Raw genomic sequence first — 57671 nt, forward strand, 5'->3', positions numbered from 1 at the left:
GCCAGCTGGCGGACGCCAAGGGAGATGCCCCAGGGGTGGTGCTTGCCATTCTCCCGGCGGAACACAGGGAGCAGCAGCTGGGTGACGCAGGTATTGACAGGGTGATTACTCTGCCCGAAGCCCCGGCAGGCCAGTTTGCCGCGGATCATCAGCTGCCTCTACTGGAAAGCGTAGAGCGCACCTTTGGCCCACGCCATTGGCTGGTGCCAGATTCTGCCCTGGGTGGCGCAGATCTTGGCCGGCGCCTGGCCATGCGTCTGCAGGAAAGGCCTGCCACCGGGGTGTGGCGGATCGAGCCTGATGGTTCAGCACCGCTGGGTTGGGGGTGCACGGCGCGGGGAGCGGCGGACAGCCTGGATATCCAGCGTCCGTTGCCCAGGGTAGTGCTGGCGCTGGCGGAATGCGCAGAGCCGGTTGACCAGAGCCGCCATGCCGCCGAGACGCTGACTCTGGAAGGCGCGCCGTCGGCGTTTGCTACGCGCATCAGTGATCAGGGGGCGGTGGCCGTCGACCCGGCCAGCATTGCCCTGGCTGAGGCGGAATTCATTCTTTCCGGCGGTAACGGTGTCAGGGATTGGGAAGGCTTTCATCAGGCTGCCAGGGCCTTGGGTGCCACCGAAGGTGCATCACGGGTGGCCGTCGACGATGGCTTTATGGCCCGTGACCGCCAGGTGGGTGCCAGTGGTACCTGGGTGACGGCACGGGTGTATCTGGCAGTGGGTATTTCCGGTGCCATTCAGCACCTGCAGGGTATTCAGAGCTGCGACAAGGTGATCGCCATCAACATGGATGCCGGCTGTGACATGATCAAACGCGCCGATCTTGCGGTGATTGGTGACAGTACGCAGATTCTGGCCGCGCTGGTGGCCAGGGTTCAGCAACAGGGAGGGGCGCGTGATGCAGCCTGATAAAGCGCTGGATATGTGTGTACTGGTCTCACTGGGCCGTCATCCGCTCACCGGGCGCCCACGCCGGGCTGATCACGATGCCCGTGGCGTAGAGCTGGCCCTGGGGGTTGAGTCCCAACACGCCAATGCCCGGCTGGAACTGGTGCACGCCGGTAGCTGTAGTACCGACAGTGAAACCGCACTGCGAAGCTATCCGGGTATGGCCAGTCTGCCGTCGATGACCCTGCTGGAGCAGGAAGAAGGCGCCGACGTCATTCCGGTGCTGGGTGATTACCTGGCCCAACGTGAGCCGCAGCTGGTGCTGACCGGATGCCGGGCGGAATGCGGCGAAGGCTCAGGGCTGTTGCCCTACGCACTGGCAGAGCGCCTGGGCTGGCCGGTGGTCAACAACCTGGCGGCTATTGAACATATCGAAAACGGGGTGGCCACCGTGCTGCAGGCCCTGCCACGTGGGCAGCGCAAACGCCTGCAGGTACGCCTGCCCGCCATCATGAGCGTGGACAGCGCTGCGCCGGCACCACGTCAGAGTGCCTTTGGCCCCGCGCGGCGGGCACAGTTTGATGCTCAGGCGCTGGCCTCCGAGCCCGATACAGAGCTGGCGCAGTGGTCGCTTTCAGCGGCGCGCAAACGGCCTAAACGGTTGAAGATCGTCAAAGCCACATCCGCAAGGGAGCGTTTCAAGGCCGCCGCTGCAAAAGCCGAAGGCGGTTCGGGGCAGGTGCTTGATGGGGTGAGTGCCGATCAGGGTGCTGACGCCATTCTCAAGTTGCTCAATGAAGAAGGTGTGCTGCGCTGATCCTGAATCGGTCGCAGTTGTCAGAAAGGGCAAGGCGAGTGTTTTCGCCATTGCTACCAGTATTACAGCTACAACAATCATTACAACTACAACAATGAGAGAGGAAATCATCATGAATCAGGGTAATCGCGGTGTCGTCTATAAAGGGCCGGGTAAGGTGGCCGTTGAAAGCATTCCGTTCCCGGAGTTGGCACTTGGCAAGCGCAAGTGCGAGCACGGTGTCATCCTGAAGGTTATCACCACCAATATCTGCGGCAGCGACCAACACATGGTACGTGGCCGTACCACGGCGCCTGAAGGCCTGGTGCTGGGCCACGAGATCACCGGTGAGGTGATCGAGTGTGGCCGTGACGTGGAATTTCTGAGCGTGGGTGACATCGTCTCGGTGCCGTTCAATATTGCCTGCGGGCGCTGCCGTAACTGCAAGGAAGGCCAGACAGGTATCTGCCTGAACGTTAACCCGGCGCGCCCGGGGGCCGCCTATGGCTATGTCGACATGGGTGGCTGGGTTGGCGGTCAGACGGAATACGTCATGGTGCCCTACGCGGACTTCAACCTGCTCAAGTTCCCGGATCGAGAGCAGTCGATGGAAAAAATCGGCGACCTGACGCTGCTGTCGGATATCTTCCCGACCGGCTTCCATGGCTGCTATACCGCAGGCGTCGGCCCTGGCAGTACTGTCTACATTGCCGGCGCCGGCCCGGTGGGCCTGGCCGCTGCGGTATCGGCACAGCTGCTGGGCGCAGCGTGCGTGATTGTGGGTGACATGAACACCGAGCGTCTTGAGCAGGCTCGCAAGTTTGGCTGCGAGACCCTGGATCTGCGACAGGATACCCCGATGGCCGATATGCTCGAGCCCATCCTGGGTGAGCGTGAAGTTGACAGTGCCGTCGACGCAGTCGGCTTCGAGGCCCGCTGTCATGGTCATAATCACGCCCACGAGCAGCCTGCCACTGTGCTCAATGCCTGTATGGACGTCACCCGTGCTGGCGGCCAGATTGGGATTCCTGGCCTTTACGTCACCGAGGATCCGGGCGCCTCCACCAGTGAAGCCAGGCTGGGTAATCTGTCAATGCGACTCGGGCTGGGGTGGGCCAAATCGCACTCCTTCCATACCGGTCAATGTCCGGTAATGAAATACCATCGGCAGCTGATGCAGGCTATCCTGTTTGATAAGGTGCAGATCGCCAAGGCGGTCAACGTCCAGTTCATTTCCCTGGATGATGCACCGCGCGGTTATGCTGATTTTGATGGCGGTGTGGCCAAGAAATTTGTTATGGACCCCCACGGCAGCGTTGCCGCCTGATGCTTTGATGGGCCGCCTGAGGCCAGGCGGCCCCTGTATTACTTACCCCTGGATTAAGACCGAGATGCCATGACTGTTCATACAGAGATCCCCAAGCGCCGCCTGCGCGGCAAGCCACGCGGCCGCTCGTTGACCCCGGGCGCCATGGATGCCTTGCGTCAACTGCTCGGTGATGAACGCGACCAGCCTCAGCGGCGTCAACGTGATCTGTTGATTGAGCATCTGCACGTGATTCAGGATGCCCTTGGCCACCTGCCACTGGCGCACCTGCGTGCGCTGGCGACTTACATGAACCTGCCGATGGCCGAGGTCTACGAAACAGCTACCTTCTATGCGCATTTTGATGTAATCCACGATGACCAGGTGGCGCCGCCGGCCTTGACCTTGCGGGTGTGTGATTCGCTGTCCTGCCAGCTGGCCGGCGCTGAGGCGCTGCGCAATGCGTTGGCAGCGGGAACGGACCCCGCCGAAGTGCGGGTGCTGCGCGCGCCCTGCATGGGGCGCTGTGACACTGCCCCTGTGGTGGAAGTGGGCCATTATCATCTGGGCCATGCCAGTGTTGACAACGTTCAGGCGGCCATCGCCGCCGATCACACCCATCCCGAGCCGGTCGACTGGCCGCGCCTCGACGCGTATCGGCTTACCGGTGGTTACACTCTGCTGAATGCCTGCCGAGCGGGAGAGGTCAGTGTTGAAAGCCTGATGGAGATCCTGGAAAGCGCCAAGCTGCGCGGCCTTGGCGGCGCGGGCTTTCCGACCTTCAAGAAATGGTTTTTCGTGCGCGCCGAGGCGGGGCCGCGTTATTGCGCCATCAATGCCGACGAAGGCGAGCCGGGTACCTTCAAGGACCGCCATTACCTGGAACGTGCCCCCCACCAGTTTCTTGAAGGCGCCCTGATCAGCGCCTGGGCGATCGAGGCGGACGCCTTGTATATCTACCTGCGCGATGAGTACCCGGCGCTGCTGGATGTACTGCATCAGGCCATTAAAGAGCTGGAAAACGCGGGTCTGGTGGCGCCGGGCTATATCCTTGTGCGGCGTGGGGCAGGCGCCTATATCTGCGGGGAAGAGTCAGCGATGATTGAATCGCTGGAAGGCAAACCCGGCAAGCCCCGCCATCGCCCGCCCTTTGTCGCTCAGCGTGGTCTGTTCGACCGTCCGACCCTGGTCAATAATGTCGAAACGGTCTACTGGATTCCGGCCATTTATGCCCAGGGGGCTGACTGGTTTGCCAGCCATGGCCGCCACGGGCGTAGTGGCCTACGCAGCTTTTCTGTCTCTGGCCGTGTGAACACCCCCGGGGTTCATCTGGCACCGGCGGGGATTACCTTGAATGAGCTGATCGAGGAATATGCCGGCGGCATGCAGGCTGGCCACACTCTGGCCGGGTATCTGCCCGGAGGCGCGTCCGGCGGCATCTTGCCCGCCAGCAAAGCGGATATTCCGCTGGATTTTGACACCCTGCACGAACACGGCTGCTTTATCGGCTCGGCGGCGGTGGTGGTGCTTTCCGATCACGACAACCTGCGCGATGTAGCGACCAACCTGTTGGGCTTTTTCGCGGACGAATCCTGCGGCCAGTGTACGCCCTGCCGTGTGGGTACCGAGAAAATGCTCACCCTGTTGGAGCGCGACGCCTGGGACGCTGAGACCCTGGAACGTCTTTCCCAGGTGATGATGGATGCTTCCATCTGCGGTCTGGGGCAGGCCGCCCCCAATCCGGTGCTGGGGCTGTTGCGTGACTTCCGTTCACAACTGGCCGCCCAGAACGTCATCATCAAGGGGTAAGGAGAACCTGATGAACCAAGAGACCTTTACCCTCACGCTGGATGGCACAGCGGTGACCGCAACCCCCGGCGATACCCTCTGGCAGGTAGCCAAGCGTGCCGGAGAAACCATTCCACACCTGTGCTTCAAGGATGCCGACGGCTATCGAGCCGACGGTAACTGTCGTGCCTGCATGGTTGAAGTGGAAGGTGAACGCGCCCTGGTGGCCAGCTGCCTGCGTGAGGCCAAGCCCGGCATGGTGGTGCACAGTGCCACCTCCGAGCGTTCGCGGGTGGCCCGGGAAGGCGTGCTGGAAATGCTTGCCGTGGATCAGCCGCCCCGAGAGCAGAGCCCAGACCGCTCCAGCCATTTTTGGGCGATGGCCGATCAGCTGGCCATTGATGTCAGTGCAGTCAGTGAGCGTTTACCCAAACACGCTGAACGTTCCGCCCCCACCGTGCACCATGTGGCCGAGCGCGCCAGCGCCGTCGTCAAAGACCGCTCGCACAGCGCCATGGCGGTTAACCTCGACGCCTGCATTGAATGCAACCTGTGCGTTCGCGCCTGCCGTGAAGTGCAGGTGAACGATGTGATTGGCCTGGCCAACCGTGGCAGTGCCTCAAAAATTGTTTTCGATTTTGATGACCCCATGGGGGATAGCACCTGTGTCGCCTGTGGTGAATGTGTTCAGGCGTGCCCAACAGGCGCCTTGATGCCATCCACCCTGGTTGACGCTAACGGCGTAGGGGATTCCGCGAGTACCGACAAACAGGTGGATTCTGTCTGCCCCTACTGTGGGGTAGGCTGCCAGCTGACCTATCACCTCAAGAACGACGAGATTGTCTATGTGGAAGGCCGCAACGGGCCGTCCAATCATAATCGTCTGTGCGTAAAAGGCCGCTTCGGGTTTGACTACCCGCGCCACCCGTCTCGTCTGACGACCCCCTTGATCCGCCGTGAGGGCGTGGCCAAGGGGCTTGATCCCGACTTTGATTCCGCTCAGCCGTTGACCCATTTCCGCGAAGCCAGCTGGGAAGAAGCCCTGGCTTATGCCGCTGATGGCCTGATCAACCTGAAGAAAGCACGAGGGCCCCAGGCGCTGGCGGGCTTTGGTAGCGCCAAATGCTCCAACGAGGAAGCCTGGCTGTTCCAGAAGCTGATCCGCACCGGTTTTGGCAGCAATAATGTCGATCACTGTACCCGGTTGTGCCACGCCAGCTCAGTGGCGGCGCTCATGGAGTGCCTGGGCTCTGGTGCTGTAACGGCCTCATTCATGCAGGCGGCCAACGCCGATGTGGTGATTTTGACCGGTTGTAACCCGGCAGTGAACCACCCGGTAGCTGCTACCTTCTTCAAACAGGCGGCCAAGCGTGGTACCAAGTTCATCATTATCGACCCGCGGGGCCAGGCACTGGATGCCTACGCGCATCTCAGCGTGCGCTTTAAACCCGGCGCCGACGTGGCACTGTTCAATGCGCTTCTCAATGTCATCGTCAGCGAAGGTCTTTACGATTCTGCCTATATTGCCGAACACACGGAAGGCTTTGAGGCCCTCAAGGCCCATGTGGTGGATATGACACCGGAAGCCATGAGTGCCCAGTGCGGTGTTGACGCTGAGACTATTCGTGAGATGGCCCGCCTTTATGCCAATGCCGAGCGCGCGATGATCTTCTGGGGTATGGGGATCTCCCAACATACCCATGGCACTGATAATGCCCGCTGCCTGATTTCCCTGGCCCTGGCCTGTGGCCATACCGGGCGACCTGGCACCGGCCTGCATCCGCTGCGCGGTCAGAACAATGTGCAGGGCGCCTCGGATGCGGGCATGATTCCCATGGTCATGCCTGACTATCAGCCAGTCGGTGACGACCAGTTACGCTCGGCCTTTGAGGAGCTGTGGAATACGCCCTTGGATAACCAGCCCGGCCTGACCGTAGTAGAAATCATGGATGCCATTCATGACCACCAGATTCGCGGCATGTACATCCTGGGTGAAAACCCGGCTATGTCCGACCCGGATCTGAGTCATGCCCGGGAAGCGCTGGGCAAGCTGGAGCATCTGGTGGTACAGGACCTGTTTGTGACTGAAACGGCCCAGTACGCGGATGTGATTCTGCCTGCCTCGGCCTGGCCGGAGAAAGACGGCAGCGTGACCAACACCAACCGTCAGGTACAGCTGGGCCGTGCCGCCATGCCGCTACCGGGTGACACACGCCCGGACTGGTGGATTATCCAGCAACTGGCTCAGCGCTTTGGCCTGGGCTGGCACTACCAGCACCCACGTGAGGTCTTTGCGGAAATGAAGCAGGGCATGGCGTCACTGGACCACATCAGCTGGGAGCGTTTGGAAAGCGAACAGTCGGTGACTTACCCTTGTCCGAGTGACGATTCGCCCGGTCAGGATGTGGTGTTTGGCGATGCCTTCCCGCGTCTGGGCGGTAAAGCCAAGTTCTCTGCCACCCGGCCCATTCCGCCGGATGAACCGGTGGATGACGAGTATCCGACAGTGCTCACCACCGGCCGCCAGCTGGAACATTGGCACACCGGCTCAATGACCCGGCGTGCCAAAGTGCTCGATGACCTTGAGCCTGAGGCCGTGGCCAGCCTCTCCATCAATGAAATGCAGCGGCTGAAGTTGGCGCCGGGAGACCCCCTGACCATCACCACCCGGCGGGGCAGCATCACTCTGGCAGCACGGGTGGACCCCGGCATGCCGGACGGCATGGTCTTTGTACCCTTCGCGTATGCCGAAGCGGCCGCCAACCTGTTGACTAACCCGGCACTGGACCCGGATGGCAAGATCCCCGAGTTCAAGTATGCCGCCTGTCGTCTGGCTGCGGTTGAAAAGGAGAAGGTCACCTCATGATGATTACCGAACTGGTGGACGGTGAAGATTTTCGCCAGCGCCTGGTCAGCATCGGGCTGGTGCCCCCGGTGGGCGCCACCCCCGCTGACCTGGCCGAACTAGCCGCCTGCCGCTATCAGGCAGGCGAGCTTGAAGCCCTGCCGGACACCATTAAAGACTTACTGTGCTATAAGGATGTCATGTTACCGGAAGTGCTGGAGGCGATTGAGCGCCATCTGGCGGCGGTGCTGGGTCAGCCGTGATGCCGCCACTCTGATAAAGCAGAGGTACGCTGGCAGGCCTGACCTGCCAGCCCGTATGGTGACGGCTCAGCAGGTCGCAGTCTGAGGTTGCCAGGCACTTTCCGCCAGGCCATCGGGGAAAGGTAGGCCCAGCTGCTGGTAGCTGGCCTGCAGGGTGTTGAGCAGCAGGCAGGCAATGGTCATGGGGCCAACGCCACCGGGCACCGGTGTAATGGCGCTGGCAAGATCCTGTACTGCCGGAAAATCGAAATCGCCGGTCAGGCGGGTCCGGTCATCTTCTTCAATACGGTTGATGCCCACATCAATCAGTACGGCGCCGGGCTTGATCCAGTCGCGCTTGACCATGCCGGGGCGTCCCACCGCCGCCACCAGAATATCCGCCTGGCGGCAGATGGCCGGTAAATCCTGGGTGCGCGAGTGGGCGATGGTAACAGTGCAGTTCGCCTGCAGCAGCAGGTTGGCCATGGGCTTGCCGACGATGTTGGAGCGTCCGAGCACAACCGCGTGACGCCCGCTTAGATCGCCCAGCTGGTGCTCAAGCAGCAGCTTGCAACCCAGTGGCGTACACGGCGTCAGGCCCTGGCCGTCAATGGCCACCTGGCCCACGTTGACAGGGTGAAAACCGTCGACGTCCTTGGCGGGAGCAATGGCGTTTATAATGCGGGTTTCACCCATGTGGGCGGGCAAGGGCAGCTGTACCAGAATCCCGTTGACCGCCGGGTCATGATTAAGCTGGTCGATCAGTGCCAGTAGCGCTTGCTCGGAGACGCTGGCATCCAGGCGGTGTTCAAACGATTGTATGCCTGCCTCGCCGGCATGCCGGGCCTTATTGCGAACATATACCTGGCTGGCAGGGTCTTCACCCACCAGTACGACCGCCAACCCTGGCGTAACCTGATGATGGGTTTGCAGATGGGCTACCTGCTCACCTACCGCTTCTCTCAGCCTGGCGGCCATTGCCTTGCCGTCTATCACTTTGCGATCTGTCAAATTGGGCATAGTGCACTCCCCTGATGCTGTTCAAACCACCTTCTTTCCAACGCAGGCCTGGCAACTCAGCAGTTACCGGAATACCACGGTCTTGTTGCCGTTGGGAAAGACGCGGTGTTCCAGGTGGAAACGGACGGCACGGGAAAGCGCCATGTTTTCGGCATCGCGGCCCACTGCAGCCAGCTGGGCAGGGCTGTAGCCATGGTCAACGCGTTCCACCACCTGCTCGATGATCGGCCCTTCGTCCAGGTCAGTGGTGACATAGTGTGCGGTGGCACCTATCAGCTTCACGCCGCGGTCGAATGCCTGATGGTAGGGCTTGGCACCCTTGAAGCCTGGCAGGAAAGAATGGTGGATATTGATGGCGCGCCCCGCGAGCTTTTCGCACAGCTCAGGGGAGAGGATCTGCATATAGCGCGCCAGCACCACCAGGTCGGCGCCGGTTTCGTCAATAATGTCCAGCAGGCGTTGCTCCTGCGCCTGCTTGGTGTCCGCGGTGACCGGCAGGTGATAGTAGGGAACGTCGTACCAGTCGGCCAGGCGTTTGAGGTCGGGATGATTGGAAACAATGGCGGGAATCTGCATATTGATCTCACCGGTACGCTGGCGGTACAGCAGGTCATCCAGACAGTGATCGAACCTGGAGACCATGATCAACACCTTGGGTGGTGTCAGGGTGTCGTGCAGTTCCCATTCCATCTTGTCGCGATCAGCGACGCCATTACCGAACTCCTCGCGCATTTCTTCCAGTGAGGGTGTGATCCCTGGTGTGGTGGAAAACAGACAGCGCAAGAAGAAGTTGCCGGTGGAAATTTCATCATATTGCGCCAACTCGGAAATATAGCAGTTGCGCTGTGCCAGGTAGGTGCTGACGCGGGAAACTGTTCCGATGGCGCCACGGCAGCTAGCCTTGAGTACGTAGATATTCTTGCCCTGAGTCATTGCAGTCATAGCGGCCCTCGTCAGTCCTGCCTGTTATTGTCGTTGTGTCTGGTCTGTTTGAGTCGAATTTACAGACACGGAAAATCTACTCTGCTTGCCCGTCTGCGCATTCCTGCAGACGACCTTCAGCGTCGTTGCAGCGACGCCTGCTGGAAAATAAAAAAATGAGGTAATAATCAGAAAATCAATAGCTTGAGAAAAAGCAAAGCCGCAGATTTTTTCGCTAAATGACGTTTCCTGACATCCATGCGTCGTATGTGCAGAAGTTGAAAGGGGTGCCCGAGGTTAGCCTGCAGAGTGACTCAATCCCGTCATGCCCCCCTGGCATCAGGCCGTTTCCGCAGCTGCTTATTACTGGATCGTGCTGAGCCATCAATCATCACGGGGCTACTGTTGCTCTAAGAAGTGGCGGGTGCCACTGATACAGTCTGATAAGCACCTATTGAAATTTTAGCGGCAAAAGACGTTCAGACTGATAATCAGCTTTTTGTGTGCGATGCTGTCCTCCACCGACGCTGTCAGGGGAAATGCCATGTACAAGGTAAGACGCTGGGTGGTGCGCCACTCCCGTTTTTTTGAGGCGGTTTACCGAACCTTTGAACCCGTCATCATCAAACTGCATCCGCTGTGGAAGCGTATCGGTTACGAACGTGTTGAAGCGCCGGTCAGGTTTGTCGAGAAAAACGTCAAAGGCTTCCTGTTTGACTGTCAGATGTGTGGCAAGTGCGCGCTGTCGTCAACCGGGATGTCATGCCCGATGAATTGCCCTAAAAACCTGCGTAACGGCCCCTGCGGCGGCGTGCGGGCAGACGGTAACTGCGAGGTTGTGCCCGAGATGCGTTGTGTCTGGGTGGATGCCTGGGAGGGCAGCCAGCAGATGAAAGGCAGCGACAGGATTCACGCTGTACAGCTGCCGGTGGACAATCGCATCAAGGGGTCTTCTTCCTGGCTGCGTGAAGTTCGTCAGGCGGTGGAAATTCATGACCCTGATAATCAAGGAGCCCGCCGATGAAATTTGACGATGAACCCGTGCCGGGCTACTCGTTGCCGATACTGCCCGGTCACACCTCTCCCGGACGTCTGGAGCGTGTGCTGCGAGCCGGCAAGTTCGCGATTACCAGCGAACTCGATCCTCCGGATTCCGCCGATCCCGCCGAGGTGCTCAAACGCGCAGCGATATTTGATGGCTATGTGGACGCCATCAATGCCACTGACGGTTCTGGGGCAAATTGCCATATGTCCAGTGTGGGCGTGTGCTCGCTGCTGACCCGTGTGGGCTATTCCACCATCCTGCAGATTTCCTGCCGTGACCGTAACCGGATTGCCATTCAGGGCGAGATCCTCGGCGCGGCGGCGATGGGCGCCTGCAACCTGCTGTGCCTGACGGGCGACGGCGTGCAGGCAGGCGATCACCCTCAGGCCAAGCCGGTATTTGACCTGGACTCCATGTCGCTGCTGGAGATGGCCCGTACCATGCGCGACGAGAGCCGCTTTCAGAGCGGCCGTAAACTGACCAGCCCGCCCAGGCTGTTTCTGGGTGGGGCAGCCAACCCATTTGTGCCACCGTGTGACTGGCGCCCCCATCGCACGGCCAAGAAGGCAGCGGCAGGTGCCCAGTTTATCCAGACCCAGTACTGTTTTGACGTCCCGCTTTTGCGTGAGTACATGGCCAAAATCAATGACCTTGGCTTGCTGGAAGGGCCTGGGCGGATTTTCATTCTGCCGGGAATCGGGCCGCTGGCCTCGGCCCGTGGTGCCCGCTGGATTCGCGAGCATGTACCGGGTGTGCATATTCCGGATGCTGTGATCAAGCGTCTGGAAGGCGCTGATGACCAGAAGGAGGAAGGTAAGCGTCTATGTATGGATCTGTTGCAGGAAATCCGTGAAATTCCCGGTGTCAGCGGTGTTCATATCATGGCCTATCGCCAGGAGCATAGTGTCGCTGAAATCATTGAAAAGACCGGGGTGCTGGAGGGGCGAGTGCCCTGGTATCCCGGGCGTGATAACCCTGCAGAGCTCAATCCGGAATCACCGGATGCCAGCGAGAATGCGCGTGTATCTGCTTGACGAGCGCTAAAGCGCTGACGCTCATGCCCCCTCCGTCATGAAGGCAATCAAGGGGTGCCCCACCATCAGGGCACCCGTTCTGTGTCAATGGACGGTGATCGGGTAAACAATCAGGATTCAACCGCATAAAGCTGGGGAGATTGAGCCCCCAGATGGCTCAGCAGGCGCTCTTTGTACCAGTCGAGGAAATCAATGATGCCGCGCTCGAAGGTGGGCGAATAAGGCCCTGGCTGATAGGCCTTGGAGTTGATGCCGCGCTGGTTTTCTTCAGCAAGTTTGCGATCCTGATCATTGGTGGCATCCCAGACCATGCGCATGGCCTGTGGGTCGTAATCAATGCCTTCGATGGCATCCTTGTGCACCAGCCACTTGGTGGTCACCATGGTTTTTTGTGGCCCCAATGGAATCACTCTGAAGACCACCGCATGATCTCCCATGAAGTGGTTCCAGGAATTGGGCAGGTGCAGAATACGCAGTGACCCCATATCGGCGCTTTGCAGGTGTCCCATCAGCTTCTGGCAGGCTTGCCGACCATCAGCCGTCATCGACACGGCACCATCCAGCAGGGGGGTGCGCGTCATGCGGTTCTGCAGCCCGACCCAGGTCATTTTCCAGGGAACCTGCTGGGCATCCCAGTCGGCGCCTTTTTTGGCGACCAGTGCCTTGTAGGCAGGGGTGGCACGCGGGTCTTCGGTGTCATCAAACTCCATCAGGGAGTTCAGCAGCTCAGGGTGAGCGCCGCTGCAATGATAGCATTCGCGGTTGTTCTCGATGACCAGCTTCCAGTTGGTTTCCTCAATCAGGGTGGACTCGACCGCGACCTTGGCATTTTCCATATCATAGGGGGCCATGTAACGGTCGAGGGTGGCAGGGAATTCCTCGAAGGCCGGCGGCACATCTGCAAGGCTGATAAATATGAAACCACCGGCCGTCCTGACATGAACAGGCTTCAGCCCATATTCACCCAAGTCAAAATTGTCACCCATATCGCTACCGGCAAACAACAGGCGACCGTCCAGCTCATAGGTCCACTGATGGTAAGGGCAGACCAGTTTGGCAACCTTGCCTTTTTCCTTCATACAAAGCCGTGAACCACGATGTCGGCAGACATTATGAAACGCTGCCACCTTGCCTTCAGCCCCACGCAGCACAATGACCGGATTGTCGCCGATGTCCAGACTGATGAAATTACCCTTGGCTGGAATTTCACAGGTCATGCCCACAAATAGCCATTCCTGGCCAAATATCTCTTGCATATCGATAGCATGCAGGCGTTCGTCATTATAGAACGGCTGTGGCAGGGAGAACCCGTGCCGGTGCGATTGCAGCAAATCGATGGTGGATTGGCGTGCAGCAACAAGAGGATCATCGATCAGCGTAATCGGCTGGGTTGTCATGGAAATATCCTTCAGGCAGAGGGTTAGGCAGATAAGCGCAAGAGGGTTGACACATGCTGGCAATTTATTGGAGCCAACTTTAAGTGGCAGAAGGTGGCAGCGTTTGCTTGTCAGCGACAGGCTTGGGTAAACCCGCGACATATCCCAGCATCAACGCACTTATCAAGGGTTGGCAGAGGCATGTTGATGTCGCTAACGGGCATGTCACTATGTCATCGGTGGTAGCAGAATAGACCCGCGACCAAGGCGACTGCCTTGATTGAAACCCCTTCACTCGGTGCATCTCAGGCGACCCACCATGACAATGAACTTTCTCAACCCTGTTACCACCCAGACCTGGGCCAACGGCCGCCACCTGGTCCGCTGCGTCAAGATCATTCAGGAAACCTGGGATGTACGTACCTTCTGCTTTATGGCCGAACAGCCCATCCTGTTTTTCTTCAAGCCGGGTCAGTTCGTTACCCTGGAGCTGGAAATCAACGGCGAACAGGTGATGCGCTCCTATACCATCTCGAGCTCACCTTCTGTCCCGTATAGCTTCTCGATCACGGTAAAGCGGATTCCCGGTGGCAAGGTGTCCAACTGGTTGCACGACAACTTTCAGGTGAATGACGAATTGGCGGTCCATGGTCCTGTGGGTAACTTCAATGCGATCGATTACCCCGCTGACAAACTGCTGTTGCTTTCCGGTGGCGTGGGCATCACGCCGTTAATGTCGATAGCACGCTGGTTTTTTGATACCAATGCCGCCGTGGATATTGAATTTGTGCACAGTGCACGTACGCCGAAAGATGTCATTTTTCATCGCGAGCTTGAGCATATTTTTTCGCGGATACCTGATTTCAGACTGCATATCGTGTGTGAGCGCGGTGATGACCTGGGGGAAGCCTGGTCGGGGTTCAGAGGATTCCTCAATCAGCCCATGCTTGAATTGATGGCCCCTGATTTCATGGAGCGTGAAATTTTCTGCTGTGGCCCCGAACCTTACATGAACGCCGTCAAGTCATTGCTGCGCAGCAATGGCTTTGATATGAGCCGTTATCACGATGAATCCTTCGGGGCGACGCCTGCCCAGGTTCAGGAGGATGTGCTTGAGCTGGCGGAGCAGGCAGAAAGCGAAGCGGAAGACCTTGAGGTTACCGACATGCTGGGCGTCGAGTTTGCCCTGACGGGCAAGAGTGTGCGCATTCACCCGGGGGATACCGTGCATAACGCCGCTGCCAAGCTAGGCCTGCATATTCCGAAGGCCTGCGGGATGGGCATCTGTGGTACCTGCAAGGTGACCCTGCTTGAGGGGGAAGTCGATATGGAGCACAACGGCGGTATCACCGACGAAGATGAAGCGGCGGGCGAGATCCTGTCATGCTGTAGCAAGCCGCGCGGCAATGTGGTGGTTGAGTTCTGAACCACCCCGTCCGGAATCACAAAACCGCTGGATGGCCTGGTGTCAGCTATTAGCGGCGTGTCGTAAATGCGCCCTGGCAAGGCGCGAACAGGCATCTTGAGCATGAAGGGCAGCGCTACCATCGGCAGCTATCACGACATACAACGCATACAAAACGGTCAAGCAAGGGGATGGGGATGACATTGTCCAATCAGAAACTGGCGGATTATGACGCGTCACTGGCGGTGGCCATGGCTGAAGAAGTCAGCCGTCAGGAAATTCATATCGAGCTGATTGCTTCGGAAAACTATGCCAGCCGGGCGGTGATGGAAGCCCAGGGCTCCCAGCTGACCAACAAGTACGCTGAAGGCTACCCGGGCAAGCGCTACTACGGCGGCTGCGAACACGTTGATCAGGTTGAGGCGCTGGCGATCAAGCGCGCCTGTGACCTGTTCGAGGCAGATTACGCCAACGTGCAGCCACATTCGGGTGCCCAGGCCAACGCTGCCGTCTTCATGGCACTGGTATCGCCAGGCGACACCATCCTGGGTATGAGCCTGGCCCATGGTGGCCATCTGACCCATGGCGCGGCCCCCAATTTTTCCGGCAAGCACTACAATGCGCTCCAGTACGGTCTGGACACGCAAACGGGAGAAATTGATTACGTTGAGATGGAGCGGCTGGCACGTGAGCATAAGCCCAAACTGATCATTGCTGGCTTCTCCGCCTATTCCCGCGTGGTCGACTGGCGGCGTTTCCGCAATATCGCCGATGAAGTTGGCGCCTGGCTGCTGGTGGATATGGCGCATGTGGCCGGGCTGGTCGCTGCGGGTCTTTATCCCAGCCCCTTGCCCCATGCCCATGTGGTGACATCCACCACCCATAAGACCCTGCGCGGACCCAGGGGAGGCATCATCCTGTCTGCTCACCGGGATGAAAGCCTGCATAAGAAATTGAACGGTGCTGTTTTTCCTGGCCAGCAGGGTGGCCCGCTGATGCATGTGATTGCGGCCAAGGCAGTGGCCTTTCGCGAGGCAATGAGCCAGGAATTTGTGCGCTACCAGCAGCAGGTGATTGATAATGCCAAGGCCATGGCCGAGGTGTTTATGGAGCGCGGCTATGATGTCGTTTCCGGTGGTACGGATGATCACCTCTTTCTTGTCTCGCTGATTCGTCAGGGCATTACCGGCAAGGACGCTGACGCCGCGCTGGGGCGGGCGTGCATCACGGTCAACAAGAATTCCGTGCCCAATGATCCGCAAAGCCCCTTTGTCACGTCCGGGTTACGCATTGGCACGCCGGCCGTGACAACGCGTGGCTTCAACGCGCTGGAGTGTGCCGAACTGGCAGGCTGGATCTGCGATATTCTCGATGCGCTGGGATCAGAAGAAGGCAGTGACGGTATTGAAGCTGCAGTGCGCGAACAGGTGGCGGCGATCTGTTCGCGACATCCGGTGTATGCCGGGGCCGTCAGCCCGGCGCCTGCCATAGCGGACGCGCTGGCTGGGTAAGCTGAAAGGCAGTGGATATAGCAATGTAATGTGTATAGGCTTTCAATCAGTCATCCTGTAGTTTAATGATTATTAATTTTTAAACCGGTGCCTGATTGAAATGCCTCATTTGCCTGAGACTGATGATTCTCCTGCGTTGTCCAGCCGTCGCTTACGGCGGCGTGCCCTGGGGATATACACAGTGTCGCTGATCCTGATGGCGGCTATCCTGACCGGGCTTCTGCTTGATCAATACCAGCAGGAAATGCGTAATTCCAAGGAGCGCAATGCCTCTCGGGCCAGCCTGGTGGCTGAATGGATACAGACCACCTTTGCACTGAGTGACCATGGGTTGAAGGACATTGAGTTACTTCTGGGGCCACCGCTGAAAATATCTGTGGATGACACCTTTCTCCTCGAAACACTTCTGATGGCAAGGGCTGACAGCAGACCGCTGATCAGCGAAATATCGATTATCAATCGCCATGGTCGCGTACTGGCAAGTACCCGTTCGGTGTACCCACCCGGTTATGATCTGAGCCGTATGACGTTTTATCGCCACTTGAAAGAAGGCGCGGATACTGACTATGTCGGTCCTCTTTTCTGGTCAGCCTTTGATCGCGCTTATCGGGTAGTCCATGCTCGCGCGCTATTTGACAGTAGCAAGTCATTCAATGGTGCTGTGGTGGTTCAACTGATGCCAGAGGTATTTTCACAGGCCCTGCAGCATTTGAATACACGCCAGGGAGAAAGTATTGCGATCATGGATACGCAAGGGCGTTTGCTGGCCCGCCGCCCAGACGCCAAGTTTGAGCTGGGTATGGCAACCGCCAATAACCCTGAAGTGGCGGCTTTTCTGGAAAGCCATGACCAGCAGCGTGCCATGCGTTTTCATTCCCCGGTTGACGGTGAGGAACGCCTCTACTGGATGGAGCGTCTTGAAGGTCTGCCATTCAACGTGGTGGTGGGTGAGCGTACCGAGAACGTGTTGGCCGGCTGGAAACAGCGATTGTGGATATTGACCCTGATTGCCAGCATGATTGCCCTTCTGGGTGCCTGGGTGGTTCGCCATTACTGCAATCGTTTGTACCTGGCCGAGCAGTTGCGGCATCGGATTGAGGAGCGCGAGGAGGCCAAAGCTCAGGCGCAGATGCGCGAAGCGCGGCTGGAAGCGTTAGTACAGTCGATACAGGACATGATTTTCGTGTTTGATCAGTATGGCTGCTTTACCTATATCCACGCACTGGATGAAGATTGGTTACTGGAGGATAAACAAACGGTGCTGGGGCGGCATTATAGTGATGTCATGCCACCCGAGGTTACGGAAGCACTTAACAGTGTTTTCTATCGCGTGCAGCATAACCGCCAGGTTGAAGAGTTGGAATACTCGCTGCCTCGGGCCGAGGACGTGCGCCACTTCCATGCGGTACTTAGCCCGCTGGCAGATGCCGGTGGGGGGTTCAACGGTGTGCTGGCCGCGGTGCGAGATGTGACTGAATCACATCTCAAGGAAGCAGAGTTGCGTATTGCCGCCACTGCCTTCCAGACACACCTGGGTATTCTGATTACCGACAGGCAGGCAAGGATTATCAAGGTCAACGATACCTTCAGCCGGATTACCGGCTACCGTGAGGACGAAGTGCTGGGTGAGAACCCGCGAATGTTCAGCTCTGGACGCCACAGTGACGATTTCTATAAGTTTCTGTGGTCGAGCGTAGCGGAGAAAGGCAGTTGGGAAGGAGAAATCTGGAATCGGCGCAAGAACGGTCAGATATTTCCCGAGTGGCTGACCATCAGTGCCGTCAAGGACGGGCAGGGTAACCTGACCCACTATGTGGCAACCCTGAATGATATTACCGAGCGCAAGGCTGCCGAACAGGAAATCCATCAGCTGGCGTTTTTTGATCCATTGACCGGTCTTGCCAATCGTCGCCTGTTTATTGACCGTATGGAGGCCGTTCTCAAGACGCATGAGCGGCATAATAAACTGGGTGCCCTGCTGTTTATTGACCTGGATAATTTCAAGCAGGTCAACGATACCCTGGGTCATTACGCCGGTGACAAACTGCTCCAGAGCATGGCACTTGAGTTGGCCGCTGTCCTGCGTGACACCGATACCCTGGCGCGCCTGGGCGGCGACGAATTTGCGGTACTGATTGAAGGCCTGGGGGCCCACAGGGAGCAGACAGCAGAACTGGCAGAAAACATTGCACTCAAGCTGTTGATGGCGATCCGTCGTCCAATTGAGGTTGACGATGATACCGTTCTGGTCACCGGCAGCATTGGCATTACGCTGCTTGAAGGGGCTGATCATGACGTGGATATCTGTCTTCAACAGGCGGATATGGCGCTTTTTCAGGCCAAGGAAGCCGGGCGTGATACGCTGAGCTTCTTTGACCCGCAAATGCAGGCAGCGCTGCTTGCCCGAGCACGCCTGGAAAATGATATGCGTCTGGCGCTGGCCAACGAGCAGTGGACGCTGCTCTACCAGCCTCAGGTGGATGCCAATGGCATGCTCACCGGCGTTGAGGCTCTGCTACGCTGGCAGCATCCTGAACGGGGCATGGTCTCGCCCGGTGAGTTTATTCCCCTGCTGGAAAGTACTCGTCTGATCAATGAAGTAGGCGACTGGGTACTGGAAACGGCTTGCCGGCAGCTGGCCGAATGGCAGAAAAAACCGCAGACGGCAGGCTTGAGTATGGCGGTGAACATCAGCCCTGTGCAGTTCAGTGAAGACAGCTTTGTACCCAAGGTGAAGGCGATTCTGCGTCGTACCGGGGCGCCTGCTGATAAACTCAAACTGGAAGTGACCGAAACCCTGTTTGTGGACGTCAGCGATAACGCCCTGCGCAAGATGTCGCATTTACGACACCAGTGCGTACGCTTTTCATTGGATGACTTCGGCACCGGCTACTCATCATTGTCCTATCTGGCCCATCTGCCGCTGGATCAACTCAAGATCGACCAGAGCTTCGTGCGTGAACTGCTCAATAGCCGCGCCAACGCTGCCATAGTGGAAAGTATCATAGTGTTGGCCAAAAGCCTTGGTCTCAGCGTCATTGCCGAAGGAGTTGAAACCACAACACAGCGGGACTGGTTGAAGAAACATGGCTGCATAGCGTATCAGGGGTACCTGTTTGGGCGCCCCATGTCGACAGCAGAGATTGAAAAGATGATGTAACGGCTTGCAGGATCAAACGGCTGTGCTTTGGCCCTCCACCAAACACGCCTTGAGCTGGGTGGCTAACGCCTGTGTATCCAGGGCAACATCGTCAGGCAGGATGATTTCCAGGCGTGAATCCTGCCGCCAGGCGGTGGCGGCTAGCTGAAAGGCGCCGCCTGCCCGATTGAGCTGCTTCCAGCCGTCTGGCGTATGCACAACGCCCTTGATACGCGAAGCGGCAGGCAGCTGGGTCAATAGGGCACTGAACTGGTCAAGATCCAGTCGATCGGCCGGATGCCAGCGTAACCCCAGGCTGGTGTAGCCCAGAGAGGTACCCGTTTCCAGTTGGGGATTGCCCGGCGCAGGCGGCAGGTCAAAAAAGCCGCCTTCCAGCTGCGGCGGTACTGCACTGGGCTGATGGCTGCTGGGAATACTGGTTGCCAGCGCCTGATGGGGGCCACTATCCAGCAGCAGATGGATGGGCAATTCACCATGTACGGCTTCCTGCACCCATTTCCGCGCTGGCCATTGGCGATTGGCAAGCGAGTGGGCGCGGGCCAGCTGGTCGGCGTTGCTGTGTTCGCACTGGGTGATGGCAATCGCATCGGCCATGGCCAGCTGGTCCTTGAAGGTCTCATGCTCGCGGGCCTTGGGGTCATCCAGTCGGCGTGGGTCAAGGGTGGCGATGATATCGCGGATTTCCAGAGCATCTTCAAAGGCTTCGCTGCGTAAAAGGTCAATCAGGCCCGCCGGGTGGCCAAGGCCAGAGGGCTCAATAATCAACCGGTCGGGCCTGGAACGGGCCAGGAGGTTAACCAGCCCGGCCTGCAGCACAAAGGCTAGCTGGCAGCAAAGGCAGCCGCCGGGCAGGCCTTTGATCACCACGTCATCGCGCTGGTCGAACATGGCCTGATCAATGCCGATCTGACCAAACTCATTGACCAGAATGGCCCATGTTTCATCCACAGGCTTGTTCGAAATCAGGTTGTGGATAAGTGTTGTCTTGCCGCTACCCAGAAAGCCTGTGACGATATGCACCGGTATTGCCATGTCTAACCGCCTGTCATGTTCATGAAGCGCACGACCTGCACGTCGCCGTCTGTCGTAAAGTGGTGCCGCTCGGGTTTCAGCGGCAGGGCCTTGCGAATAGCGTCTTTGAGTGCCGGCATATCACCGGGATGGCGGCGCAGGACGGCGCGTAGATCCACCGAGTGCTCGTTACCCAGGCACAGCAGTAATCGGCCTTCTACCGTGACCCGCACCCGGTTGCAGCTGGAACAGAAATTGTGGCTGTGAGGCGAGATAAAACCAATCCGTGAGGCACTATCGCCCATTCTGAAATAGCGCGAGGGCCCGGCAGTGGTTTCCGTAGTCGGTACCAGAGGGTAGCGGTGCTCAATCAGTGCCTGAACTTCATCACTTGAGCAGTAGGTTTCATCGCGGCTATGGTCGGAGACATCGCCCAGCGGCATTTCCTCGATAAAGCTGATATCCACGCCTTCGCGGCGGGCAAATTCCACCAGGTCGAGTACTTCGTCGTCATTGCGCCCCTTGAGAATCACCGCATTGAGCTTGATACGCTCAAAGCCGGCTTCCTGAGCAGCATGCAGGCCGTCGATGACCTTGTCGAGATCTCCTGTGCGGGTGAGCTGCCTGAAACGTTCTGGGTCGAGGGAGTCCAGGCTGATGTTCAGACGTTTCATGCCGCCATCGCGCAGGCGCTTGGCGTGTTTGCGCAGGCTGGCGCCGTTGGTGGTCATGGTGAAATCGTTCAAACCGGGCAGGCTGCCGATCTCGTCTACCAGCTGCTCGATGCCGCGGCGTACCAGAGGCTCGCCACCGGTCAGGCGAATTTTCTCGACGCCCATCTCGGTAAAGGCGCGGGCAATCATGCCCATCTCTTCCAGGGTCAGTACCTGGGCGCGCGGCAGAAAGGTCATCTCCTCGCTCATGCAGTAAACACAGCGAAAGTCACAGCGGTCGGTGACCGACAGGCGCACATAGTTGACCCGGCGGCCAAAGTCATCAATCAGTTGTTCGGTCATACGGTTTTCTCCCCTGCCATTGGCATCAGCGGCTGCACTTTCAGAATGTCGCCGGAGGCGACACCTGTGCAGCTGTCAGGCAGTTCAATCAGGCAGTTGGCAGCGACCATGGAGCTCAGGATGCCAGACCCCTGGGCACCGGTGCTGCGTACGTGTAAGCGGCCATCCGCGGTGCTGTGAAATACGCCGCGCAAATAATCCGTGCGCCCCGCGCGGCTTGGCAGTGATTCATCAGCAATGGCATACAGGTAGTCCGGCGGTGAGGCAGGCTGACCTTGAAAGCGTCTGAGCAGCGGTATCACAAACTGCAGAAAGGTGACCATAACCGCCACGGGGTTGCCCGGCAATCCCACCAGAGGGGTACGCCTTTCGGTCAATAGACCGCACACCAGAGGCCGGCCAGGGCGAATGGCGACCCGCCAGAAGGCCAGCTGGCCAAGCGATTCAAGCGCGGCGCGGGTGAAATCTGCCTGGCCGACTGAAACACCACCGCTGGTCAGCACCAGATCAGCATGTGCGGCAGCGTCTTCAAGTGCTGCCTGAATCTGTGCCTGGTCATCCGGCAGGATACCCAGATCCATGACCTCGGCGCCCTGCTGCTGTAGCAGCCCCGCCAGGGTGAAGCGGTTGGCATCATAAATACCCGCAGCGGGGAGTCGCTCCCCCGGGGCGGTGACTTCGTTGCCGGTCGAAAATATGGCCACCCTTGGACGCCGCCAGACGTTGACGCTGTCAATCCCCAGAGATGCCGTCAGCCCCAATGAGGCGGCATCCAGGCGGATACCGGCAGGCAGGGCCACCTCACCCTGCTGGATATCTTCACCGGACTGGCGCACATTCTGGCCGTGGCGTACCCGCTCAGGCTGGAGCACAACAACATACTCGGCGTTTTCCTGAAGCTGCTCGCGCATGATGACGGTATCAGTACCGGCAGGCAGAGGAGCCCCGGTGGTAATACGCACACAGGCCCCCCTCGCGACCTGGCCGATAAACGGGTCACCGGCAAAGATACTGCCTGCAAGCGGCCAGTGGGTTTGCTGTGATTCTGTTTCTGATGCTTGCCCGGGCCAGGCCAGGGCAATGCCATCCATGGCCGCATTGGTATTCTGCGGCACATCGATCGGGGCATGAATGGCTTCCGCCAGACGGCGGCCATGGGCCTGCGCCAAGGCACATTTTTCTTTCCCTAGCGGTGCCTCTATCAAAGTGGCCAGTGCAGTGCGCGCCTGCTCCACGCTGAGCATCTGTTCACCCAGATCAAAGCAGGAAAGCGCGCCTGAGGAAAGCGTCGCGTGACTCATAGGGCACCTTGCTGAAACGATGACCGAACGTCCAGAGCGGCTTCCAGTCGGGATTTTTCCTCTGGCGTGTTCAGGTTGGCAAAGGCTTCCGGGCAGTCGCTGATATCAATCCGGCACCAGGAGTGGCGGGCATACCAACGGTCTATCTTGCGCTCGCCCGCCTGTAATGTACCCAGAAGATCATCCGCCAGATCAGTACATATCAATGCCACCACAGGGTGCATACGCTCACCGTCATCGGCTACACCTATGGCATGCAAGCCAATCCCTGCGACCATGCGCGCCACCAGGTCCATCGGCAGAGCCGGAGAATCGCAGGGGGCAATCAGCAACCAGGGCGTTTGCGCGGCGCGCAGGCCGCTGTAGATGCCCATCAGCGGCCCCTGAAAGCCAGCTTCAGCGTCTTCGATCACGCGGTCGCCATACTGGCGATAGATGTCAAGGTTGCGGTTGGCATTGATCAGCAGCTCAGCGGTCTGGCCGTAAAAGCGCTCGGCAACGTGGCGGATCAGCGGAGCCTCAGGCAGGCCAGGGGCGCTGAAGGTTTCAAGGCCCTTGTCACGCCCGCCCATTCGGCGGCCTTCGCCACCGGCGAGGATCATGGCGGTAAGGTCCTGCGTGGCAATCATGGCATCTGCTCCTGAGCGGTCAAGCGGCCTTTTTCCGGTTGTTTTTCAAGCTGCATGGCGTGTTGGGAACTGCGCGCCCGGGGAGGGCGCGGTGGCATGGCATCCAGGGTCAGGCGCTGGCCGGCATTAATGGCCTGGAACTGCTTGCCCTTGGCGCGGGCAACCAGCATGACCCCAAAACGTTCGGCCAGCTCAACGCCTTTCTGGGTCACGCCAGAGCGGGAAACCAGTATGCTGATCCCCATCTGGGCGACCTTGAGCACCATTTCCGAGGTCAAGCGCCCGGTGGTGTAAAAGATATCGGCAGAGGTACTCTCGGCTTCCTGTAGCCATTGGCGGCCCGCCAGGGTATCCACGGCGTTATGGCGCCCCACGTCCTCGACAAAATCGAGTACCTGAGCCTGATGGCAGAGGGCGCAGCCGTGCACGGCGCCGGCGCTTTTATAGGTCTCGTTGTAGCTGTTGAGGTTGTTGAGCAGCGCATAAAGCGTGGACTGGGCGAGTGCAGTGTCAGGCAGGGCGGTCAGCGCGGTCTGATCCAGCAGTTTGCCAAATACCGTGCCCTGGCCGCAGCCGGTGGTCACGGTACGCGTGCCCAGACGTTCTTCCAGGTCTTCTGGCAAGTGGCGGGTAATCACGACGGCCGCCTCCACGTCCCAGTCAACCTGAACTGCCACCAGGTCCTCGACGCAGCGCAGCAGCCCCTGATTACGCAAGTAGCCGACTACCAGGGCTTCGGGATCATCGCCAAGCGACATCAGGGTGACGATTTCCCGTTTGTTAAGATAAACCGTCAGGGCGCGCTCAGCGGCAATTGCCTGCTCGCGGGTATCGCCATATGCATCCACCACCTGAGCCAGGGTGGTAGCCGGAAGCCGGGCGTGGCTCAAAGCGATCTCAGGCATACGCCGCTCCTCGTTATACATGGATGGATTGTAGTGCAGTGCAGAGCTATTTCAGGTGCAATACTATTTTTATTTATAGTTGAGTAAAACTGTCAGCCTTAAACATTATTGACGATGATGGCGCTGAGCAGGCTTACTTGTCCAGCCCCTTTGAACATCACCTGCCAAGAGATGCCCAACCATGCATGATAATCAACGCCCGCTCAGCGTTACGCTGACAGAAGACACCAAAAAAATCGGCAGATTCAGCATTCGTCAATGGCATCTTGATCAGCTGACGTCAGGAGAGCGGGGCCCGCACGTGGTGTGGTTGCAGCTCAGCATGACGGAGCGAGCGGCGTACCGCTTCAACCTGAGGTCCGACACGCCGCAGCTGTTTGTGCGCGCCGGCTTCAGCGGCGACGTGCCTGCTCCCGAAGCTATCAGTGCCAGCCAGGAAGTGGCGGCGGGCTGGATGGACGGGGAGCAGCAGGTCTTTGAAGCGCCCATGCCGATGGCCATTCAGGTATGGATAGAAAGTTATCTGGCGCGCCACGGTGAGGCACCCGTTGAAGGACGCAAGAAAAAACGCAAGGGCGCCGGGCGGGCACGTGAACTGCCCACCTCCCGCCGTGGCGAGCAACCGGCCGGAAAAACGCCAGAAACGGGTCAGACAGATGGTGAGGAGTCAAGCCTATGAGCCGCTTTGAACGCTGGTCGCGGGCCAAGCGCGGCCTGCCGGTTGATGATGGATCTGCGCTGGAAGCGGATGCGTCTCCCGGCGAACCGTTATCCTCGTCAGTCGCGGAGGATGAAACTCTCAAGGATGAGGCGTCGAATGCTGACGAGCTGCCAGAAGAGGCTGTGTCTGAAGAAGTCCCCCCCGCACCGGGCAGTCTCGATCATACCCTGCCCGACCCGGAAACCCTCGATGCGGGCAGCGACTTCAGTGCTTTCATGTCCCCCGGGGTGAGCAGTACGTTGCGACGCAAGGCGCTTCGCCAGCTGTGGTCAACCGGTGATTATAATATTCGCGATGGACTCAATGATTACGATCAGGATTTCAAGGCGCAGCTGAAACCCATGGCGGCTGATATGGCCGATAAGGTTAGACAATGGTCTAAGAGAGTTGAAGACGCTCTGGAGGAGCCGCCAGCAGATGACGTGCCGGATACGCACCCGATAGAAGCGCGTGATCAAGTCGCGGAAGAAGACACAAACGCCACGCCAGGGGAGAATGCGAAGACACAGGAGGCGTCACCATCAAGGCAGCACGAGCATGACGAAAGAGGCAGTGAAGGTACACACGTCTAGCCAGTGACATCTTTGCGTTGAAGTATTCCATCAATGAGATTGGAAAACGCCTCGGTTTCGCCATAAACTTAACCCAAGATTAAGACTCGTCTCTATTGGACGAGACAAGGCAAGACGCTACCTAAAATTCAAAATTATTAAAAAATAACAATAAGAAAATATCTGACCGTGAGTACGCATGAATCAGCCAATCCCCCTGGCGTCTGTTGACGACCAGCGTAATAGTCTAGCCAAAGAGGCCGTGCGCCAGCGTGTCTCCTGGCCGGTAAATCTGACGCCAGCCAATGTGACCTATCACAGCAAAGGGCATGCGCTGGTGATGGGCAGTGAGCGTGAAGCCCGTCAGGCAGCCCGCCTGTTGATGACGGATGCCAACACCCCGGCAGGCCAGGGGCTGGCTTCTGTCACCCTGCTGTTTACTGCGGCGACTCAAGACGGCGCGCTGGATAGTGATCATGATCTGCTGGCGGCTACCCAGGCATTGACCGCTCAGGCCCTGACCCGGCATCAGGTCGAGCACCTGCAGATCAGTGGCTATCTGGGCGCTTTCAGTGTTCGTATTGCAGGTGAGGAGCCGCTGGATCTGGCGCGCGCCTTGATCCAGCGCGAGGCGTTCGACCTGATTCTTGATCTGACCCCGACGTCCTGCCTGCCGGTGGAACTTCCTCCACCGGGGTATATGCCCCTTGACTGGCAGGCTGAACAGGGGCGTCAGGAGACGCTGGCCGATTTTGCCGCGCTGACGGGAGAATTCGACAAGCCGCGCTATTTTCAGGTCAACTCCGATCTGTGTGCCCACTCTTCCAGCGGTAACACCGGCTGTACCCGCTGTCTGGATGTCTGCCCGGCGGATGCGATCAGCAGTCATCAGGGGCGTATCGAGTCGCGTATCGAGATCGATCCTTTCCTGTGCCAGGGCGTGGGCAGCTGTACCAGTGCCTGCCCCACCGGAGCGATTGAATTCCGTCTGCCGGAAACCCGCCGCCAGCAGGAAACCCTGAGCAGCTGGCTCGGCGCCTATCGCGAGGCGGGTGGCACTCATCCGGTACTGCGCTTTGTGACCCACGACACCCTGGCGGCTGAACATCAGGCGGATGACCAGACCGCTGGCCATGTGCTGGATATCCCGCTGGAAGAGCTGGGGTCGGCAGGCCACGACCAATGGTTGACCGGGCTGGCGGCAGGTGCCGCTGAAATTCGCATTCAATATCACCCTGACATGCCGGAACGGCTGAGCGCATTTCTGGACGCCCAATTGGCCCAGGCGCGTGCGCTACTGGCTTCGTTTGGGCTGGAGAGTGAACGCGTTCAGGCCCTCTCCCCGGATAATCATGCCGCGCGTGATGCCTTGCCCAAGAGGCTGCCGCTCACCGAGCAGTCGCTGACCCTGGCGGCACCTCAAAAGCGCGCGCGTTTCAATCAGGTGCTGGCGCGCCTGGCTGAGCTGGGTGAGCCCGCACCCGAGCGTCAGGCCGTGCCTGCCGGCGCACCTTATGGTGCCATCGCGGTAGATAGTGACGCCTGCACCCTGTGTATGGCGTGCGTGAGTAACTGCCCGACACCGGCGCTCAAGGCGGGCGGTGACCGTCCCGCCTTGAGTTTTCTGGAAGCCGACTGCGTGCAATGTGGGCTATGTGCTGACGCCTGCCCCGAGCAGGCGATTACCCTGATGCCCGGTTTTCTGGCGGCGCCTGAGCGCGAAACGCGCCAGACCTGCCATGAAGAGGCGGCGTTTGAATGTATCAACTGCGGCAAGCCGTTTGCCACGGTCAGCACCGTTGCCGCTATCAAGCAGAAGCTGGCGGATCATCCTTACTTTGCAGGTGAGGCCATGGCGCGCCTGGAAATGTGCGAGGACTGTCGGGTGAAAGACGTCTGGCAGAACATGGCCCGCGACCCTGATGCACAACTGAAGGTGTAATGCATGACCACCATGAGCACGACGTCGCAAATGACCCCTGATGCACCTCAACCGACGGTTGCGCTGAGTGAGGAAGATGCCCTGCGCGCGGATATCTATGGATTACTCGCCGGGCTGGTGCGTCAGGCCCCGGATGCTGAACTGCTTGACTGGCTGGGTGGGCTTGAAATCGACGCCGACGGCACCCCCTTGACCCAGGCCTGGCAAGCGCTGTCACAGGCCGCCGAGGCGGCCACCCCCGATACCCTTGAGCGCGCCCACTTTCGCCATCTGGTCGGCGTCATCCAGGGTGACATTACTCCTTATGCCTCCTGGTATCGTCAGGGTGAACTGATGGAAGCCGCCCTGGTAGAGCTGCGCCAGGATCTCAGGGCGCTGGGCTTTGAACGAACGACGCATACACCAGAGCCGGAAGATCATCTTGCGGCGCTGTGCGAAGTGATGGCGATGCTGGTCACGGATGCGGCCAAGCCTCGTCAGGCAGGTTTCTTTTTTCACCATCTTGCCCCCTGGGCGCCCCAGTGCTGGGGCGATCTGGCCAAGGTAGAAAGTGCCTTCTATGCGGCCCTGGGTGACCTGGGCCGCGCCTTTATGGAAAGCGAATCGGCTCGGCTGCAAGAAGCGGCCAGCCAGTCGGCGGTGCGTATCGTTTCGCCCGCCGAGTAAGACCGGACCCTATAAAAAAATATCAGGAATCGGCTGCATCAGCGCGTATTCGCCAGTGGCCGGCAACACCTGATCCGTGCAGAGAGGAGAGCCCCGATGTCCACATCAAGTCCCGTTAACCCCAAGGATGGCAGTGCCCCCAACCCGGAACGGCGCCGTTTCATGAAAACCGTGGGTTTAGGTACAGCGGCGGCCGGTGCCGCTGCTGCGGTCGGTCATGTGACCCTGGCTAATGCCGAGGAAACGCCTGCCCGTAGTGAAGCACCTTCGCTCAACTACCGTGAAACCGAGCATATTCGCGCCTTCTACGCGACCCTGCGTGATTAACCGGCCACCGCCAGGAGAACTGCCATGCGTTTAACTCGCAAAACTAACAGCCAGGCGAGCGGGCTGGGTATCAGCCGTCGCCAGTTCCTGAAACGCAGCGGTGCCGCGACCGGGGGTATTGCTGCTGCTGGCTTTGTCGGCGCGCCGATGATGCAGCGCGCCGAGTCTGCCGACAAGACACCGGTGCTGGACTCCCCTGTGGAAACCAAGCGGACGGTCTGCTCCCACTGTTCAGTGGGCTGTGGCGTTTATGCCGAAGTTCAGGAAGGTATCTGGACCAAGCAGGAGCCTGCCTTTGATCATCCCATCAACCGCGGCGCTCACTGTGCCAAGGGGGCGGCGCTGCGTCAGCACGGGCATTCCAGCCGTCGTCTGAAATATCCCATGAAGCTGGTGGATGGCGAGTGGCAGCGGCTGAGCTGGGAAGATGCCATCGAGGAAATCGGCAGCAAGGTGCTGGAGCTGTCTGAACAGTACAGCCCCGACAGCATCTACTGGTTGGGCTCGGCCAAGTTCAATAATGAACAGGCCTACCTGATGCGCAAGTTTGCAGCTCTGGCCGGTACCAACAACACTGACCACCAGGCGCGTATCTGTCACTCCACGACGGTGGCAGGGGTAGCCAATACCTGGGGTTACGGAGCGATGACCAACTCGCTCAATGATATCCAGAACTCCAAGTCGATCATGTTTATCGGCTCCAACCCCAGCGAAGCCCACCCGGTGGCCATGCAGCATATCCTGCTGGCCAAGGAGCGCAGCCACGCCCAGATTATTGTGGTCGACCCGCGCTTCACCCGCACAGCCGCCAAGGCAGACAGCTTTGTGCGCCTGCGCCCGGGTTCTGATGTGGCCTTTATCTGGGGCCTTCTGTGGCACATCTTTGAAAACGGCTGGGAAGACAGCGAGTTCATTGATCAGCGTGTCTACGCAATGGATGACGTCCGCGCTGAAGTGGCCAGCTTCACGCCCTCTGAAGTGGAACGGATTACCGGCGTACCCGAAGAGGTTATGTTCGATACGGCCAAGCGCCTGGCGGATAACCGCCCGGGCTGCATTGTCTGGTGCATGGGCGGGACCCAGCACACCACGGGCAATAACAATACCCGCGCCTACTGCATTCTGGAGCTGGCCCTGGGCAACATGGGTAAATCCGGTGGCGGCACCAATATCTTCCGCGGCCACGATAACGTTCAGGGCGCCACTGACCTGGGGCTGATGTCTCACTCACTGCCCGGCTACTATGGCCTGGCGGAAGGCGCCTGGCGGCATTGGGCAGGCGTCTGGGGCCTGGACTACGAGTGGCTGCAGAGCCGCTTCGATCAGACCGAGTACACTGATGGCAAGCCGATGCATTCAAGCGGGATTACCGTCTCGCGCTGGATCGACGGCGTGCTGGAAGAGGATGAGAACATCTCCCAGCGCTCAAAGCTGAAGGCTATGTTCTACTGGGGCCACGCGGTCAACTCCCAGACCCGTGGGCCGGAAATGCAGCAGGCCATGAAACAGCTGGAAATGATGGTCATCGTCGACCCCTATCCGACCGTGGCAGGCGTCATGCACGACCGCACCGATGGCGTTTACCTGCTGCCGGCGGCTACCCAGTTTGAAACCACCGGCAGTGTGACCGCGACCAACCGCTCCATCCAGTGGCGCGATCAGGTGATCGAGCCGCTGTTCGAGTCCAAGCCTGATCATGAAATCATGTACCTGCTGGCGCAGAAACTCGGCTTTGCCGAGGAGCTGTTCAAGAACATCCGCGTCGAGAACAACCGCCCGGTGACCGAGGACATTACCCGCGAGTTCAACGCCGGCATGTGGACGGTCGGCTATACCGGCCAGAGCCCGGAGCGCCTGAAGGAACACCAGCAGAACTGGCATACCTTCAGCTTCCGTGATCTCAAGGCCCAGGGCGGCCCGGCAGATGGTGATTACTATGGCCTGCCGTGGCCCTGCTGGGGCACCGCCGAAATGGGCCACCCCGGGACGCCGATTCTGTACGACACCAGCAAGCCGGTGGCTGAAGGCGGTCTGACCTTCCGTGCCCGCTTCGGGGTTGAACGTGATGGCGACAATCTTCTCGCGGATGGCTCTTTCAGTGCGAATTCTGATATCGAAGACGGCTACCCCGAGTTCACCGCCCAGATGCTCAAGGATCTTGGCTGGTGGGATGACCTGACCGACGCGGAAAAAACCGCGGCTGACGGCAAGAACTGGAAGACCGACCTGTCCGGGGGAATCCAGCGGGTCGCCATTGCCCATGGCTGTGCGCCCTTTGGTAATGCCAAGGCGCGCTGCAATGTCTGGACCTTCCCGGATCCGATTCCCAAGCACCGCGAACCGCTCTATACCAGCCGCCGTGACCTGGTTGAGGATTACCCGACCTGGGACGATGTGGCCTCGCATTATCGTCTGCCGACCCTCTACAAGAGTATTCAGGAAAACGACAACAGCGACCGCTACCCGATCATCCTGACCTCGGGCCGCCTGGTGGAATATGAAGGCGGTGGTGAAGAGACCCGCTCCATGTCGTGGCTCGCCGAGCTGCAGCAGGAAATGTTTGTCGAGATCAACCCGGCCCTGGCCAATGATCACGGTATCCGTGATGGCGACATGGTCTGGGTGGAAGGTGCCGAAGGCGGGCGCGTCAAGGTGAAAGCCCTGGTGACCCCCCGCGTGGCGCGTGAGGTGGTGTTCATGCCATTCCACTTCGGTGGCATGTTCCAGGGTGAAAGCCTGCATGACCGCTACCCGGATGGAACCGCCCCCTATGTATTGGGTGAAGCGGCCAATACGGCGACCACCTACGGCTACGACACCGTGACGCAGATGCAGGAAACCAAATGCACCCTGTGCCGCCTTGAGCGCGCCTGACACCCTGACTGATAGCCAAGCGGCGCGGGTAAACCCCCGCGCCGTGCGAGGAGAAACATCATGGCACAAATGAAATTCATGTGTGACGCTGAACGCTGCATCGAGTGCAACGGCTGTGTCACCGCCTGTAAGAACGCCAACGACGTCGAGTGGGGCATCCAGCGCCGCCGCGTGGTTACCCTGAATGACGGCGAAGCCGACGAGATGTCGATCTCGGTGGCCTGTATGCACTGCGACGACGCGCCGTGTATGGCCGTCTGCCCGACCGACTGCTTCTACAAGACCGATGACGGCATCGTCCTGCACGACAAGGACCTGTGTATCGGCTGTGGTTACTGCCTGTATGCATGCCCCTTTGGCGCGCCCCAGTTCCCGCAGCAGAACGCCTTTGGCGAGCGCGGCAAGATGGACAAGTGCACCTTCTGTGCCGGTGGCCCGGCGGAAACCAAGGAAGAAGAGTACGAGAAATACGGCGCCAACCGCATTGCCGAAGGCAAGCTGCCGCTGTGTGCAGAAATGTGTTCCACCAAGGCGCTGCTGGCCGGTGATGCTCAGGAAGTGGCTGATATCTTCCGCCAGCGTGTGGTTCAGCGTGGCCATCCGGACGGTGCCTGGTCAGGCAACCCCCAGGCCAGTGCTGATGACCTCGCCTATGACGCCGCCCGTAAAGGGTAAGGAGGCTTGTCATGAACCATAACAAAACGGGCCTGTGGCGCTGGCTGTGTGTCATGCTGGTGCTGCTGGCAAGCCTGGGCATGGCGTCGCTGGCCAGTGCGCAATCCACCTCGGAAACTGAAATGGTCACGGCGGCGCCGGGCATTGACGCCGATCAATGGCGCCAGGTGCGCAGCGGCGAAACTGATGCCAACTTCCGTGATACGCGTTTTGACAGCAACTATAACCTGGTCAACTCAAGCGGCGAGACCTGGCGTCAATGGCGCAACCGTTGGGTGTCACCGTTTGGCCTGATCGCCATTGGTGGCATGGCAGCTGCCATTGCCCTGTTTTACATCATCGTTGGGCGCAAATATCTGGAGGAGCCGCGCACAGGTCGCAAGCTGTTTCGCTGGTCGCTGTTGATGCGCTCACTGCACTGGACGGTCGCCTCGCTGTTTATCGTCCTGGCGCTCACTGGCCTTAACCTGCTGTTTGGCAAGTTTGTATTTCGCAGTCTGTTGGGTGATGGAGCCTGGGCGTGGATGGTGTCCACCTCCAAGGTGCTGCACAACTACCTCGGGCCAATCTTTGGAGTGCTGCTGGTTATTCTGTTGATCAGCCTGATCAAGGAAAACATGCCCAAAAAGCAGGATCTTGAATGGTTCAAGAAAGGCGGTGGCCTGTTCGGTAAGGAACATGTCGACGCCGGGTTCTGCAACGGCGGCGAAAAAGCCTGGTACTGGCTGCTGGCGTCAGTGGGTTTGCTGGTCGTGGCCAGCGGCTTTGTGCTCGACTTCCCCAACTTCAATCAGGGCCGCGACACCATGCAGTGGGCGAACCTGATTCACGCGGTGGGCGCGCTGGGGCTGACAGCCGTCTCAATAGGCCACATCTATATCGGTACCCTGGGTACTGAAGGTGCCCTGGAAGGCATGACCACCGGCTACGTGGACGAAACCTGGGCGAAAGAGCACCACAACCTCTGGTATGAAGAGGTCAAGGACCAGGCGCTGACAGAAGACGAAGTCGCTGCTCAGAAAAGCGCGGGTAGCGCAGGGACGGACAGCGCGCCATCAAGCTCCGGCTAGCGAGGCGAAAGCGGTGATACGTCACCGCTTGCTATCGGTTTTTTTAACGGCTCTGATAACAAAAGACACCGCCTTCGGGCGGTGTCTTTTGTTATGCTGTCGGCAGTTGCGATTAGCCCATTGAATGAGAGGAAAGATCATGCCAGCCTTTGATGAACTCGACCCGGCAACACGCACAGAGCTTGAAGCCGCCGCCTTTCGTCGCCTGTTAACTCACCTCGATGACAACAAGGACGTGCAGAATATCGACCTGATGATTCTGGCTGATTTCTGCCGTAACTGCCTGTCCAAATGGCTGGTGGCAGCCGCTGAGGAAAAGGGTGCCGAGCTGGATTACGACGCCGCCCGTGACTATGTCTATGGCATGCCCTACAGCGAATGGAAGGAACATTACCAGGCGCCTGCCACTCCCGAGCAGCTGGCGGCCTTTGAAAAACGTCAGGCTGACAAGAAAGCCAGCGGCAGCCAGGAGGCGTAGCGGTCATGAACGAGCCAATGATTCCCCTGGGAGTGGCGGTATTGACCGTCTCGGATACCCGCACTGAAGACACCGACCGCAGCGGTCAGGCGCTGGTGGAGCGCGCCACCGGCGTGGGTCACCGGCTGGTCGACAAGCGCATCGTGGTAGACGATATTTACCAGATCCGCGCCGTGGTCTCCGCCTGGATCGCTGATCCTGAGGTACAGGTGATTATCTCCACCGGGGGCACCGGTTTTACTGGCCGCGACTCCACCCCGGAAGCGGTGTCCGTGCTGTTTGACAAGCGCATAGAGGGCTTTGGCGAGCGCTTCCGCCTGCTCAGTGGCGAGGAGGTCGGCAGCTCAACGATCCAGAGTCGCTGCCTGGCCGGGCTGGCCAATGCCACCGTCATCTTCTGTCTGCCGGGTTCTACCGGCGCCTGCCGCACCGGCTGGGACGGTATTCTCGCCGAGCAGCTGGATAGCCGCCACAAACCCTGTAACTTCGCCAATCTGGTGATCCCCGAGCGAGGCCAGCATGGCTGAGTTGGCACCGATAGAAACGGCCCTGGAGGCATTGCTGCAGGATGCTCAAGCACTGGACACTGAGCCGTTAGCCCTGACTGACGCCGCCGGGCGGGTGCTGGCCGAAGACGTCAAGGCGCAGCTGGATGTGCCACCTTTTGACAACAGCGCCATGGATGGCTATGCCCTGCGCGCCGCCGAGGCGGGCCAGCAACTGCTGATTAGCCAGCGGATTGCGGCGGGTTCTGGCGTGAAACCGCTAATGCCCGGCACCTGTGCGCGGATCTTTACTGGCAGCGAGATTCCACCGGGGGCGGATTGCGTGGTCATGCAGGAGCGAGTGGAGCGCCAGGGCGAGCATGCCCTGCTGCCTGCTGATATTCCCATTGGCGATAATATCCGCCGACGCGGCCGCGACGTACGCGCCGGCCAGACACTTTTGTGTGCCGGTACGCGGCTGGAGGCGGCTGCGCTTGGGCATCTGGCCGGGCAAGGAGTGACCGAGGTGCAAGTTGTACGCCGCCCGCGGGTAGCGCTTCTATCCACCGGCGATGAAATTATCGACCCGGGCACGCCGCTCAAAGCCGGGCAGCTATATAACTCCAACCGCCCCATGCTCAAGCGTCTTTTGGAGAATTTTGGTGCCGAGGTGGTCAGCCTGGTCAGCGTGCCGGATAACCCGCAAGGCACCCGGGAACAGCTGCAAAAGGCCGCCGAGCAGGCGGATCTGGTGGTCAGCACCGGCGGGGTAAGCGTTGGCGAGGAAGATCATGTCAAGGCCGCCCTGGAGGAACTGGGCACGCTGACGCTGTGGCGGCTGGCGATTCGCCCGGGCAAACCCTTGGCGCTGGGGCAGCTGCCCCGTCGTCAGGGCCAGGCACACTTTGTCGGCCTGCCAGGCAATCCGGTGTCAGGCTATGTAGGCGCCTGGCTTTTTGTGCGCCCGCTGATCGGTGCCTTGCTGGCCTGCCCGGCCCTGCAGTCACTGCCGGAAATCTCTGCCAACGCAGGGTTTGCTACCTCGACCGGGCCGCGCCAGCATTATATGCGCGTCAGGCTTTTGTTCTCGTCTTCCGGGGTGAGCGCCGAGGCCTTCGACGACCAGAATTCCGGAGTGTTATCGTCCTGCATTGATGCCAATGCGTTGGCCGTCATCCCCCCTCAGACCCAGGTGGAAAAAGGCGATACTGTGACCTGCCTGTGGCTGGCCGGGGGGATATAAACCGCATTGTCCTTTGTACTGCCAGCGCAGAGAGTGCTATCGCGTTTAGGGAAACCCGCCTGTGTCCAGTACAATAGGCCAGCTACTGACTTGCTGGCCTATTACCATTAGCGCATGCCAGCAAGTCTGTCTTTTTTACACAGCAAGGAGTAGGCAGTGAGCGATCCGATCATTCGCATTGAAGGCCTCGACAAGATCTATGCTGGTAAAAGCGGTTCAGGTAAGGAAGACGTTGGCAGCTTTCAGGCATTGCGGCAGGTGGATTTGAGTATCGAGCGGGGCGAAATCTTTGCGCTGCTCGGACCTAATGGTGCCGGTAAAACCACCCTGATCAGCGTGGTCTGTGGGCTGGCATCTCCCTCGCGGGGCACTGTCTGGGTGGACGGATTTGATAACGTCAAACAGTACCGGGATGCCCGTGAGCGGATCGGGCTGGTGCCCCAGGAGCTGACCAACGAGGCGTTCGAAACCGTATGGAATACGGTGAGCTTTAGCCGCGGCCTGTTTGGCAAGCCGCCCAACCCCGAACATATTGAACGGGTGCTCAAGTCACTGACCTTGTGGGACAAGCGGCATAATCGTCTGATGACCCTGTCGGGCGGAATGAAACGCCGGGTACTGATTGCCAAGGCGCTTTCCCACGAACCGCGCATCCTGTTTCTGGATGAACCCACCGCCGGTGTTGACGTCGAGCTGCGCCGGGAAATGTGGGAAGTGGTGCGCGGACTGCGTGATCAGGGCGTGACGATCATCCTCACCACTCACTATATCGAGGAAGCCGAAGAGATGGCCGACCGGATCGGCGTCATCAACAACGGTGAAGTGATACTGGTGGAAGAAACCAATGCCCTGATCGAAAAACTCGGCCGCAAGCAGTTGACGCTGCAGCTTTTTGACCCCCTGCACAGCATTCCTGATTCCCTGGCGGCATTTGAACTGGCGCTAAGCGATACGGGTGAAGAGCTGATCTACAGCTATGAAAGCTCCTCCAAGCAGCGCGACAGCAGCGGTATTTCGACCCTGCTGCGCGCGCTGGAAGCCGCTGGCATTGGCGTCAAGGACCTGCACACCCGGCAAAGCTCGCTGGAAGATATTTTCGTTGATCTGGTCAAGGAGCGCGCATGAATCTCTATCCTGTCCGTGCCATCTATATGTCGGAAATGGCACGAACCCGACGGACGCTGTTGCAAAGCATTGTTTCCCCGGTCATTTCCACGTCACTGTATTTCGTGGTGTTTGGCGCCGCCATTGGCTCGCGGATTGAGGAAATTGGCGGCATCAGTTACGGCGCCTTTATCGTCCCGGGCCTGATCATGTTGATGCTGCTGACCCAGAGTGTCTCCAACGCTTCGTTCGGGATCTTCTTTCCCAAGTTCTCCGGCAGTATCTACGAACTGCTGTCAGCGCCGATTTCCTATCTTGAAATCGTGATTGGCTATGTGGGAGCGGCAGCGTCCAAGTCGGTGCTGTTAGGCCTGCTTATTCTGCTGACCTCAAATTTCTTTGTACCACTGGAGGTGGCTCACCCGGTATGGATGCTGGTCTTTCTGGTATTGACGGCGCTGACCTTCAGCATGCTGGGGTTCATTATCGGGATCTGGGCGGACGGTTTTGACAAACTGCAGCTGGTGCCGCTTCTGGTGATTACGCCCCTGACCTTTCTGGGGGGTAGTTTCTATTCCATCGATATGCTGCCACCTTTCTGGCAGGGAGTAACCCTGTTGAACCCCGTGGTCTACCTGGTCAGCGGGTTTCGCTGGAGTTTCTACGGCATCAGTGATGTGAGCGTTGTGGCCAGCGTTGTGGTGATTTCGCTCTTTCTGATCGGTTGTCTGGGAATGATCGCCTGGATATTCCGCACCGGCTATCGACTGAAGCCCTGATACCGCTACAAGGAACCCCGATCCCCTATGCCACTATTGCAAAGTATTGTCCACCGCCTGGAGCCTGCCCTGGATGGTGCCCGGCTGGATATTGTAGCGGCGAATGACGTGCACCCCCAGGACAGTGATGCCATGGAAGCCCTGGTGACTGCCCTGAATGATACCTACAACACCAAGCCCAAAGGCTGGGGGCGTTTCAGCGCTGACCCTGAAGGGGTAGACACCACGTTCGCTGGCGGGCTGGGGCGCTACCTGGCCGATGGCAGTGGCTTTGCCACCCTGACCCGGCGGCTGACCGAGCAGCTGGCCAGGGCGCTCGCCGAGCATCTTTCGGTGGCGGGCTACCTGCTGTTTACCCATCAGCGCCAGGGGGATACCGACACCCTTCTGGTGGCGCTGGTGCATCAGCGCGAAGGCATTGGCATCAACGCTGAACACCATGCAATACCTGCCGTGCAGCTGAATACCCGCCAGCTGACCCTGGCCGCGCGCATTAACCTGACCCAGTGGCAGCAGGGCGATGCTCAATCCCAGTATGTATCCTTTCTGAAAGAGCGCGGTGGCCAGAAAGTGGCCGAGGTGGTAACCCAGTGGCTGGGGGTGGGGGAAGGCCTTGATGCGCCTCAGGAAACCCGTACCCTGCTTAAGGCGTTCAGCGACTACGTCGAAAAGGAAGCCTTTGACGAAGAGGCCAGCCGGGAAAAGACCGATGCCCTGGTCGACTATGCCACCGACCAACTGCGCCGCGGTGAGACCATGACTCTCGATGAGCTGTCGGCACTGGTGGATGAGCGCCAGCCCAAGGCATTCTATGAGCATATTCGCCACGCTGACTATGGCCTGGCAGAAGAGATACCGCCGGACAAACGCACCCTGAATCAGTTTCGTCGCTTCACCGGCCGTGCCGGTGGCGTGTCGATCAGTTTTGATTCGCACCTGCTCGGCAACAGCATTGAATACGATGAGGCCGCTGACCGGCTGATTATCAAACAGGTACCCAGGCAGCTTAAAGAACAGCTCAAGGGGCACGACTAGGTGAACGATCAGGAAACCCCTCGCGTTTCAAGCCTTACCGGCTTGATTGACATGCTGGAGCAGGTAGTGTTGGAGGATCAGGATATCAGCGTGTCGGATGTGGTGGATGCCATTGGTTTTCGCGGCTTTGGCCCCCTGCTGCTGGTGGCCGGGCTGGTCACACTGGCACCCCTGATTGGCGATATTCCCGGCGTACCTACCCTGATGGCGATCATTGTACTGTTAATAAGTGTGCAATTGCTGGCTGGACGCCGACGGTTCTGGCTACCCGCCTGGCTACTGCGTCGGCAGATGGCGCGAACCACCTTTATGAAAGGCTTACAACATGCCCGAAAGCCGTCACGCTGGGTGGATCGCTGGCTGCGCGTACGTTGGCCATGGCTGACCGGCAAGCAGGGCAGCCGCCTCACCGCTGTGACGGCGCTGATCATCGCCCTGGCGATGCCGCCCATGGAGTTTATTCCTTTTTCAGCCAACGGCGCCGGGCTGGCGTTGACGTTACTTGGGCTAGGGTTGGTCGCCCGCGACGGTCGTCTGGTGTTGGCCGGTATCCTGCTGACACTGGCAACCTTTGTGCTGGTGGCGGTCAATGTTTTCTGAACAATAAAAAACGCCACCGTTGTAAAACGGTGGCGTTCTAGTCTTCAATTCCGCGCTATCTGTCTGAAGGCAGCCTTGTCAGGCGCAGTCAGCGGCGCCTTCGCCAAACATATCGAACATCAGCTCACGGCCCATGGACGTGAGCACAAAGCGGCCGTATTCATTATAAATGGCGGCTTCGCTGTTGATCAGCACTTTCTGGCAGGTGGCCCATTCAGGCGCCTGCTTGCTGATGGCGGCCAGTTCACGGCGCTCAATGCCGCGATGAGGCAAGGTAATGCTTTCAAGCACGTGGCCGTGCTGGTAAAGCAGTTCAGCCGCTGTCGCAAGGCATTGACGCAGGCTGCGTTGTAGATGCGCGGCGGTTGATGTGTTGGGAGTCATAAAAAGGTCTCCTGCAAGAAGCCCAAATAGGGCTTGTTGCAGCGCATTATAAAGCATAGCGAAGTTAATACCAAGGTCGAATCAAGACCAAGGTCTAAATGTCTTTAGGCGTTCACTCGCTACGCCATTTCCCCGAATTCAACATAAAAACCCGTGGAATAGACACGTGAACCCTGTTCGACCCTCGTATTCTTTCGCAATGGGGATGTAAAAAGATCAGCGCCAAGCGAAATGTTGTTGATGCAGGCGTCCTAAATCATTGGCTGGAAAGCGAGCGTCACAGGTTGAGACAGCGTGACCCCTGAAAGCGCGACTGTGGCCGGTATCCTGAATACATCAGCTGAACGATTGCGTTGATACAAAACCATCACACGTTCAATAACAATGAGGTTTACAAGATGGATGAGAAACCAGAAAAGGTTCGTCAAAAACCCGGTCTCGGGCTTGCCCTGACGCCTGTCATTCTGACGCTGATCGCTATCGGCACCCAGATTTTCTATTTTGGCGATTTCACCCCGCATATTCCGTTGGCCATCGGCCTGGCCATCACTTCCGTGGTCGGTATCAAGCTTGGCTTCCGTTGGAAGCGCATTGAAGATGGCGCCTTCCACGTTATCAACGTCTCGTTACCCTCGGTATCGGTGCTGATTCTGGTGGGCATGATTATTGGTGTCTGGATTGCCAGCGGAACTGTTCCCAGCCTGATCTATTATGGCCTCCTGATGCTGTCTCCGGCCTTTTTCCTGGCTGCCGCCATGCTGATCTGCTCGGTGGTATCGGTATCTCTGGGTACCTCCTGGGGCACGGTCGGTACTGTGGGTCTTGCGCTGGTTGGCATTGGTGCCGGCTTTGATATCCCGATCTACTGGACAGCCGGTGCAGTGGTCTCTGGTGCCTTCTTCGGCGACAAGATCTCCCCGCTCTCCGATACCACCAACCTGGCATCCGCCGTCACCGGCAATGACGTCTTCTCGCATATCAAGAACATGATGCCCACCACTGTTCCGGCCATGCTGATCGCACTGGTGATCTATCTGGTAGTAGGCTTCACCATGATTGATGATCAGGCCGCCTCTTTTGACCGTATTGAAGCAATCACCACGTCATTGAACGAGAACTTCACGATCTCGCCGTGGCTGCTGCTGCCGGCATTGCTGGTTATCATTCTGGCGGTCATGAAGATGCCGCCGATTCCTTCGCTGTTTGCCGGTGTGCTTGCTGGTGCGTTGACGGCGATGGTGACCCAGGGCGTTGGCCTGCACGAGATTGTGACCTATGCCAACTACGGTTACGAGATTGAAACCGGTGTTGACGAAATGGATAGCCTGCTCAACCGCGGGGGTATCCAGTCAATGATGTGGACCATTTCCCTGATCCTGATTGCCCTGGGCTTTGGTGGCGCGCTGGAGAAAACCGGCTGCCTGGAAACCATTATCAAGGCGATCATGGCCAAGGTGCGTTCTTTTAAAGGCGTACAGACATCAGCGATTGCGACATCGTTCGCGACTAACCTGGTCGCAGGCGACCCCTACCTCTCTGTGGCGCTGCCGGGCCGTATGTATGCACCGACCTATCGTGGTCTGGGCTATTCGACGCTTAATCTTTCGCGTGGCGTGGAGGAAGGCGGTACCCTGATGTCGCCGCTGATTCCCTGGAACGCGGGTGGCGCCTTTGTCATCAGTGTGCTGGGTCTGGGAATCGGTGAAGGCAACGTCGAGAACCTGCTATACATCCCTCTGGCGTTTGCCTGCTGGCTGTCGCCGCTGATTGGTATATTCTACGCTCAGACGGGGCTTTTCTCGCCCAAGGCGACAGATGCCGAACGAGCCCTCTGGGAAAAGCAGGATGAGCATATTGCCTCTGCTGATGCCCTGGGTGCGGCAGCCAATGCGGCGGTGAGCACACCAGCACCAGCGTCCGGTTCTAGCACCTAGAGACGGCGTTCAGCCCACACCTGAAAAAACGTTAGACGGTTCAGCGAACACCCCGCCCTATCTCAGGCGGGGTGTTTGTCTTTGAGATGATCAATAACGGTGGAGGTCACCACCGGGAAGCTGGTGGCTGACCTGCTGGCGGGTTAAGCTACTGATATTGACCTGACTCCGTTCAAGGTATCGCGTTTCCAGGGTTTTCAGGAGTGAGCCAAACATGGTGATTCAATGAGCGTAGCGGCAAATAATGCACCGTCCCTTTCGGTAGGTATCGTGTTGCTGCATCGTTTTACGCTGCTACCGTTTGCGGCCTTTGTGGATTGCCTGCGTCTGGCGGCTGATGAAGGCGACCGTAGCCGCCCGCTGCGCGCGCAGTGGGTGTTCATGACACCCAATGGCGAATCGGTAACCTCCAGCTGCGGCGCGGTAATTTCGGCGTGTCAGCCGTTTCAGCCGCCCGCCCGCTTTGATTATCTGGTGGTGATAGGCGGCGTGCAGGAAGACAAAGCTGCCCCGGAGGCGTCGACCAGCGCCTATCTGCGTGAAGCTGATCATGCAGGCATTCCGCTGGTGGGGTTGTGTACCGGTGTATATGCACTCATTCAGGCCGGGTTGATGAAGGGGCGACGCTGCTGCGTCAGCTGGTATCACCATCATGAAATGACCAAGCGCTTTCCCAGCGCTGAACCTGTGGCAGACCGGCTGTTCATTGATGACGGCGACCGCATCACCTGCGCCGGTGGGGCCGCCGCCGCCGACCTCGCAGCGTTTTTGATCGAGCGGCATATCGGCAAGGCCTGGGCGATGAAAAGCCTGCATATCATGCTGCTCGATGAAGGCCGTCAGGGCACTTCGCCCCAGCCCCAGCCGGTGGTGTTCGGGCGGGTGGAAGACCGCATCGTCAGGCGCGCCATTCTGGTGCTCGAACAGCATCTTGGCCAGGTAATCAGCATGGATGCCCTGGCCGAGCGGGTAGGTACCTCGCGTCGCAACCTGGAACGCCGCTTCAAGGCCACTCTGGACGTCAGCCCACAGCAGTTTGCCCGTGAACTGCGATTACGCTATGGCCTGTGGCTGCTGAACTATACCGGCAAGAGCATCACTGATATTGGCGCCCGCTGCGGGTTTGCCGATACCGCGCATTTTTCCCGCCAGTTTCGCGCCTGTTTTGGCGCTTCCCCTTCAGAGCTGCGCAAAAACGCAACGCTGCCCAACGGCCACCAGGTCGACCCTTTCTTTCTGCATGTTGACGGCCAGCCTGCGCTTTAGCCCCTGCCTAAGGCCAGTTACTGTTTTTCCTCGACGCTATTAATACTTGAAATGTTCATGCGTTTTGTCGCATTTGTTCAATTAGTCCGGGTGGTAATCGCCTTTAATCAAACCCTAGGGCCTGTTGACGTTTCATCACGACCGCGACAGAGGCCCTTTTGGTGCAGAACAAGGCGTGAGGAGCGTGATTGGGTGGCTCCCAATCAGCGACAAACAACGCAGGGCTGCGCCAAAAGGGCCCTGTCCCTTCGGGTTGCGCGCCAAAGAACGCCATGCGGCGTTGCGCCACTCGGTAAGGGCACCACCATTGCCGTCGTGTCGCGCCTTGCCTGACGCTCTTTGGCGCAGCAACGCGGTTCGCGAGGAAACGTCAACAGGCCCTAGAGAAATCCCTATCACTCACCAACAACAATGACGTAGGGCTGTCGGGGTGGCGTCAACCGCCCGCAGAAAGCCTGACGCATTCAGGAGCCTTCCATGCAACGCTATTCTGGCTTCGGGCTGGTCAAGCATGCGCTCAGCCATCACGAAAACTGGCAGCGCCAGTGGCGCAACCCTACTCCCAAACCGGCCTATGACGTCATTATTGTTGGCGGAGGCGGCCATGGGCTGGCCACTGCCTACTATCTGGCCAAGGAATTCGGCATCACCAATGTCGCGGTGATTGAAAAAGGCTGGCTGGGCGGCGGCAATACGGCGCGTAATACCACCATCGTGCGTTCCAACTACCTGTGGGACGAATCCGCCTTCCTGTACGAGCACGCCATGAAGCTCTGGGAAGGGCTGTCCCAGGACTTGAACTACAACGTCATGTTCTCCCAGCGGGGCGTCCTGAACGTGGGGCACACCCTGCAGGACATGCGCGACATTCAGCGCCGGGTCAACGCCAACCGTCTCAACGGCATCGACAGTGAAGTGCTCGATACGGCCGGGGTACAGAAAATTGTCCCCATCATGGATTGCTCCAAGAATGCCCGTTATCCGGTGCTGGGGGCGTCCTGGCAGCCGCGTGCTGGCGTTGCCCGCCACGACGCAGTGGCCTGGGGCTATGCCCGGGGTGCCGACGCGCTAGGCGTAGATATCCTGCAGCAGACCGAAGTCACCGGCTTCAAGATTCGCGACGGCCAGATCTACGGCGTGCACACCAACCGCGGTGATATCGAAGCCAGGACGGTGGGCTGTGTGGCCGCCGGTAATTCGGGCGTGCTGGCCGATATGGCCGGTTTCAGGCTGCCGCTGGAATCTCACCCACTGCAGGCGCTGGTCTCCGAACCCATCAAGCCGGTGCTGGATACCGTGGTCATGTCCAACCATGTACATGGCTATGTCAGCCAGTCGGACAAGGGGGATCTGGTCATCGGGGCCGGTATCGACGGCTACAACGGCTATGGCCAGCGCGGCAGCTACCCGACGGTGGAGCACACCCTGCAGGCCATTGTCGAAATGTTCCCGATCTTCTCTCGGGTGCGCATGAACCGTCAGTGGGGCGGCGTGGTGGATACCTGCCCGGATGCCTGCCCGATCCTGTCGAAGACACCGGTCAAGGGCCTCTACTTCAACTGCGGCTGGGGCACCGGTGGCTTCAAGGCCACGCCCGGTTCCGGCCATGTGTTTGCCGCCAGCCTTGCCAAGGGCGAGATGCACCCGATTGCAGCGCCTTTCTCCATTGACCGCTTCCACAGCGGTGCGCTCATCGATGAACACGGCGCGGCCGGCGTCGCGCACTGAGGAGATTTCGTCATGTTCATTATCTATTGCCCGTATTGCTGCGAATACCGCGAAGAAGAAGAGTTTCACCCCAAGGGTGAGGCGCATATCGAGCGGCCCAAAGACCCTGAATCCTGCAGCGATGAAGAATGGGGCGATTACCTGTTCTTCCGCACCAACCCGCGCGGCATTCACCATGAAATGTGGGTGCACGCTGCCGGCTGCCGCAAGTTCTTCAACGTGACCCGTCACACGGTGAGCTACAGGATTCTGGAAACCTACAAGATGGGCGAAAAGCCCTCGGTAACCGCCGAGAACGCCAACGCCGCCCCGATCACTGCCGCCCCGCAAGGCGTCCATGAAGAAGGAGTCCGCGCATGAGCCAGCATCAGGACACTGCCGGTCGCCGGCTCAAGGCAGGCGGGCAGGTCGACCGCTCCCGTCCCCTGAACTTCACCTTTAACGGCAAGGCCTACCAGGGCTATGCCGGTGATACCCTGGCCTCTGCGCTACTGGCCAACGGCGTTGATATCGTCAACCGCAGCTTCAAATATTCGCGCCCGCGCGGCATTGTCACCACCGGTGCGGCGGAACCCAACGCCGTGGTTCAGCTGGGCACAAGCGAAGCGGCCCAGGTGCCCAACGTGCGCGCCACCCAGCAAGCCCTCTATGAAGGCCTGAGCGCGTCCAGCACCAACGGTTGGCCGAACGTCCAGATCGACATGATGGGCATGGTCGGCAAGCTCGGTGGCAAGTTCATGCCACCGGGGTTCTACTACAAGACTTTCATGGCCCCGGCCTCGATGTGGATGACCTACGAAAAGTACATCCGCAAGGCCGCCGGCCTGGGTCGCAGCCCGATGGAGCCGGATGCCGACATCTATGATCACCTCCATCAGCATTGCGACATCCTGGTCGTCGGCGCTGGCCCGGCGGGCCTGGCAACCGCGCTGCTGGCTGCCCGCAGTGGCGCCCGGGTGATCGTCGCTGATGAGCAGGAAGCGCTTGGCGGCTCATTGCTGGATGCCCCCTATACCCTGGATGGCGAGCCTGCCGAGCAGTGGGTGGCGCGGGTCATTGACGAGCTGGCAGGCATGCCGCACGTGACCCTGATGCCGCGTACCACCGCTAACGGCTACCATGATCACCACTTCGTGACCCTGCATGAGCGGCGCACCGAACACCTGGCCGATACCGCGCCAGACATTAACGGCCGCCGCCAGGTGCGCGCCCGCATGCACCGTGTGCGGGCTGGCCAGGTAGTGCTCGCCACCGGCGCCCACGAACGGCCGCTGGTGTACGCCAACAACGACGCCCCCGGCAACATGGTGGCCAGCGCCGTGACCGCCTATATTCACCGCTATGCCGTGGTGCCAGGCAAGACGCTGGTGGTGTCCACCGCCAACGACGACGGTTACCGTGCCGCCATCGCCTGGAAACAGGCCGGCTATTCAGTGGCTGCGATTGCTGACGTGCGCGACACGCCGGACGGCGACCTGGTTGAAAAAGCCCGCGAACTGGGTATCCGCATCATCACCGGCAGTGCCGTGATCGAAGCCAAGGGCAGCAACCGGGTCAGCGGCGCGCGGATTGCCAAGATCGATCTGCAGCGTTTCTGTGTCAGCGGCGCGGTGGAAGAACTGGCCTGTGACACCATCGCCACCAGCGGCGGTTTCAGCCCGGTCATTCATCTGGCCTCGCACACCGGTGCCCGCCCGACCTGGCGCGACGACCTGATCTGCTTTGTGCCCGGCCTGGTGGAAGGCGTGCATGCCTGCGGCGGCGCCAATGCCAACTACGCGCTGAGTTCGCTGTTCTCCGAGGCCGTTGACGTGGCCGCCCGCGCCGTGGCCGCCCTGGGCATGAGCCCTGAGCCGATTACCCTGCCGACAACAGACGAGCCGCGCGTTGGCAAGGCAGCCGCGCTGTTCCACGTACCCCATGAAAAGGACACCCTCAAGGCACCCAAGCAGTTCGTTGATCTGCAAAACGACGTCACCGCCTCGGCCATCGAGATTGCTACCCGCGAAGGGTTCGAGTCGATCGAGCACGTCAAGCGCTACACCGCGCTGGGCTTTGGGACCGATCAGGGCAAGCTGGGTAATATCAACGGCATGGCGATTGCTGCGCGCTGCCTGAAGCGCCCGATTCCCGAGGTCGGCACCACCGTTTTCCGGCCCAACTACACCCCGGTCACCTTTGGCGCCATTGTCGGCCGCCATTGCGGCAGCCTGTTTGACCCTGAGCGTTACACCGCCATGCACGACTGGCACGTGGCACGCGGCGCTGAATTCGAGGAAGTCGGCCAGTGGATGCGTCCCTGGTACTATCCACAGAAAGTGAATGGCAAGCTGGAAAGCATGCACGAGGCCGTCCAGCGTGAATGCCTGGCAGTGCGTGAAAAGGTCGGCATTCTTGACGCTTCGACTCTGGGCAAGATCGACATTCAGGGCCCCGATGCGCGCGAATTTATCGGCCGGGTCTACACCAACAAGTGGGCCAAGCTGCCGGTCGGCAAGTGCCGCTACGGCCTGATGTGCAAGGACGACGGCATGGTCACCGATGACGGTGTCACCAGCTGCCTGGGTGAAAACCACTTCCTGATGACCACCACCACCGGCGGCGCCGCGGCGGTACTGGAGTGGCTGGAGCTATGGCACCAGACCGAATGGCCGGAGCTGGATGTCTACTTCACCTCGGTCACCGATCACTGGGCGACCATGACGGTCACCGGGCCGGAAGCCCGCAAGCTGGTCAGCGAGATAACCGACGTTGACCTGGACCGCGATGCCTTCAAGTTTATGGAATGGCGCACCGGCAAGGTGGCCGGCGTGCCGGCACGCATCTTCCGGATCTCGTTCACTGGCGAGCTGAGCTTCGAGATCAACGTGCAGGCCAACTATGCCGAACATGTCTGGAAGACGCTGTTCGCGCACGGCGAGAAGTACGGCCTGACCCCCTACGGCACCGAAACCATGCACGTGCTGCGCGCCGAAAAAGGCTTCATCATTGTCGGTCAGGATACCGATGCCTCGGTGACCCCGGAAGATCTGGGCATGCAGTGGTGCGTCGGCTACGACAAGCCGTTCTCCTGGATCGGCAAGCGTGCGCTGACCCGTTCGGATACCGCGCGCCGTGACCGCAAGCAGTTTGTCGGCCTCAAGCCCAAGGACCCCAGCGTGGTATTGGGAGAAGGCGACCAGATCGTCCGCGATCCTAATCACGCCATCCCCATGCCGATGGTCGGTCACGTGACGTCCAGCTACTACAGCCCGACCCTCAAGAGCGGCTTTGCGCTGGCCGTCGTCAAGGATGGCCATCAGCGGATGGGCGAGAGCGTCTTCCTGCCAACCGTCGATGGTACGGTCCACGAAGCTGAAATTGTCAGCCCGATTTTCTATGACCCCAAGGGAGAGCGCCAGCATGTCTAAGGTCGCGACTTTCGATACCCGTGCCGAGGCCGACCTGCCGGTCGCCACCCCCATGGCCTTCAGCCTGGCGCACAGCGGTGCGCCTGCCGTCACCCCGCAAAGCCGCGTGGTGCTGCGCGAACGCCCGCTGCAGGGGCATCTGATCCTGCGCGGCGGCGCCATTGTCCTGGATGAAGCCGTGCGCAAGGTGCTGGGCATCAACCTGCCCGGCGAGCCCCAGGGTCTTACCCTGGATGATTCCGGCCAGCGCTCGGTGCAGTGGCTATCCCCGGATGAATGGCTGGTCATCGTGCCTGACGGCGAAGCCTTCGAGCTTGAAACCGCCCTGCGCCACGAACTCGCCGATGCCCACTACGCCATCAGCGATGTCAGCGGCGGCCAGACCCTGCTAGAGCTGGAAGGCGAAGGCGCCACCGAAGTACTGATGAAAAGCGTCATCTACGACGTTCACCCATCGCACTTCAAGGTCGGCAAGGGCGTGACCACGGTGTTCGCCAAGGCCACCGTGATCCTGCGCCGCCCCAGCGACACCCGCTGGGAACTGGTCGTCCGCCGCAGCTTTGCCGACTACACCTACCGCTGGCTGCTCGACGCCGGCGACGAATTCGCCATCGGCGTGGAACGCTGATCTTCAGCTAGATGCAGAGTAGGTTAACGACACCGGCCTGGCAGAGACTTCTCTGCCAGGCCGGTTTTTTTGTGAGTGCTGCTTAAGATTAGTGACGTTTATGATGGAAGGGCGCTACCCACAAGCGAACAAAGCGACCTTCCCGCAGGGAGGCTTCGCAAAGCAAGTCACCCACTCGCCGCAGGCGAGCGGGCGGCAAGCAATGCACAGTTCCAAAAGTATCGCAAAGCTCCGCGTTATAATGAGTTCTTATAGGTGGGTAGGCGCTGGATCGAGTCACTTAATCGTTACCATTATTGCCCATCAGAGACGCAATTGCGTTTTCGTCACCGGTAGCCGCTTCCCAGAGGTCATTCCAGTTATCCGGCGGGTGGCCGTTGTTAAGCATCTTCTGGAAAACAGTGTAAGCATCCTGTTTGCTGTCATAAGCGCGTTTGGTGGATTCGTCGTTGACCCAGGCATAGATAAGTATCTTGCTTGCCAGATCGTAGCGAAAAAACAACCGATACTGCTGGTAGAATTTTGCTCGGCACCAATGAGAATGCTCAGTGCCCAGGGTGTTACCTTGCCGGTAGCGTGAGCGGGTCGGGTCTTGTGGAATGTCATTGGTGGCAAGCTTGATAATCGCCGCCAGCCGCTTGGTAGACGGCTTGCCAAGATAGCCAAGCGGGTCTTTTTGCTGAAGCCTTTTTACCTTGCTGCTAAGCGCATTGAGCTGTTCCAGGAACAAAGGATGGGCATAAATCGTCCATCCGTTTATAACCAGAGCGCTCATAAGTCATCGTCGTCTTCAGGAAGACACGCATCAAGGTCTACCTCGATACCTGCTGTCAAGTTCTCAGCTTCGGCAAAGGTATTGGCAGTGACGGCACGAATGTTGGCTGGGTTCGCCTGCATGTCACTTTCCAGAAAGTCCAGGAAATGGGTGATAACGGGGTCCTGGTGTGACTCATCCTGGGCGCGACTGAGGACCACTTCACCATTGGCACGAATCGTATAATGAATGCGGTCACGCCGTTTAAGTTTGAGCGCTTGCCGGACCGAGGCCGGTACAGTGGTTTGATAGCGGTCTGTCAGTTTAGAGTCATCTTCAATGGCCGTGCTCATGGCTAATCTCCGCTCTGTGGCAATGCAAAGGTAATGCAGTTAAAGTAATGCAACTGCATTACCATGTCAATGTCTGCAATAATGGCTCAACAAGCGCTAACCCCCGCCAAAACGCCTGATGCCTGCGCTGCGCAATCTCAACAGACACCGTCTGAAGCCAAACCCTCAGCCACCGCATCGCCCGAAGCCTGGAAAAGGAAGGCCTGCTGGAGCGCGATGCCAAGAATACCTGGCTGACGCTGAAAGAGGACGACTAGCCAACCATGCTAGCTTTTCCTTGCACGCGGGCGTGATGGCCGAAGCGCATCAGCACGATAAGCTTGAGCGCTTGTGTCGCTATATCAGCCGGCCAGCGGTTTCAGAAAAGCCTCTGGCATTGGCCGCCAATGAGCAGGTGCGCTATGAACTGAAAACCCCGTACCGTAATGGCACCACGCATGTCATCTTTGAACCGCTGGACTTCATCGCGAAACTGGTAGCACTGATACCCAAGCCTCGGGTCAATCTCACCCGATTCCACGGAGTCTTTGCCCCCAACAGCCAACACCGGGTGCAAGTGACACCCGCCAAGCGCGGGAAATAGACTGACAAGCCAGAAACAGCCGATACCGACTGGCACGATAAGAGCCCCGAACAGCGCCATCGTGCCATGACCTGGAGGCAACGACTCAAACGGGTATTCAACATCGACACTGAAGAATGCGAACACTGCGGCGGTCAGGTCAAAGTGATTGCCAGTTTCGAAGACCCCAAGATGATTGAACGGATCCTCAAGCACCTTAAGCAGATGGCGGTCAAAGCCGTTACGACCAGCCAGCATAGGTTGCCATCAGAGCGGGCGCCGCCTTTGTCTCCCAGCCTGTTTCTCGCATCGCAGACGTGTCTGTTTGACTGACGAACTCAAGTTCTCAAGCTACATACTGCCAGCATCACTGCGCCCCGGTGGGGTAGTTGATGCACGGCGTTCCATTCGCCAGGCGCTTTTTTGTCTAATCGACCAAAATGGATGCGTTTTGGGGCGCGGCGCATCTGAAAACGGGTGCTTAAGCAGTAAAAACCTTCATGAATTTCGGGTAAGAGACTTTAACTGAAGGGGAAAAAGGTGTTTTATGCTTCCTATACCCCCTACATAGTCACATAGAGAATGAAATAGCTTAAGAGAGGTTATCAACACTTGAAATACCCCCTCTGGCAGGATAGGGGGCACTCCCACCCAAGCGGCTGGAGGTTCAAGTTTTAGCTCCAGCGGCAACGTTGGTGGCAGCGCTAGAAACAGCGGAAGAGCCCTGCCTCAAGCCGGAGTGAGCCCCTCGGCTGATGACAACAGCTTTAAACTCGACAACAGAGCGGCTGCAGGCGCTAATGGAGCCGGCGGTGCAAATGGTGCAGGAGGCAGGGTGGGTGGTTTAGCCGGAAGTGCCATGGGTGGCGGTGGTGGCCGAGGATTAAACTTTTCAAATGAAGACACCAACTTTAATGTGACCGATGAGCAGTGCAACAAGGTCTTTACAAGCTCTGATCAAAGAAATTTAGTTTTGAAATATAAAAAGTCAAAACCAGGTGGCGGAGGGGCTGCTACCTACAAGCCCTCAGACATAAAAAAAGTTTATAGATTGTCCAAAAGTGCAGGATTTCCAGACCCCGGGTTCGCCTCGACGATAGCGCGATAAATATCTTTGCCCATGCCTAAGTAGACTGCAAAAGCTCTTCCGGCCATCCGCGCATCAAGATCGTTTTTAGCGGATGAGTGGACACCGACAACACCCGCGTGAATGCCAGAACCCTTTGTTACAACTGCTAGTACCGGCCCTCCACTATTGCCACCAGCACTGGCGCAGTCGTAACTTAATAGGGCGTTGCTGTAATGCTCTTCGGAACTAGCGCTGCAGCCATAGTCTATTCTTTTATAAAATCCATTATTCAAATCTCCTGAATACCCAATGTTGAACAATACATTTCTTTGTTTTGATTCGCGCGAAAGAACTGGGAGGTGGCTTACCCCCGTGCTTGCGTATTTTGTTACCAGGAAAGCTATGTCATAAGTTACACATTTTCCTTCAATACTTATCGAATTGCAATTCGCGCTGTTTTCGTATAATTGATGGCGGATTTTGCTGACAACAGGGTTATGCATCACTTTTCCCTTTATGAAACTTTCCGCAGAGCTTAGGTTGTCGTGTTCGACCCATGGTTGTTCGAGATTTGAGAAGCAGTGCGCAGCGGTAGCCACTACCCTAGGCTGAATGAAAAACCCTGTGCAACTACCAGAATCTGTTCTGACCCTTACAACACTATTGGAAATCGGATGGTCAGAAATGACAGCTGCACGCCAGACATTATGATCTACAGACCTCGTACGAGAATCCACAATTCCCATTTGAGATTTGCGTATTTCATTGCTCATCATACTGTTAATCTGAGCGAGTTGGTCAGAGGCTTGCATGTACGAGTTTTTTATTGCATTACTTTGTTGCTGATTAGCGCTGGTGCTGGACTTTGCTGCAGCGACTGCCAGGCCAACTTGTGCTGCCACACTAAAGGCATTATTGAATCCAGACTGCCACTTGGCGCGGTTATGAGCCTTAAGGGCATGCTCCTTCACTCCCGAGCTCAGTATTTGCGTAGATCTATGAAAATTATTTTTGGCCAAAGTTCCGTCACCGTTCAAGATTTCGGCGAATCCTTTGTTGCCATATTTTTTTGCTTCGTTTACATAGTTGTAATCAGCCTTTGTGGCGCATCCGGCTATCAGTGTTAGCATCAATAGCCCGGCTATTGTCAGTAGTGTTGAGCGTATGGCGCTTGACATAACTGATTTTAATCGGTTGGTTTCTTGAGTATTGTTAGGCATTCTTAATCCCCCTCTCTCCAGATAATTCCTTTTTCACACAATAGGGGATTTTTTCGCCTGCTCTCTACTGTAGTGAAAGGTGCTCTTAATTCATCGATAATTTTCAGGAACAAAGGAAGTAAAGAACAAAACCCGAATTTCTCATTGGGTATAAAAGAAGGCTGCTGAAAGTATTAATATTTCAGGACCTTACGCCAAAAACTAACACCAACTGCCGCTTCCAAAATGTCACCTGAAAAACTGACCTTCTCGCCACTCTCACGCCGCCAAATTGAAGCCGATTTCTCCGGTGGTCATATTACCCCCGGTGCTGGGTTGCTTTTGCCTCGTGAAATCGACAAACATCATCGCCTGATGCGCCGCTTGGCATCGGTACTGCATGATCCTCGGGCACCGGAGCAGATTCGCCACAAACTCGACACCCTGGTTCGTCAGCGGGTATTCGGTGTCGCCGCTGTCTAAAAAGATTTTAACGACCATGCAGTCTGCCTTTTTAGTCTTTATGAAAAAGCTGTACGTTCTAGTGCCCTTACACTTTCTATCGAGTAATTCTAATATAGCCTGATTTTGCCGGTTGACAAGTATTGTTTCTCTCTCGGCCGCTAGCGGTTGCACAGACGGCTGGAACTGAGTGGATTGTTCCGCACATCCGCGTCATCCCCGCGTGCCCGGAACGAAAAGGCTCTTGATCATTCCAAGTGTCTTGGCCAGTATCGCCCAGGCTGCATTGCTGACGTTAGGTGGTGCTATCGCGGGAAAGGTTCGCAAGGGCAAACTCACCCAGAGCTCTCTCGACTTTTCTTGTATAGTCTCGGTGACTGGTTGCTGCCGAAGCTCCTGCGAGGTGATGAAGTCAAGTAGAACCTCGACATCGCTGGCACCCTCACTGACTCGTTGTTGCCTGTGGGTGAAGCCAGCCTGATCCGGCGTCCTGTAGTCTCTGGGCGCAGGATGATGGTTTATGGGCAGACGATTAAAAGCGGCTGCCGTATAAAAGGCGCATAGTTGTCTATGTGGCTGAGGATAACTATGTAAAAAATTGGCAAATGGGCTGGGCTTGGCGGTCTGAATGTATGTCACTATGCTGTATATAGTTACAGTATCGGCAGAAGATGCCCATGCCACTGGCAAGGAAAGCCACGGCGATCCAATCAGCAAACTACTAACGCCACCAGCCCTAACATACGCTTCTCTATCAATTGGTTCAGAAACACTATCGGTTTTTTAAGGCCACGATGGAAGAACACGGGCAAAGCCTGCCTTTTTACATTCAAAGAGAATTCAACGACTTTCTACAATGTGGTCGCCTGTAGAGCGATTTCTTGCGCGTGCGCTGCGAGGATTTCCACCATGAACATCTGGTGGCGTTTAGCTGCAAGCGCAGAGGAATCTGTTCCAGCTGTGGTGCTCGGCAGAATAACGTGGCACATGAGTTCCATACCGCTCCCTCTGAGTTAGATTCAGGCGACATCGCCAACCGGACAACTAGGCTGACAGAGGGGGGCCGGGTCGATTCAATAACGTCGTCTTGGTTCCACGTGTTGAGCTTACTGGTTAAACAACCCATAACCATGCCTGCTGTCTGGACGGGCGAAGAACCGAGTGTCGGCATCCAGCTCATTGATTTCGTGTTCCATATCGAATGTCGAAGACGGTGTCGAACCGTTTTACTCCTTCCAGCACTATTGTCGAGATTCGATGGGCGGCTTTGCCCTTGCGAACCTTTCCCGCGAGTGTCACCCAAAGCCAGCGATGCAGCCTGCCGATATTGGCCGGAAGTGGCACTCCAACCCCTGCTAAAGGGTCAGTCACAGCGATCGAAGGGCATCCGGAGCGTTCACTAGGTCTTAAGGGGTATTGCAAACCTTGGGGGTGTACTTCAAATCACGACGAGGGTCAGCTCGACAGCCCTTCATGACCAGGCACTAAACCGCCCAGCAGACGGTCGATTTCCTTGGCAGGCATCGGGCGGTAGAAGAAAAAACCCTGTATGAGATCGCAATGCATTTCGCGAAGCAATGACAACTGTTCGGCGTTTTCGACCCCCTCGGCCACCACTTCCAATCCCAGGCGGTGACCGATGAAGATGGCCCCTTCCATGATGGCCCGATCCTTCGGCTGTGTGGGAGCGTCCTGGATGAAAGAGCGATCGATCTTCAGGGCAGTGACTGGAAAGTGCTTGAGGTAGCTCAGAGAGGAATAACCGGTCCCGAAATCGTCGATAGCAATGCGAATACCGCGATGATAGAGACGCCATAGGTCCTCGAGAACGGACTCCTCGGCTTCGATCAGGACATTCTCGGTCAATTCAATGCCGATATCCCGCGGACCTAAACCTTGACGCTGAAGCGAGTCCTCGAAGCGCTTGAGGGCATCGGTACCCAGCAGTTGACGGCCAGAGACATTAATGTCGATGCGGTGTCCGTGAAAACCCTTGGCACGCCATTCCACCTGTTGGCGGCAAGCCTCTTCGATGACCCAGTCGCCCAGACGATGAATCACACCGGAACGCTCGGCCAGCGGAATAAACTCGCCAGGCGAGATCGGCGGGCCCTCGGCAGGCTCCCAGCGTATCAAGGCCTCGAGATTCTCTATTCGCCCACTGGCCGCTGATACCTGGGGCTGGTAGTGAAGGGAGAATTCACCGTTATCCAGGGCTTCCTCGAGTCGCGCAGAGAGATAATGCTGGCGAACCAGCTCATCATGGAGCTTTTGTTCGAAGAAACGTACAGCGCCCCGACCGTCCAGTTTGGCACGATTCTTGGCAACATCGGCATTACGGATCAGCTCGCGCGAGGTTTCACCATTTTCGGGAAAGAGTGCCACACCCAGACAAGCCGTGACCTGACACTCCCGACCATTCAGGGCAAAAGGTTCCCGAAAGACATTCTGGACATGACGCACGACACGCCTGACATCGTGGGGCAACTGGACGCCGGGGAAGGCCAGCACGAATTCATCGCTAGAGACACGAGACAACAGGTCAGTGACTCGCTGGCTTGCATTCAGTCGCCGGGTCAACTCAATCAGCAGATGATCACCCTGATCATAACCAAGGGCATCATTTATCTCGACGAAATGATCGATGTCCAGGTAGATGGTTGCCAGGCTATTGCCCTGGCGTCGGCAGGAATCCAGCAAACTGTCCAGGTCGACCTCGACGGTCTGGCGGTTAGGGAGATGGGTGAGGCTGTCGAAACGGGTGGCGAACTCCAGGTCACGGTGGGCGCGCTTTTGGTCCGAGAGGTCAACATCCACGCAGAACATAAGGGGTGAGTCGGTATGCTCATTGAGCATCAGGTGCTGCGAAAAAACCGATACCAGTTCACCGCTTTTGTGCTTGAGCTCGAGTTCATCGGCGGGTATTTCGACCCCTTCCTTGATCCAGGCACGATGTGCCTGGATCACCTTGTCACGCATGAAGGCAGGAATGATCAGGTCTTCCAGTAACTGTCCCTGAGCTTCCTCAGCGGTATAGCCATAGAGACGGGTGCTACTCTCATTCCAGTAAATCACTCGCCGATCTCGATCATAACCCTGTACCGCCACTTTCGGCAGACTCTCTAGCAAGGCGCGGAATCGCTCTTCACTCTCCAGATACTGGCGGCGTACTAACTTGAGCTCTTCTCTGCTGGCATCATACGAATCGATGCCAGCAGCTGAGGGTGTGTCAGGCGTCTTCATCGCCAACGTACCGGAGAACTACCTGGAGTTCCCCCCAGGCGTTCCGAACCTTTGCGATGTCGTGGGTCGCGGACATTCATGAAAACCACCTAAAGAAAAATACCAACAAGAATTTTGACGATGCCAAAATTTAACACTTTGTCATAGTTATCCTACACCTATTTGTAAGAGATATCCTACCCAAGTACACCCTCAACGGTCAGATTCCTGTTTCAATATTATCAGCTTCCTTAAATAAATTTTGACATATCCCAGCAGATCTTCTCATTTTCTTCCTGTTGGCCGTGGTGTTGATCACGTCCACACCGGGCAATTCCGCCCATTCAACAGGAGAATATCCACATGAAACTCGATACTTTCAAACACGGTTTTGGTCTGCCCTATATGCCTACTAATTCCCTCGACGAGTATTGGCGTCCGGGAGTTATCAAAGCCTTGCGGCATCAGGATTGGGCGAAAACCGATATTCGAGAGCGAATCAATCTGGCCGCCTGGCAGGAGGCTGTCGCTGACCTGCCGCGCGATCCCTATGTCAACCTTCGTTGGAAGCGGATGTCATGGCTTGCTCTGAATGATCAAGGCGACGTAGAGGACATGGGCCAATGCCCCATGGCCCAGGGTGGTGCCTTTAACGATGCTGAAAGCATGGCAGATCGCCTGCGGTACTATGATCCGCTGACGGAAGAGTTCTTGGCACGCCCCGATGTAAAAGCCTTTGTCCGGGCCTGGGCAAGGATTTGGGGCATCAGTGCGCATGAACCCATTCTGATGCAGATCACCGGTGTTCGCGGGGAAGGCAGCGTCGACCCTCTTCAGGGCCAGGGAATTCATGCCGATGGCTGCAAGGCTCTCAGCATTATGGTCCTCAATCGGGAAAACGTGTCGGGTGCTGAAAACCACCTCTATGCAGACAGGGCTGGCATGCAACCCTTGGTAGACGTCACTCTGGATCCGGGTGATATCCTTCATCTGCGCGATGATCGGCTATTCCACAGTGTCGACGGGATCGAACAGCTCGACAGCGGGGCACCCTTCGAGCGGTTTATCATCATCATAAACAGCCGCTTCGTGGATGACTTTCAGAACCGTATGTTGGGTCGCCACTTCCCGGAAGCGGTCCTTAATGAAGGCTAAAGATACTCTCGATAAATTGAAAGCCTAGCAACACCACGCCCCCGGAACTTCGGGGGCGTCTTGAATGTGCGCCTGAAAGGCACTCGGTGAAATACCTGCCGGGGTCATGAAGTCGATGTGCCAACGCAGTCTTGGCCCGTTGAGGCGTCCGTCCCCTTCAGTCGGTGCATTGACCTACCTGGCATTGGTGCTGAAGCGAGCGAGCGGTGATATCGCCATACCTGTCCATTCCACAAAGCACCCCCAGCACTGTCACTCCCGCAAGCACCCCGCATTGTCATTCTCGAGTGGGGTAATCGGGAATCCATTTTGACCTTACCAGAAGGGCCACAAATCCAGGATGGCTTCACAAAGCCAGCGGCCAACACGCTAGAGGCGAGGGGGGAGCAGGTATCAACCCCAGCGCAACGCCTTTGCAGGCGGCAAAGAGGTGAATGACGCTCAGAGCCACAAACCTGCAAATGTAACTAATAGAAACCTACTGCATGAGCTGATATTGTGAGTTAAAAGACGCCAAGGAAGAGGCCACATGACGCAAAAATGCCAATTACCCAAACAACACCCAGCCGGCCCGGTTCAACATGACCAGGCCGGCGTCTTTGTGGGTGAGGGTTGGAGTTGATGGGAAATGGGGCTAGCGGTGGCTGCTTTCGACCCAAAGCAGTCTTTTAGAAAGATTGCATATGAAGTGCTATTCAACGGATTAAGTGTAGCCAAAACCTTCCATGATGGCAGACGGTCTATCGCTGGAAACTACCATTCGCAAAGTTAGTTGTTTGATGGCACGCAACGGCATT

The 57671-nt window shown here is 58.1% G+C and carries 46 protein-coding genes and 3 pseudogenes (1 of these 49 only partly in view); 36 read left to right on the forward strand and 13 right to left on the reverse strand.

Annotated elements, in window-relative coordinates; all coding sequences use genetic code 11:
• The 6 genes from etfA to LL947_RS00550 all read left to right on the forward strand — a co-directional run.
• Window positions 1–908: the 3' portion of an electron transfer flavoprotein subunit alpha gene (etfA, locus tag LL947_RS00525; RefSeq protein WP_499833623.1), read on the forward strand. Its footprint begins 361 nt before the window's first position; the window shows 908 of its 1269 coding nt (coding positions 362–1269); the start codon falls outside the window, past its left edge; the stop codon is at window positions 906–908.
• Complete coding sequence (gene etfB / locus LL947_RS00530) at window positions 898–1704, forward strand: electron transfer flavoprotein subunit beta (protein WP_499834353.1); 807 nt, start codon at window positions 898–900, stop codon at window positions 1702–1704. Before etfA ends, etfB begins: the two co-directional genes overlap by 11 nt.
• 112 nt (window positions 1705–1816) lie before the next feature.
• Complete coding sequence (fdhA, locus tag LL947_RS00535) at window positions 1817–3010, forward strand: formaldehyde dehydrogenase, glutathione-independent (protein ID WP_290823113.1); 1194 nt, start codon at window positions 1817–1819, stop codon at window positions 3008–3010.
• 69 nt (window positions 3011–3079) lie between these two features.
• Window positions 3080–4798, forward strand: coding sequence for an NADH-ubiquinone oxidoreductase-F iron-sulfur binding region domain-containing protein (locus LL947_RS00540; protein ID WP_499833624.1), 1719 nt, complete (start codon window positions 3080–3082; stop codon window positions 4796–4798).
• A gap of 10 nt (window positions 4799–4808) precedes the next feature.
• Window positions 4809–7643: a formate dehydrogenase subunit alpha gene (gene fdhF / locus LL947_RS00545; RefSeq protein WP_499833625.1), complete on the forward strand. Its 2835-nt coding sequence runs from the start codon at window positions 4809–4811 to the stop codon at window positions 7641–7643.
• Window positions 7640–7885, forward strand: a complete 246-nt coding sequence (locus LL947_RS00550) for a hypothetical protein (protein WP_499833626.1) — start codon at window positions 7640–7642, stop codon at window positions 7883–7885. The genes fdhF and LL947_RS00550 overlap by 4 nt, the downstream gene beginning before the upstream one ends.
• A 66-nt stretch (window positions 7886–7951) precedes the next feature.
• Here LL947_RS00550 and folD read toward each other — a convergent pair whose 3' ends face one another.
• Window positions 7952–8884 carry a bifunctional methylenetetrahydrofolate dehydrogenase/methenyltetrahydrofolate cyclohydrolase FolD gene (gene folD, locus LL947_RS00555; protein WP_499833627.1) on the reverse strand — a complete coding sequence of 311 codons (933 nt, stop codon included), beginning with the start codon at window positions 8882–8884 and terminating at the stop codon, window positions 7952–7954.
• Window positions 8885–8947: 63 nt separating this feature from the next.
• Window positions 8948–9826 (reverse strand): formyltetrahydrofolate deformylase, encoded by an 879-nt coding sequence (purU, locus tag LL947_RS00560; RefSeq protein ID WP_404415252.1) that lies wholly within the window; start codon window positions 9824–9826, stop codon window positions 8948–8950.
• Window positions 9827–10349: 523 nt separating this feature from the next.
• Here purU and LL947_RS00565 point away from each other — a divergent pair.
• Window positions 10350–10829, forward strand: coding sequence for a methylenetetrahydrofolate reductase C-terminal domain-containing protein (locus LL947_RS00565; protein ID WP_290822707.1), 480 nt, complete (start codon window positions 10350–10352; stop codon window positions 10827–10829).
• On the forward strand, window positions 10826–11884 hold the full coding sequence (locus LL947_RS00570) for a methylenetetrahydrofolate reductase (RefSeq protein ID WP_499833628.1): 1059 nt from the start codon (window positions 10826–10828) through the stop codon (window positions 11882–11884). Before LL947_RS00565 ends, LL947_RS00570 begins: the two co-directional genes overlap by 4 nt.
• A 110-nt stretch (window positions 11885–11994) precedes the next feature.
• On the opposite strand, the gene gbca is transcribed toward LL947_RS00570, so the two are convergent.
• Window positions 11995–13281, reverse strand: coding sequence for a glycine betaine monooxygenase oxygenase subunit (gene gbca / locus LL947_RS00575; RefSeq protein ID WP_499833629.1), 1287 nt, complete (start codon window positions 13279–13281; stop codon window positions 11995–11997).
• 298 nt (window positions 13282–13579) lie between these two features.
• Here gbca and gbcB point away from each other — a divergent pair, with 298 nt between their 5' ends.
• The 3 genes from gbcB to LL947_RS00590 all read left to right on the forward strand — a co-directional run bounded on the left by gbcB (window position 13580) and on the right by LL947_RS00590 (window position 19336).
• Window positions 13580–14686 carry a glycine betaine monooxygenase reductase subunit gene (gbcB, locus tag LL947_RS00580; protein WP_290822713.1) on the forward strand — a complete coding sequence of 369 codons (1107 nt, stop codon included), beginning with the start codon at window positions 13580–13582 and terminating at the stop codon, window positions 14684–14686.
• Window positions 14687–14862: 176 nt separating this feature from the next.
• Window positions 14863–16176 carry a serine hydroxymethyltransferase gene (gene glyA / locus LL947_RS00585; RefSeq protein ID WP_499833630.1) on the forward strand — a complete coding sequence of 438 codons (1314 nt, stop codon included), beginning with the start codon at window positions 14863–14865 and terminating at the stop codon, window positions 16174–16176.
• Between the two features lie 100 nt (window positions 16177–16276).
• Window positions 16277–19336 carry a bifunctional diguanylate cyclase/phosphodiesterase gene (locus LL947_RS00590; protein ID WP_499833631.1) on the forward strand — a complete coding sequence of 1020 codons (3060 nt, stop codon included), beginning with the start codon at window positions 16277–16279 and terminating at the stop codon, window positions 19334–19336.
• 12 nt (window positions 19337–19348) lie between these two features.
• Here the strand turns inward: LL947_RS00590 and LL947_RS00595 are convergent, their stop codons facing one another.
• The 5 genes from LL947_RS00595 to LL947_RS00615 are packed head-to-tail and all read right to left on the reverse strand — an operon-like array spanning window position 19349 to window position 24198.
• Entirely contained in the window at window positions 19349–20368 is a 1020-nt protein-coding gene (locus LL947_RS00595) for a CobW family GTP-binding protein (RefSeq protein WP_499833632.1), read from the reverse strand.
• A gap of 2 nt (window positions 20369–20370) precedes the next feature.
• A complete protein-coding gene (moaA, locus tag LL947_RS00600) occupies window positions 20371–21363 on the reverse strand; it encodes a GTP 3',8-cyclase MoaA (protein ID WP_499833633.1) in 993 nt (330 codons plus the stop codon).
• Entirely contained in the window at window positions 21360–22664 is a 1305-nt protein-coding gene (gene moeA, locus LL947_RS00605; RefSeq protein ID WP_499833634.1) for a molybdopterin molybdotransferase MoeA, read from the reverse strand. Before moeA ends, moaA begins: the two co-directional genes overlap by 4 nt.
• Window positions 22661–23293: a molybdenum cofactor guanylyltransferase MobA gene (gene mobA, locus LL947_RS00610; RefSeq protein ID WP_499833635.1), complete on the reverse strand. Its 633-nt coding sequence runs from the start codon at window positions 23291–23293 to the stop codon at window positions 22661–22663. Before mobA ends, moeA begins: the two co-directional genes overlap by 4 nt.
• Window positions 23290–24198 carry a formate dehydrogenase accessory sulfurtransferase FdhD gene (locus LL947_RS00615; RefSeq protein ID WP_404415279.1) on the reverse strand — a complete coding sequence of 303 codons (909 nt, stop codon included), beginning with the start codon at window positions 24196–24198 and terminating at the stop codon, window positions 23290–23292. The genes mobA and LL947_RS00615 overlap by 4 nt, the downstream gene beginning before the upstream one ends.
• A 181-nt stretch (window positions 24199–24379) precedes the next feature.
• Between LL947_RS00615 and LL947_RS00620 the strand changes: the two genes are divergently transcribed.
• From LL947_RS00620 to LL947_RS00690, 15 genes are all read left to right on the forward strand, one after another.
• Window positions 24380–24877, forward strand: coding sequence for a DUF3305 domain-containing protein (locus LL947_RS00620; RefSeq protein WP_499833636.1), 498 nt, complete (start codon window positions 24380–24382; stop codon window positions 24875–24877).
• Entirely contained in the window at window positions 24874–25491 is a 618-nt protein-coding gene (locus tag LL947_RS00625) for a DUF3306 domain-containing protein (RefSeq protein ID WP_499833637.1), read from the forward strand. Before LL947_RS00620 ends, LL947_RS00625 begins: the two co-directional genes overlap by 4 nt.
• A 178-nt stretch (window positions 25492–25669) precedes the next feature.
• A complete protein-coding gene (locus LL947_RS00630; RefSeq protein ID WP_499833638.1) occupies window positions 25670–27412 on the forward strand; it encodes a 4Fe-4S dicluster domain-containing protein in 1743 nt (580 codons plus the stop codon).
• 3 nt (window positions 27413–27415) lie between these two features.
• The gene (locus LL947_RS00635) at window positions 27416–28078 is read left to right on the forward strand and encodes a TorD/DmsD family molecular chaperone (protein ID WP_290822735.1); all 663 of its coding nucleotides are present in this window, start codon (window positions 27416–27418) and stop codon (window positions 28076–28078) included.
• Window positions 28079–28174: 96 nt separating this feature from the next.
• A complete protein-coding gene (locus tag LL947_RS00640; protein ID WP_290822737.1) occupies window positions 28175–28405 on the forward strand; it encodes a twin-arginine translocation signal domain-containing protein in 231 nt (76 codons plus the stop codon).
• A gap of 24 nt (window positions 28406–28429) precedes the next feature.
• Window positions 28430–31279, forward strand: coding sequence for a formate dehydrogenase subunit alpha (locus LL947_RS00645; RefSeq protein ID WP_290822739.1), 2850 nt, complete (start codon window positions 28430–28432; stop codon window positions 31277–31279).
• A gap of 60 nt (window positions 31280–31339) precedes the next feature.
• Window positions 31340–31954: a formate dehydrogenase FDH3 subunit beta gene (gene fdh3B / locus LL947_RS00650; protein ID WP_171702894.1), complete on the forward strand. Its 615-nt coding sequence runs from the start codon at window positions 31340–31342 to the stop codon at window positions 31952–31954.
• Window positions 31955–31965: 11 nt separating this feature from the next.
• Window positions 31966–33024, forward strand: a complete 1059-nt coding sequence (locus tag LL947_RS00655; RefSeq protein WP_404415295.1) for a formate dehydrogenase subunit gamma — start codon at window positions 31966–31968, stop codon at window positions 33022–33024.
• 139 nt (window positions 33025–33163) lie between these two features.
• A complete protein-coding gene (locus LL947_RS00660; protein WP_290822744.1) occupies window positions 33164–33502 on the forward strand; it encodes a DUF1244 domain-containing protein in 339 nt (112 codons plus the stop codon).
• A gap of 5 nt (window positions 33503–33507) precedes the next feature.
• Complete coding sequence (gene moaB / locus LL947_RS00665; protein WP_290822746.1) at window positions 33508–34029, forward strand: molybdenum cofactor biosynthesis protein B; 522 nt, start codon at window positions 33508–33510, stop codon at window positions 34027–34029.
• Window positions 34022–35230, forward strand: coding sequence for a molybdopterin molybdotransferase MoeA (locus LL947_RS00670; RefSeq protein ID WP_499833639.1), 1209 nt, complete (start codon window positions 34022–34024; stop codon window positions 35228–35230). Before moaB ends, LL947_RS00670 begins: the two co-directional genes overlap by 8 nt.
• A gap of 156 nt (window positions 35231–35386) precedes the next feature.
• Window positions 35387–36355, forward strand: coding sequence for an ABC transporter ATP-binding protein (locus LL947_RS00675; RefSeq protein WP_404415302.1), 969 nt, complete (start codon window positions 35387–35389; stop codon window positions 36353–36355).
• Window positions 36352–37113, forward strand: coding sequence for an ABC transporter permease (locus tag LL947_RS00680; RefSeq protein ID WP_290822753.1), 762 nt, complete (start codon window positions 36352–36354; stop codon window positions 37111–37113). The genes LL947_RS00675 and LL947_RS00680 overlap by 4 nt, the downstream gene beginning before the upstream one ends.
• Before the next feature lie 27 nt (window positions 37114–37140).
• Window positions 37141–38148, forward strand: a complete 1008-nt coding sequence (locus LL947_RS00685) for a nucleoid-associated protein (RefSeq protein ID WP_499833640.1) — start codon at window positions 37141–37143, stop codon at window positions 38146–38148.
• Window positions 38149–38748 carry an exopolysaccharide biosynthesis protein gene (locus LL947_RS00690; protein ID WP_499833641.1) on the forward strand — a complete coding sequence of 200 codons (600 nt, stop codon included), beginning with the start codon at window positions 38149–38151 and terminating at the stop codon, window positions 38746–38748.
• Between the two features lie 78 nt (window positions 38749–38826).
• Here the strand turns inward: LL947_RS00690 and LL947_RS00695 are convergent, their stop codons facing one another.
• On the reverse strand, window positions 38827–39132 hold the full coding sequence (locus LL947_RS00695) for a hypothetical protein (RefSeq protein ID WP_499833642.1): 306 nt from the start codon (window positions 39130–39132) through the stop codon (window positions 38827–38829).
• 398 nt (window positions 39133–39530) lie between these two features.
• Between LL947_RS00695 and nhaC the strand changes: the two genes are divergently transcribed.
• The 6 genes from nhaC (at window position 39531) to LL947_RS00725 (ending at window position 48098) form a co-directional block, all read left to right on the forward strand.
• Entirely contained in the window at window positions 39531–41066 is a 1536-nt protein-coding gene (nhaC, locus tag LL947_RS00700) for a Na+/H+ antiporter NhaC (protein ID WP_499833643.1), read from the forward strand.
• Window positions 41067–41291: 225 nt separating this feature from the next.
• Window positions 41292–42332, forward strand: a complete 1041-nt coding sequence (locus LL947_RS00705; RefSeq protein WP_404415313.1) for a GlxA family transcriptional regulator — start codon at window positions 41292–41294, stop codon at window positions 42330–42332.
• A 477-nt stretch (window positions 42333–42809) separates the two neighbouring features.
• A complete protein-coding gene (locus LL947_RS00710) occupies window positions 42810–44060 on the forward strand; it encodes a sarcosine oxidase subunit beta family protein (protein ID WP_499833644.1) in 1251 nt (416 codons plus the stop codon).
• Between the two features lie 12 nt (window positions 44061–44072).
• The gene (locus LL947_RS00715) at window positions 44073–44420 is read left to right on the forward strand and encodes a sarcosine oxidase subunit delta (protein ID WP_499833645.1); all 348 of its coding nucleotides are present in this window, start codon (window positions 44073–44075) and stop codon (window positions 44418–44420) included.
• Window positions 44417–47470 (forward strand): sarcosine oxidase subunit alpha family protein, encoded by a 3054-nt coding sequence (locus LL947_RS00720; RefSeq protein ID WP_499833646.1) that lies wholly within the window; start codon window positions 44417–44419, stop codon window positions 47468–47470. Before LL947_RS00715 ends, LL947_RS00720 begins: the two co-directional genes overlap by 4 nt.
• Entirely contained in the window at window positions 47463–48098 is a 636-nt protein-coding gene (locus tag LL947_RS00725) for a sarcosine oxidase subunit gamma (protein ID WP_404415325.1), read from the forward strand. The genes LL947_RS00720 and LL947_RS00725 overlap by 8 nt, the downstream gene beginning before the upstream one ends.
• Window positions 48099–48378: 280 nt before the next feature.
• Here the strand turns inward: LL947_RS00725 and LL947_RS00730 are convergent, their stop codons facing one another.
• Window positions 48379–48873: a type II toxin-antitoxin system YhaV family toxin gene (locus tag LL947_RS00730; protein WP_499833647.1), complete on the reverse strand. Its 495-nt coding sequence runs from the start codon at window positions 48871–48873 to the stop codon at window positions 48379–48381.
• Window positions 48870–49205 (reverse strand): type II toxin-antitoxin system PrlF family antitoxin, encoded by a 336-nt coding sequence (locus LL947_RS00735; RefSeq protein ID WP_499833648.1) that lies wholly within the window; start codon window positions 49203–49205, stop codon window positions 48870–48872. Before LL947_RS00735 ends, LL947_RS00730 begins: the two co-directional genes overlap by 4 nt.
• Before the next feature lie 155 nt (window positions 49206–49360).
• Between LL947_RS00735 and LL947_RS00740 the strand changes: the two are divergent.
• A pseudogene (locus LL947_RS00740) lies at window positions 49361–50100 on the forward strand (transposase); the annotation flags it as partial.
• A 711-nt stretch (window positions 50101–50811) separates the two neighbouring features.
• On the opposite strand, the gene LL947_RS00745 reads toward LL947_RS00740, so the two are convergent.
• The gene (locus tag LL947_RS00745; RefSeq protein ID WP_499833649.1) at window positions 50812–52056 is read right to left on the reverse strand and encodes a trypsin-like serine peptidase; all 1245 of its coding nucleotides are present in this window, start codon (window positions 52054–52056) and stop codon (window positions 50812–50814) included.
• A 225-nt stretch (window positions 52057–52281) separates the two neighbouring features.
• Between LL947_RS00745 and LL947_RS00750 the strand changes: the two are divergent.
• Together LL947_RS00750 and LL947_RS00755 are read left to right on the forward strand one after the other, a co-directional pair.
• Window positions 52282–52515: pseudogene (locus tag LL947_RS00750) on the forward strand (transposase); the annotation flags it as partial.
• Between the two features lie 659 nt (window positions 52516–53174).
• Window positions 53175–53471, forward strand: a pseudogene (locus LL947_RS00755) (transposase zinc-binding domain-containing protein); the annotation flags it as partial.
• Between the two features lie 481 nt (window positions 53472–53952).
• On the opposite strand, the gene LL947_RS00760 reads toward LL947_RS00755, so the two are convergent.
• Entirely contained in the window at window positions 53953–55740 is a 1788-nt protein-coding gene (locus LL947_RS00760) for a putative bifunctional diguanylate cyclase/phosphodiesterase (RefSeq protein WP_499833650.1), read from the reverse strand.
• A gap of 342 nt (window positions 55741–56082) precedes the next feature.
• Between LL947_RS00760 and LL947_RS00765 the strand changes: the two genes are divergently transcribed.
• Window positions 56083–56874, forward strand: a complete 792-nt coding sequence (locus LL947_RS00765) for a 2OG-Fe dioxygenase family protein (RefSeq protein WP_499833651.1) — start codon at window positions 56083–56085, stop codon at window positions 56872–56874.
• Window positions 56875–57671 lie beyond the last annotated feature (797 nt).

The sequence above is a fragment of the Halomonas sp. BLK-85 genome (assembly GCF_044792155.1).
GTDB lineage: Bacteria > Pseudomonadota > Gammaproteobacteria > Pseudomonadales > Halomonadaceae > Vreelandella.

Bases quoted from the DNA above. Each gene is read 5' to 3' on its own strand.
- etfB (WP_499834353.1), top strand. From the start codon at position 898: ATGCAGCCTGATAAAGCGCTGGATATGTGTGTACTGGTCTCACTGGGC.
- fdhA (WP_290823113.1), top strand. From the start codon at position 1,817: ATGAATCAGGGTAATCGCGGTGTCGTCTATAAAGGGCCGGGTAAGGTG.
- LL947_RS00540 (WP_499833624.1), top strand. From the start codon at position 3,080: ATGACTGTTCATACAGAGATCCCCAAGCGCCGCCTGCGCGGCAAGCCA.
- fdhF (WP_499833625.1), top strand. From the start codon at position 4,809: ATGAACCAAGAGACCTTTACCCTCACGCTGGATGGCACAGCGGTGACC.
- LL947_RS00550 (WP_499833626.1), top strand. From the start codon at position 7,640: ATGATGATTACCGAACTGGTGGACGGTGAAGATTTTCGCCAGCGCCTG.
- folD (WP_499833627.1), bottom strand. From the start codon at position 8,884: ATGCCCAATTTGACAGATCGCAAAGTGATAGACGGCAAGGCAATGGCC.
- purU (WP_404415252.1), bottom strand. From the start codon at position 9,826: ATGACTGCAATGACTCAGGGCAAGAATATCTACGTACTCAAGGCTAGC.
- LL947_RS00565 (WP_290822707.1), top strand. From the start codon at position 10,350: ATGTACAAGGTAAGACGCTGGGTGGTGCGCCACTCCCGTTTTTTTGAG.
- LL947_RS00570 (WP_499833628.1), top strand. From the start codon at position 10,826: ATGAAATTTGACGATGAACCCGTGCCGGGCTACTCGTTGCCGATACTG.
- gbca (WP_499833629.1), bottom strand. From the start codon at position 13,281: ATGACAACCCAGCCGATTACGCTGATCGATGATCCTCTTGTTGCTGCA.
- gbcB (WP_290822713.1), top strand. From the start codon at position 13,580: ATGACAATGAACTTTCTCAACCCTGTTACCACCCAGACCTGGGCCAAC.
- glyA (WP_499833630.1), top strand. From the start codon at position 14,863: ATGACATTGTCCAATCAGAAACTGGCGGATTATGACGCGTCACTGGCG.
- LL947_RS00590 (WP_499833631.1), top strand. From the start codon at position 16,277: ATGCCTCATTTGCCTGAGACTGATGATTCTCCTGCGTTGTCCAGCCGT.
- LL947_RS00595 (WP_499833632.1), bottom strand. From the start codon at position 20,368: ATGGCAATACCGGTGCATATCGTCACAGGCTTTCTGGGTAGCGGCAAG.
- moaA (WP_499833633.1), bottom strand. From the start codon at position 21,363: ATGACCGAACAACTGATTGATGACTTTGGCCGCCGGGTCAACTATGTG.
- moeA (WP_499833634.1), bottom strand. From the start codon at position 22,664: ATGAGTCACGCGACGCTTTCCTCAGGCGCGCTTTCCTGCTTTGATCTG.
- mobA (WP_499833635.1), bottom strand. From the start codon at position 23,293: ATGATTGCCACGCAGGACCTTACCGCCATGATCCTCGCCGGTGGCGAA.
- LL947_RS00615 (WP_404415279.1), bottom strand. From the start codon at position 24,198: ATGCCTGAGATCGCTTTGAGCCACGCCCGGCTTCCGGCTACCACCCTG.
- LL947_RS00620 (WP_499833636.1), top strand. From the start codon at position 24,380: ATGCATGATAATCAACGCCCGCTCAGCGTTACGCTGACAGAAGACACC.
- LL947_RS00625 (WP_499833637.1), top strand. From the start codon at position 24,874: ATGAGCCGCTTTGAACGCTGGTCGCGGGCCAAGCGCGGCCTGCCGGTT.
- LL947_RS00630 (WP_499833638.1), top strand. From the start codon at position 25,670: ATGAATCAGCCAATCCCCCTGGCGTCTGTTGACGACCAGCGTAATAGT.
- LL947_RS00635 (WP_290822735.1), top strand. From the start codon at position 27,416: ATGACCACCATGAGCACGACGTCGCAAATGACCCCTGATGCACCTCAA.
- LL947_RS00640 (WP_290822737.1), top strand. From the start codon at position 28,175: ATGTCCACATCAAGTCCCGTTAACCCCAAGGATGGCAGTGCCCCCAAC.
- LL947_RS00645 (WP_290822739.1), top strand. From the start codon at position 28,430: ATGCGTTTAACTCGCAAAACTAACAGCCAGGCGAGCGGGCTGGGTATC.
- fdh3B (WP_171702894.1), top strand. From the start codon at position 31,340: ATGGCACAAATGAAATTCATGTGTGACGCTGAACGCTGCATCGAGTGC.
- LL947_RS00655 (WP_404415295.1), top strand. From the start codon at position 31,966: ATGAACCATAACAAAACGGGCCTGTGGCGCTGGCTGTGTGTCATGCTG.
- LL947_RS00660 (WP_290822744.1), top strand. From the start codon at position 33,164: ATGCCAGCCTTTGATGAACTCGACCCGGCAACACGCACAGAGCTTGAA.
- moaB (WP_290822746.1), top strand. From the start codon at position 33,508: ATGAACGAGCCAATGATTCCCCTGGGAGTGGCGGTATTGACCGTCTCG.
- LL947_RS00670 (WP_499833639.1), top strand. From the start codon at position 34,022: ATGGCTGAGTTGGCACCGATAGAAACGGCCCTGGAGGCATTGCTGCAG.
- LL947_RS00680 (WP_290822753.1), top strand. From the start codon at position 36,352: ATGAATCTCTATCCTGTCCGTGCCATCTATATGTCGGAAATGGCACGA.
- LL947_RS00685 (WP_499833640.1), top strand. From the start codon at position 37,141: ATGCCACTATTGCAAAGTATTGTCCACCGCCTGGAGCCTGCCCTGGAT.
- LL947_RS00695 (WP_499833642.1), bottom strand. From the start codon at position 39,132: ATGACTCCCAACACATCAACCGCCGCGCATCTACAACGCAGCCTGCGT.
- nhaC (WP_499833643.1), top strand. From the start codon at position 39,531: ATGGATGAGAAACCAGAAAAGGTTCGTCAAAAACCCGGTCTCGGGCTT.
- LL947_RS00705 (WP_404415313.1), top strand. From the start codon at position 41,292: ATGAGCGTAGCGGCAAATAATGCACCGTCCCTTTCGGTAGGTATCGTG.
- LL947_RS00710 (WP_499833644.1), top strand. From the start codon at position 42,810: ATGCAACGCTATTCTGGCTTCGGGCTGGTCAAGCATGCGCTCAGCCAT.
- LL947_RS00715 (WP_499833645.1), top strand. From the start codon at position 44,073: ATGTTCATTATCTATTGCCCGTATTGCTGCGAATACCGCGAAGAAGAA.
- LL947_RS00720 (WP_499833646.1), top strand. From the start codon at position 44,417: ATGAGCCAGCATCAGGACACTGCCGGTCGCCGGCTCAAGGCAGGCGGG.
- LL947_RS00725 (WP_404415325.1), top strand. From the start codon at position 47,463: ATGTCTAAGGTCGCGACTTTCGATACCCGTGCCGAGGCCGACCTGCCG.
- LL947_RS00730 (WP_499833647.1), bottom strand. From the start codon at position 48,873: ATGAGCGCTCTGGTTATAAACGGATGGACGATTTATGCCCATCCTTTG.
- LL947_RS00735 (WP_499833648.1), bottom strand. From the start codon at position 49,205: ATGAGCACGGCCATTGAAGATGACTCTAAACTGACAGACCGCTATCAA.
- LL947_RS00745 (WP_499833649.1), bottom strand. From the start codon at position 52,056: ATGCCTAACAATACTCAAGAAACCAACCGATTAAAATCAGTTATGTCA.
- LL947_RS00760 (WP_499833650.1), bottom strand. From the start codon at position 55,740: ATGAAGACGCCTGACACACCCTCAGCTGCTGGCATCGATTCGTATGAT.
- LL947_RS00765 (WP_499833651.1), top strand. From the start codon at position 56,083: ATGAAACTCGATACTTTCAAACACGGTTTTGGTCTGCCCTATATGCCT.